Annotated in this window: 56 protein-coding genes and 2 pseudogenes (1 of these 58 cut by a window edge); 14 read left to right on the forward strand and 44 right to left on the reverse strand. The window is 45.5% G+C overall.

The window, feature by feature from the left end; all coding sequences use genetic code 11:
• Positions 1 to 259, forward strand: a 259-nt coding sequence (locus tag FC62_RS04835) for an RlpA-like double-psi beta-barrel domain-containing protein (RefSeq protein ID WP_476726771.1), incomplete at its 5' end; no start/stop codon positions are given.
• Between the two features lie 73 nt (positions 260 to 332).
• Here FC62_RS04835 and FC62_RS04840 read toward each other — a convergent pair.
• Positions 333 to 893: a helix-turn-helix domain-containing protein gene (locus FC62_RS04840; RefSeq protein WP_054745713.1), complete on the reverse strand. Its 561-nt coding sequence runs from the start codon at positions 891 to 893 to the stop codon at positions 333 to 335.
• A gap of 86 nt (positions 894 to 979) precedes the next feature.
• Here FC62_RS04840 and FC62_RS04845 point away from each other — a divergent pair, with 86 nt between their 5' ends.
• The gene (locus tag FC62_RS04845) at positions 980 to 1,387 is read left to right on the forward strand and encodes a hypothetical protein (RefSeq protein WP_054745715.1); all 408 of its coding nucleotides are present in this window, start codon (positions 980 to 982) and stop codon (positions 1,385 to 1,387) included.
• 137 nt (positions 1,388 to 1,524) lie between these two features.
• Here FC62_RS04845 and FC62_RS04850 read toward each other — a convergent pair whose 3' ends face one another.
• Positions 1,525 to 2,634 carry an LCP family protein gene (locus tag FC62_RS04850; protein WP_054745717.1) on the reverse strand — a complete coding sequence of 370 codons (1,110 nt, stop codon included), beginning with the start codon at positions 2,632 to 2,634 and terminating at the stop codon, positions 1,525 to 1,527.
• A gap of 217 nt (positions 2,635 to 2,851) precedes the next feature.
• On the opposite strand from FC62_RS04850, the gene pepF reads away from it, so the two are divergent.
• Positions 2,852 to 4,663, forward strand: a complete 1,812-nt coding sequence (pepF, locus tag FC62_RS04855; protein WP_054745719.1) for an oligoendopeptidase F — start codon at positions 2,852 to 2,854, stop codon at positions 4,661 to 4,663.
• Between the two features lie 566 nt (positions 4,664 to 5,229).
• Here the strand turns inward: pepF and FC62_RS04860 are convergent.
• From FC62_RS04860 to FC62_RS04900, 9 genes and pseudogenes are all read right to left on the reverse strand, one after another.
• On the reverse strand, positions 5,230 to 6,021 hold the full coding sequence (locus FC62_RS04860) for a metal ABC transporter permease (RefSeq protein WP_056947240.1): 792 nt from the start codon (positions 6,019 to 6,021) through the stop codon (positions 5,230 to 5,232).
• Positions 6,021 to 6,692 carry a metal ABC transporter ATP-binding protein gene (locus tag FC62_RS04865; RefSeq protein ID WP_141322598.1) on the reverse strand — a complete coding sequence of 224 codons (672 nt, stop codon included), beginning with the start codon at positions 6,690 to 6,692 and terminating at the stop codon, positions 6,021 to 6,023. The genes FC62_RS04860 and FC62_RS04865 overlap by 1 nt, the downstream gene beginning before the upstream one ends.
• Positions 6,693 to 6,783: 91 nt before the next feature.
• Positions 6,784 to 7,590: an amino acid ABC transporter substrate-binding protein gene (locus FC62_RS04870; protein WP_056947243.1), complete on the reverse strand. Its 807-nt coding sequence runs from the start codon at positions 7,588 to 7,590 to the stop codon at positions 6,784 to 6,786.
• Positions 7,591 to 7,610: 20 nt separating this feature from the next.
• Positions 7,611 to 8,186: pseudogene (locus FC62_RS04875) on the reverse strand (amino acid ABC transporter ATP-binding protein); the annotation flags it as partial.
• A 70-nt stretch (positions 8,187 to 8,256) separates the two neighbouring features.
• Positions 8,257 to 8,904, reverse strand: coding sequence for an amino acid ABC transporter permease (locus FC62_RS04880; RefSeq protein WP_056947246.1), 648 nt, complete (start codon positions 8,902 to 8,904; stop codon positions 8,257 to 8,259).
• Positions 8,905 to 9,371: 467 nt separating this feature from the next.
• A complete protein-coding gene (rsgA, locus tag FC62_RS04885; RefSeq protein ID WP_056947250.1) occupies positions 9,372 to 10,280 on the reverse strand; it encodes a ribosome small subunit-dependent GTPase A in 909 nt (302 codons plus the stop codon).
• A 468-nt stretch (positions 10,281 to 10,748) separates the two neighbouring features.
• A complete protein-coding gene (locus FC62_RS04890; RefSeq protein ID WP_056947253.1) occupies positions 10,749 to 12,689 on the reverse strand; it encodes a PTS fructose transporter subunit IIABC in 1,941 nt (646 codons plus the stop codon).
• A gap of 28 nt (positions 12,690 to 12,717) precedes the next feature.
• The gene (pfkB, locus tag FC62_RS04895) at positions 12,718 to 13,632 is read right to left on the reverse strand and encodes a 1-phosphofructokinase (protein ID WP_054745726.1); all 915 of its coding nucleotides are present in this window, start codon (positions 13,630 to 13,632) and stop codon (positions 12,718 to 12,720) included.
• Positions 13,629 to 14,387 (reverse strand): DeoR/GlpR family DNA-binding transcription regulator, encoded by a 759-nt coding sequence (locus FC62_RS04900; RefSeq protein WP_054745727.1) that lies wholly within the window; start codon positions 14,385 to 14,387, stop codon positions 13,629 to 13,631. The genes pfkB and FC62_RS04900 overlap by 4 nt, the downstream gene beginning before the upstream one ends.
• A gap of 200 nt (positions 14,388 to 14,587) precedes the next feature.
• Here FC62_RS04900 and FC62_RS04905 point away from each other — a divergent pair, with 200 nt between their 5' ends.
• Positions 14,588 to 16,042, forward strand: coding sequence for an ABC transporter substrate-binding protein/permease (locus FC62_RS04905; protein WP_082611609.1), 1,455 nt, complete (start codon positions 14,588 to 14,590; stop codon positions 16,040 to 16,042).
• A 3-nt stretch (positions 16,043 to 16,045) separates the two neighbouring features.
• Positions 16,046 to 16,789 (forward strand): amino acid ABC transporter ATP-binding protein, encoded by a 744-nt coding sequence (locus FC62_RS04910; RefSeq protein ID WP_054745728.1) that lies wholly within the window; start codon positions 16,046 to 16,048, stop codon positions 16,787 to 16,789.
• Positions 16,790 to 16,874: 85 nt separating this feature from the next.
• Here FC62_RS04910 and pyrE read toward each other — a convergent pair whose 3' ends face one another.
• The gene (gene pyrE, locus FC62_RS04915) at positions 16,875 to 17,519 is read right to left on the reverse strand and encodes an orotate phosphoribosyltransferase (RefSeq protein WP_054745729.1); all 645 of its coding nucleotides are present in this window, start codon (positions 17,517 to 17,519) and stop codon (positions 16,875 to 16,877) included.
• A gap of 1 nt (position 17,520) precedes the next feature.
• Positions 17,521 to 18,234, reverse strand: a complete 714-nt coding sequence (pyrF, locus tag FC62_RS04920; protein ID WP_056947260.1) for an orotidine-5'-phosphate decarboxylase — start codon at positions 18,232 to 18,234, stop codon at positions 17,521 to 17,523.
• 305 nt (positions 18,235 to 18,539) lie between these two features.
• Here pyrF and FC62_RS04925 point away from each other — a divergent pair, with 305 nt between their 5' ends.
• The gene (locus FC62_RS04925) at positions 18,540 to 19,769 is read left to right on the forward strand and encodes an MFS transporter (RefSeq protein ID WP_054745731.1); all 1,230 of its coding nucleotides are present in this window, start codon (positions 18,540 to 18,542) and stop codon (positions 19,767 to 19,769) included.
• A gap of 99 nt (positions 19,770 to 19,868) precedes the next feature.
• Here the strand turns inward: FC62_RS04925 and FC62_RS04930 are convergent, their stop codons facing one another.
• From FC62_RS04930 to FC62_RS05020, 19 genes are all read right to left on the reverse strand, one after another.
• On the reverse strand, positions 19,869 to 20,135 hold the full coding sequence (locus FC62_RS04930) for a hypothetical protein (protein WP_054745733.1): 267 nt from the start codon (positions 20,133 to 20,135) through the stop codon (positions 19,869 to 19,871).
• Between the two features lie 172 nt (positions 20,136 to 20,307).
• On the reverse strand, positions 20,308 to 20,748 hold the full coding sequence (locus tag FC62_RS04935; protein WP_056947262.1) for a GNAT family N-acetyltransferase: 441 nt from the start codon (positions 20,746 to 20,748) through the stop codon (positions 20,308 to 20,310).
• A gap of 264 nt (positions 20,749 to 21,012) precedes the next feature.
• Positions 21,013 to 21,357 (reverse strand): hypothetical protein, encoded by a 345-nt coding sequence (locus tag FC62_RS04940; RefSeq protein WP_056947265.1) that lies wholly within the window; start codon positions 21,355 to 21,357, stop codon positions 21,013 to 21,015.
• 155 nt (positions 21,358 to 21,512) lie between these two features.
• Positions 21,513 to 22,259 (reverse strand): aspartate/glutamate racemase family protein, encoded by a 747-nt coding sequence (locus FC62_RS04945; RefSeq protein WP_056947268.1) that lies wholly within the window; start codon positions 22,257 to 22,259, stop codon positions 21,513 to 21,515.
• Between the two features lie 11 nt (positions 22,260 to 22,270).
• The gene (locus FC62_RS04950) at positions 22,271 to 23,815 is read right to left on the reverse strand and encodes a UDP-N-acetylmuramoyl-L-alanyl-D-glutamate--2,6-diaminopimelate ligase (RefSeq protein ID WP_054745737.1); all 1,545 of its coding nucleotides are present in this window, start codon (positions 23,813 to 23,815) and stop codon (positions 22,271 to 22,273) included.
• Between the two features lie 61 nt (positions 23,816 to 23,876).
• Complete coding sequence (locus FC62_RS04955) at positions 23,877 to 25,145, reverse strand: D-alanyl-D-alanine carboxypeptidase family protein (protein ID WP_054745739.1); 1,269 nt, start codon at positions 25,143 to 25,145, stop codon at positions 23,877 to 23,879.
• Position 25,146: 1 nt separating this feature from the next.
• A complete protein-coding gene (locus tag FC62_RS04960; protein ID WP_056947271.1) occupies positions 25,147 to 26,298 on the reverse strand; it encodes a sensor histidine kinase in 1,152 nt (383 codons plus the stop codon).
• Between the two features lie 3 nt (positions 26,299 to 26,301).
• A complete protein-coding gene (croR, locus tag FC62_RS04965) occupies positions 26,302 to 26,988 on the reverse strand; it encodes a response regulator transcription factor CroR (protein ID WP_054745741.1) in 687 nt (228 codons plus the stop codon).
• 169 nt (positions 26,989 to 27,157) lie between these two features.
• Complete coding sequence (locus tag FC62_RS04970) at positions 27,158 to 28,552, reverse strand: L,D-transpeptidase family protein (RefSeq protein WP_056947274.1); 1,395 nt, start codon at positions 28,550 to 28,552, stop codon at positions 27,158 to 27,160.
• 118 nt (positions 28,553 to 28,670) lie between these two features.
• Positions 28,671 to 30,512 (reverse strand): ABC transporter ATP-binding protein, encoded by a 1,842-nt coding sequence (locus FC62_RS04975; RefSeq protein WP_054745747.1) that lies wholly within the window; start codon positions 30,510 to 30,512, stop codon positions 28,671 to 28,673.
• A gap of 1 nt (position 30,513) precedes the next feature.
• The gene (locus tag FC62_RS04980) at positions 30,514 to 32,241 is read right to left on the reverse strand and encodes an ABC transporter ATP-binding protein (RefSeq protein WP_056947277.1); all 1,728 of its coding nucleotides are present in this window, start codon (positions 32,239 to 32,241) and stop codon (positions 30,514 to 30,516) included.
• Between the two features lie 94 nt (positions 32,242 to 32,335).
• On the reverse strand, positions 32,336 to 33,094 hold the full coding sequence (locus FC62_RS04985; protein ID WP_054745749.1) for a DUF1129 domain-containing protein: 759 nt from the start codon (positions 33,092 to 33,094) through the stop codon (positions 32,336 to 32,338).
• Positions 33,095 to 33,109: 15 nt separating this feature from the next.
• Positions 33,110 to 34,210 (reverse strand): redox-regulated ATPase YchF, encoded by a 1,101-nt coding sequence (ychF, locus tag FC62_RS04990; protein WP_056947280.1) that lies wholly within the window; start codon positions 34,208 to 34,210, stop codon positions 33,110 to 33,112.
• Between the two features lie 3 nt (positions 34,211 to 34,213).
• Positions 34,214 to 34,468, reverse strand: a complete 255-nt coding sequence (locus FC62_RS04995) for a DUF951 domain-containing protein (RefSeq protein WP_056947283.1) — start codon at positions 34,466 to 34,468, stop codon at positions 34,214 to 34,216.
• A gap of 7 nt (positions 34,469 to 34,475) precedes the next feature.
• Entirely contained in the window at positions 34,476 to 35,351 is an 876-nt protein-coding gene (locus FC62_RS05000) for a ParB/RepB/Spo0J family partition protein (protein WP_056947285.1), read from the reverse strand.
• Complete coding sequence (locus tag FC62_RS05005; RefSeq protein ID WP_056947357.1) at positions 35,344 to 36,108, reverse strand: ParA family protein; 765 nt, start codon at positions 36,106 to 36,108, stop codon at positions 35,344 to 35,346. The genes FC62_RS05000 and FC62_RS05005 overlap by 8 nt, the downstream gene beginning before the upstream one ends.
• A gap of 11 nt (positions 36,109 to 36,119) precedes the next feature.
• The gene (gene noc / locus FC62_RS05010) at positions 36,120 to 36,965 is read right to left on the reverse strand and encodes a nucleoid occlusion protein (protein WP_056947288.1); all 846 of its coding nucleotides are present in this window, start codon (positions 36,963 to 36,965) and stop codon (positions 36,120 to 36,122) included.
• A gap of 322 nt (positions 36,966 to 37,287) precedes the next feature.
• Positions 37,288 to 38,007, reverse strand: coding sequence for a 16S rRNA (guanine(527)-N(7))-methyltransferase RsmG (gene rsmG, locus FC62_RS05015; protein WP_056947292.1), 720 nt, complete (start codon positions 38,005 to 38,007; stop codon positions 37,288 to 37,290).
• A 139-nt stretch (positions 38,008 to 38,146) separates the two neighbouring features.
• Positions 38,147 to 39,367 carry an MFS transporter gene (locus tag FC62_RS05020; RefSeq protein ID WP_056947295.1) on the reverse strand — a complete coding sequence of 407 codons (1,221 nt, stop codon included), beginning with the start codon at positions 39,365 to 39,367 and terminating at the stop codon, positions 38,147 to 38,149.
• 157 nt (positions 39,368 to 39,524) lie between these two features.
• On the opposite strand from FC62_RS05020, the gene FC62_RS05025 reads away from it, so the two are divergent.
• From FC62_RS05025 to FC62_RS05035, 3 genes are read left to right on the forward strand one after another with little or no spacing between them, the layout of a single operon-like run.
• Positions 39,525 to 40,067, forward strand: coding sequence for a CvpA family protein (locus tag FC62_RS05025; RefSeq protein ID WP_056947298.1), 543 nt, complete (start codon positions 39,525 to 39,527; stop codon positions 40,065 to 40,067).
• Between the two features lie 26 nt (positions 40,068 to 40,093).
• Positions 40,094 to 40,957 carry an NAD(P)-dependent oxidoreductase gene (locus FC62_RS05030; RefSeq protein WP_056947301.1) on the forward strand — a complete coding sequence of 288 codons (864 nt, stop codon included), beginning with the start codon at positions 40,094 to 40,096 and terminating at the stop codon, positions 40,955 to 40,957.
• Between the two features lie 50 nt (positions 40,958 to 41,007).
• On the forward strand, positions 41,008 to 41,367 hold the full coding sequence (locus FC62_RS05035) for a YccF domain-containing protein (protein ID WP_054745760.1): 360 nt from the start codon (positions 41,008 to 41,010) through the stop codon (positions 41,365 to 41,367).
• A 440-nt stretch (positions 41,368 to 41,807) separates the two neighbouring features.
• Here FC62_RS05035 and FC62_RS05040 read toward each other — a convergent pair.
• From FC62_RS05040 to FC62_RS05075, 8 genes and pseudogenes are all read right to left on the reverse strand, one after another.
• Positions 41,808 to 43,139, reverse strand: a pseudogene (locus FC62_RS05040) (NAD(P)/FAD-dependent oxidoreductase).
• A gap of 199 nt (positions 43,140 to 43,338) precedes the next feature.
• Positions 43,339 to 44,046 carry an MgtC/SapB family protein gene (locus FC62_RS05045; RefSeq protein ID WP_056947306.1) on the reverse strand — a complete coding sequence of 236 codons (708 nt, stop codon included), beginning with the start codon at positions 44,044 to 44,046 and terminating at the stop codon, positions 43,339 to 43,341.
• 150 nt (positions 44,047 to 44,196) lie between these two features.
• A complete protein-coding gene (locus FC62_RS05050) occupies positions 44,197 to 44,820 on the reverse strand; it encodes a TetR/AcrR family transcriptional regulator (protein ID WP_056947308.1) in 624 nt (207 codons plus the stop codon).
• A 522-nt stretch (positions 44,821 to 45,342) separates the two neighbouring features.
• Complete coding sequence (locus tag FC62_RS05055) at positions 45,343 to 45,579, reverse strand: hypothetical protein (protein WP_056947311.1); 237 nt, start codon at positions 45,577 to 45,579, stop codon at positions 45,343 to 45,345.
• Positions 45,580 to 45,659: 80 nt separating this feature from the next.
• Positions 45,660 to 46,289 (reverse strand): histidine phosphatase family protein, encoded by a 630-nt coding sequence (locus tag FC62_RS05060; RefSeq protein WP_056947314.1) that lies wholly within the window; start codon positions 46,287 to 46,289, stop codon positions 45,660 to 45,662.
• A 73-nt stretch (positions 46,290 to 46,362) separates the two neighbouring features.
• A complete protein-coding gene (locus tag FC62_RS05065) occupies positions 46,363 to 46,734 on the reverse strand; it encodes a hypothetical protein (protein ID WP_054745770.1) in 372 nt (123 codons plus the stop codon).
• A gap of 88 nt (positions 46,735 to 46,822) precedes the next feature.
• Entirely contained in the window at positions 46,823 to 47,932 is a 1,110-nt protein-coding gene (locus FC62_RS05070) for a GNAT family N-acetyltransferase (protein ID WP_054745772.1), read from the reverse strand.
• Positions 47,933 to 48,104: 172 nt separating this feature from the next.
• Positions 48,105 to 48,488 carry a YxeA family protein gene (locus FC62_RS05075; protein ID WP_054745774.1) on the reverse strand — a complete coding sequence of 128 codons (384 nt, stop codon included), beginning with the start codon at positions 48,486 to 48,488 and terminating at the stop codon, positions 48,105 to 48,107.
• Positions 48,489 to 48,599: 111 nt separating this feature from the next.
• On the opposite strand from FC62_RS05075, the gene FC62_RS05080 reads away from it, so the two are divergent.
• The 4 genes from FC62_RS05080 (at position 48,600) to FC62_RS05095 (ending at position 51,177) form a co-directional block, all read left to right on the forward strand.
• On the forward strand, positions 48,600 to 49,139 hold the full coding sequence (locus tag FC62_RS05080; protein ID WP_056947318.1) for a 5-formyltetrahydrofolate cyclo-ligase: 540 nt from the start codon (positions 48,600 to 48,602) through the stop codon (positions 49,137 to 49,139).
• 600 nt (positions 49,140 to 49,739) lie between these two features.
• Positions 49,740 to 50,300: an alkaline shock response membrane anchor protein AmaP gene (amaP, locus tag FC62_RS05085; RefSeq protein WP_056947321.1), complete on the forward strand. Its 561-nt coding sequence runs from the start codon at positions 49,740 to 49,742 to the stop codon at positions 50,298 to 50,300.
• An 11-nt stretch (positions 50,301 to 50,311) separates the two neighbouring features.
• Positions 50,312 to 50,524 (forward strand): DUF2273 domain-containing protein, encoded by a 213-nt coding sequence (locus FC62_RS05090; RefSeq protein WP_054745778.1) that lies wholly within the window; start codon positions 50,312 to 50,314, stop codon positions 50,522 to 50,524.
• A complete protein-coding gene (locus FC62_RS05095; RefSeq protein WP_236693787.1) occupies positions 50,524 to 51,177 on the forward strand; it encodes an Asp23/Gls24 family envelope stress response protein in 654 nt (217 codons plus the stop codon). The genes FC62_RS05090 and FC62_RS05095 overlap by 1 nt, the downstream gene beginning before the upstream one ends.
• A gap of 556 nt (positions 51,178 to 51,733) precedes the next feature.
• Here the strand turns inward: FC62_RS05095 and FC62_RS05100 are convergent.
• The 4 genes from FC62_RS05100 to FC62_RS05115 all read right to left on the reverse strand — a co-directional run bounded on the left by FC62_RS05100 (position 51,734) and on the right by FC62_RS05115 (position 56,516).
• Positions 51,734 to 54,130, reverse strand: a complete 2,397-nt coding sequence (locus FC62_RS05100; RefSeq protein WP_056947325.1) for an ABC transporter permease — start codon at positions 54,128 to 54,130, stop codon at positions 51,734 to 51,736.
• Positions 54,131 to 54,135: 5 nt separating this feature from the next.
• A complete protein-coding gene (locus tag FC62_RS05105) occupies positions 54,136 to 54,798 on the reverse strand; it encodes an ABC transporter ATP-binding protein (RefSeq protein ID WP_056947328.1) in 663 nt (220 codons plus the stop codon).
• A 70-nt stretch (positions 54,799 to 54,868) separates the two neighbouring features.
• Complete coding sequence (locus FC62_RS05110; protein WP_054745786.1) at positions 54,869 to 55,876, reverse strand: sensor histidine kinase; 1,008 nt, start codon at positions 55,874 to 55,876, stop codon at positions 54,869 to 54,871.
• On the reverse strand, positions 55,857 to 56,516 hold the full coding sequence (locus FC62_RS05115) for a response regulator transcription factor (RefSeq protein ID WP_054745788.1): 660 nt from the start codon (positions 56,514 to 56,516) through the stop codon (positions 55,857 to 55,859). Before FC62_RS05115 ends, FC62_RS05110 begins: the two co-directional genes overlap by 20 nt.
• A 180-nt stretch (positions 56,517 to 56,696) precedes the next feature.
• Between FC62_RS05115 and FC62_RS05120 the strand changes: the two genes are divergently transcribed.
• Positions 56,697 to 57,671, forward strand: partial view of a cation-translocating P-type ATPase gene (locus FC62_RS05120; RefSeq protein WP_201779029.1) — the start only. The gene runs 1,788 nt beyond the window's last position; the window shows 975 of its 2,763 coding nt (coding positions 1–975); its start codon is at positions 56,697 to 56,699; the stop codon falls past the right edge of the window.

Below are 57,671 nucleotides of genomic sequence, written 5' to 3' on the forward strand. Positions count from 1 at the left end.
AACATTCAAGATTAGTTTCTACGATCCAGCAGTCCTGGGGTCAAATATGGGTTATGGTGGCGTTGCCGCAAACCTCTCGGTTTTCCCTAAAGGAACTCGTTTGAAGATTTCGATGTCAAATGGTCAAGTATTATACAGAACCGTCAATGATACCGGTACCTTTGCATATTCAAACCCACGTCAGTTAGATGTAGCAATGCCAAATAGCTCAATTCCATCCGCTGGTATCTTATCAGCAACGGTTGAAGTTATTGGCTAACAAGTACATTATACATTTGAATAATTAATCACCAAGAGAAATACGACAGCCGAGATGACGGTTGTCGTATTTTTTATTGGATGTGAGTCCTGATACTTGTGAGAATCGTGAGGATGTCAGCGATGAGTATGATACTCAAAAACAGGTTAATTACTAGCACACTCCAGTAGATCAATAGATTGACCTTACTTGTTCTTTCCCATCTGAACGCTGAAGCAAGGTACTTTAGTGCCAGTATAAAACCCAGAAACGGAATAATGACGGAAATAATTAAAAGTACAATATTTCGCGGTTGAATATCATCAGTATTGCGGTTGTCGTCAAAATTCAACCCCGCTTCATCAGGCGCTATACCGAGCAACTCTGCAGCAGAGAGTGAATAAAGTTCACACAGCTGACCAATACGTTCCACGTCCGGATAAGATAAATTGTTTTCCCATTTTGAAATAGATTGGCGCGAAATATTCAACTTCTCTGCCACTTGTTGCTGTGAAAGGCCGGCCTGTATTCGCGCATCTCTTAATATATCAGCTCGCGCATTGATGATCCCCACTAATAATTTAGTAATTTGACAATAGCTGATAGACAGCGATTGCCACTGAGTATAGTCTTGTTTTTGTAGTTGCGCAACCACTAGTTTCTAGTCAATTTATTCGATTTGCGCTACATTTTAGTCAGTCAACGTTGATCAAAATTAAAAAAAAGAAAAGAGAAAATATTTTGAATAATAAAACAGTTCTCAAGGGAATTTTAGCATTGCTCTCACTGACTTTAGCTTTGCTTGCCCTTGTTCAATTGATTAAACATGACTATTGGCAATTCTCTTCTGACCTCATTAGTGCAATAGTTATCGGAACTGTTGCTTATCTTTCTACCACAGACAAAGATAGTACGCCTACTAGTCCAACACATAATTATGGAGATAACGAAAAGATGGTCGAACATCTAACACTAACATTATTTAATCGACTTCAACTTGTTGTTTTTGCTGTGAGTTTTATCTTATACTTTCTTACCGCCAAAAATTTTGTTTGGGGAATAATCGGTATTTTTGACTTTTCTTCCTGGGCTATCCTAATGTTGCTGGAAATTATTATTGGTATTGTCTATTCGGTGAGGAAGCAATAACGTTACTAAAGTAGTAATCAAGTGACCTTAATCGATTAACTTTTGGGTTCTCCTGCACTCAACAACAAAGCACAAAGAAGAACCATCTCCCATTTTGTAGCATGTTCGGGAGATGGTTTCTCTTTTAGTTAGAATTCTTAATAACCCTGCCACGGCATCGTATCACTATCTTTATCATATATAATATAGTTTGTGAATGCATTCAAGTCATTCCAATCAACCAACGTATTCAGGCTATTCTGTCTAGTTAATTCGTTGTCTAACTCCTCTTTATCTATACCCAGTGCACCACGGACCTTGTCCGAAACACGCTGCAGTTCGGTTGTGGCGGCAACCTGATATGCTGCTCCACCAATCCAGGCGTCGTGACCATGGATGTAATCAGACTTGATATCACCAGCCGCGCCACGGTAATTCATCGCCAGATTCATCATGTCATCAAAGGACATGTCCGTCTTGACGTACTTCGCCACGACCTTCAGAATCTTTTGGTAGTTAGAGATACCCTTCATTGACAGACCTTCATGAACGATTGATGTGATCACTTCACGTTGTCGCTTCTGCCGACCATAATCACCCTCCGGGTCTTCCTTTCTCATTCGGGCATAATCAAGTGCCTGCTTACCGGTTAAGTGTTGCCTACCCTTCTTAAACGTCGTGTTGTAGGTAAAGTCGAACTTAACGTTCACATCGATTCCACCAACAGCATCAACGAGGTTCTCTAACGCCTGCATATCAACTTCTACATAGTAGTTAACCGGCACATTCAACATACTCTGCACGGTCTTTGATGCAGCTCTCACTCCATCAACATTATAGGCGGAGTTGACCTTGGCCATGTAGAAATTATTCGTTCCTTTGATTTCTGCTAGCAAATCCCGTGGTACAGACGTTAATGTCGATTTCTTCGTCTGTGGGTTGATGGTAGCAAGAATCATCGTGTCAGAATTTCCCTGGTCTTTTCTGCCCTCAATTCCTGTATCCACCCCCAGAATCAAGACCGAGATTGGTTTCTTCTTGGCGACTTTCTGTGAGACCTTACCATTTGGCCGGTACGCCTGGTTTACCGTGTGCTGAATCGAAAAGTAGGCCTTCAAGCCATAACCAACGCCGAGTGCCACAGCCATAATGGCGACGAGCCCCAGAACCTTAGTCCATCTTCTCCCGGCTTTAGGCGGGGTTTCTTTCTTGAACACAGTATTTCGGGTTAGTTTGTCTGGCTTGTTCTTGGTGTGATTATTATCCATGAATTATCCTCTATCGCTTTGTTCTTGCTGGATCAATTAAATTACGAAATTAAGCACTTTCTATAATACAAGTCCGGCAGGTCCTTTGCCTAGCTTTTTCACCAATATTTATAAAAATCCAAAAAAGTCACGAAAAACGAAAAAAATCGGCCCGTGATTAACAATATATGATAATGTAGACTTAATTAATATTTTCTTTTCATTAGGAGGAAGAAACGTGACCGATGCATCGCATTTACCAAACCGCAACGATGTCCCAGAGGAATTAACATGGGACTTAACTAAAATCTTCAAGGATGATGCTGCCTGGGAGGCCGCATTCAAAGATGTTCAGGGGGAATTACCCAAGTTAGAACAGCTAAAAGGAACACTAGGTAATTCTAGTACTACTTTATTACACGGGATTAAGACAATCCTTGGTGTCTACCGCAAGCTTGAGTCTGTCTATGTCTACGCCTCGATGAAGAGTGACCAAGATACCAATAATTCAACTTACTTAGCACTCGACTCACGCGCCTCATCACTCTATGCCAAAGTCGCTGCAGCAACTTCGTTCTTCGATCCTGAGGTCCTAGCAATTGACGAGAAGCAGCTCGCGCATTTCATTGCTAACGAGCCAGACCTTGCTCAGTACAAGCACTACCTAGAACAGATTACCCGTCAAAGAGCACACGTACTGCCAGCCGAACAGGAGAAGTTGTTGGCCGGTGCACAGGATGTTTTCTCAGCCTCACAAGACACCTTCAACGTGTTAACTAATTCCGATATGGAATACCCGTTCGTCGAGAACGAGGATGGTGAGATGGTGCGTCTTTCAAACGGCCTCTACAGTATCTTGCTCGAGTCAACCGACCGTGAACTACGCCAGGGTGCCTTTGAAGCAATGTACCAGACCTACGGCCAGTTCAAGAATACTCTAGCGACTACCCTTTCTGGTGAAATTAAGCGCCACAACTTTATGGCCCAGGTCCACCACTATCAGGATGCGAAAGAGGCAGCTCTCAGTGCCAACAATATCCCACACGTGGTCTACGATAACCTCATCAAGGCGGTCAACGAACACCTGCCTCTCCTGCACAGATATGTCAAATTACGGAAGAAAATCTTAGGTGTGGAGAAGCTCCATACTTGGGATATGTACGCCCCACTAACTGGTGAACCGAAGATTTCATACACATACGATGAAGCACGCGTCGAAGCAAAGAAGGCACTGGCACCACTTGGCCCAGACTACCTTGAACACGTCGACGAAATCTTTAACAACCGCTACATCGACGTCGTCGAGAATAAAGGGAAACGCTCTGGTGCATACTCAGGTGGCGGTTATGATACCCCACCTTACGAATTATTGAACTGGCAAGATAATATCAACAACTTGTACACACTAGTCCACGAGACAGGCCACTCAATGCACAGCTGGTACACGCGTCACAATCAGGAATACGTTTATGGTGCCTACCCAATCTTTGTAGCAGAAATTGCCTCAACTACAAACGAGAACATCCTGACGGAGTATTTGCTGAAGACGCAAACGGATCCTGAGGTCCGGGCGTTCATCTTGAACTATTACCTGGATGGCTTCAAGGGGACCATCTTCCGGCAAACCCAGTTCGCGGAATTCGAACAATGGATTCACGAGCAAGACGCTGCAGGCCAGCCGCTCACTAGTGAAGTGATGTCAGACTTCTACGGTAAATTGAATCAGCGTTACTACGGCGAGGCCTTGACTAAGGATCCTCAAATCGCCGACGAATGGGCGCGCATCCCCCACTTCTACTACAATTATTACGTTTACCAATACTCCACCGGCTTTGCTGCAGCAACCACACTGGCTGACGGCGTCACGAAAGGCAAGGAGGGCGCACAGGAGGCTTACATTAACTACCTAAAATCTGGTTCGAGCATGGATCCAATCGACACAATGAAACAAGCGGGTGTCGACATGACCGAAACGGCTTACTTGGATCAAGCATTTAGTATTTTCGAGGAACGCTTGAATGAACTAGAACAATTAATCGACCATAAGTAAGTATAAGCTAGCGTTACTTTACGGCAACCTGGCCAGAACAAAAAAGGATACCTCTTCTGAGGTATCCTTTTCTTGTGTTGAAATTTCCGGATTTTTTATCCGCTATATTAAACGGTTCGCCCACGATTGAAGATCTGATTACCGCGGTTATTGGACTTTGATGGTCGAACTTTCTCGACGTTCTTCTCACGCTGCACAAAGTTCTGACGCCTGATCCACTAAATCTGCTCCAAGTGGTCCTTCTTCATTTCTTTCTTCGTTCTCGTATTAGTTTCAACCATAATAAGCCTCCTAAAAATAAAATCATGACTGGAGGATTAATTTATTTTTACGGCAATCACCTCCCAAAAGCTGTGTTGATTAACAATTCGTCAACACTACACTTATTGGCGGGTACACAAAAAGGTAGAGTTGATGAGTAAACTATAATTCTCATCGGTCTCTACCTCTTGTGGTATATATCTAATATCTGATTTGAGCTAATCTTAGCACTTGTTGGTGCCGCTTACAAATATAAATCGCTTTTTTCAAGAAAAAGTTACGCTAAATCACTCGGCAAATGATTCCTAGTTATGTTTGAGATGATAGACATAAACAATTAAATAGAAGATTACTTCGATGGCGGAGATGAAGAACGTGACAGGTAGGTTAGTCAAGTAGCCGAGTAGCAGTCCCCCCCAGACACCGGCCAGCGCAAGCCCAACTGACCAGGCAATCATCTGCGGTACCGTTTTACCTAAGAACTTTGCGGTTGAAGCAGGTAAAGTCAGGAGGATGAAGACTAACATCGAACCGACTATTTGTGAGCCCACGCTCACACTCATTGCCAGCACGATCAAGAAGATCACGCTCAGCATGTTCGTTTTCAGTCTATGCGCCTGTGCCCCCAGATAGTCAAACGACGTGAATTTCAAGCCGCGGTAGAAGATTGCGATAATGAACAGTACTACCACTGACAGAATCACGAGGCGGGTTACGCCAGATAAATCAACGCCGATGATACTACCAAAGAGAATACTCGTAGCGTAGCGACTACTTGACGAAGAGATTGAGAGGAAGAGGATTCCGAGGCCAATGAACAGAGCAGAAATTGCACTAATTGAAGACTCCTTCTGCGTGGTCCTGAGGCTCAATCCACCGACGCCAACCGAGCCTAGCAGCGTAAACAACAGCATCCCCCACAACGGTGAAATACCGAGAAAAACCGCAAAGGCTGCCCCGGCAAAGCCAATCTCGGAAAGTGTATGTGCCAGAAAGCTCAGGTTACGGGCGACAACGAAGACACCTACAACCCCGGTGGTGATGGCAATAAATGTGCTGGCTAGAAATGCGTACCGCATGAAATCATATGCAAACATTAATCTAACACCTCACGTTCATTGAAATCTCTCATTTTACCCGTCGTAATCTCCCCACTATCGAAGAACACGTAGTCATCCATGTGCTCATGGGCGAGTGGTATGTCGTGTGTTGTGAAGAGAATCGTCAACCCTTCTGATTTGTTGAGCTTGTCTAGAACGTTTAGCAGAGTCTCTTTCGCAACGGGATCTAGGCTAGCAGTCGCCTCATCTAAGATGATTAAATCTGGCTGCTCTAAAAGTGCCTGAGCCAGATACGCGCGCTGTTTCTGACCCCCACTGGCTCGGCCTAAACGGTAGTCAGAAATTTCTGTGAGCTCCGTCTTTGCTAGTACATCTGCAACGCGCTTTTTGTAGGCAGCATTCTTCACCAAAGGGGCATTCAGTTCGATGAAACTGCGTAACGACAAGGGATAGTCCTTATCAATGTTACGAAATTGGGGTACGTAACCAATCTTGATCGGTCGGTTGTCCACATCGCCCAGGGTAATCGAGCCACTAGTTGGCGTCAAGATCCCCATGATAATCCGAATCAGCGTCGTCTTACCAGAACCATTCTCGCCCAGAATCGCCGTCTTTGAACCAGGTGTCAACTGGAAGTTTAGCCCACTGAAGACCACCTGATTATCGAATGTCATTCCTAAATCGTGTACCTCTAGAATATTCTCCAAATTAATTCCCCAAATACATTTACTTACTATTAATTAATAACTTTAACTTGTTAAATTTAACTGTATTTGAGCAAAATTGCAAATATAACCGCTACTTTTCTGGGATCGACAGATCTTCTTGGAACCAGCGCTCGCTTAATTTGGTCATCGTGCCATTTGCCTCCAAGCTTTTGAGTGCAGCATCGATCCGCCCCTTCAACTGCTGATCCTGTGGCCGCATCCCAATAGCGAAAGTTTCTGGCATAAATGGTGTTTCAACCAGCTGATACTGCTCCTTCTCACCAGATTCACGAACATAATAATTAATGTAAATGCTGTCGCCCATGATTGCGTCGATTCGCCCAGCCTTAAGGTCCAGGAACGCATTGTTGAAGGTATCGTAGAGGACCGTCTCCTTTACCCGTTGTTTCAACAACTGGGGCTTCTCATCGTAGAGCATCTGTCCGGATGAACCCTGTTGCAGACCAACCTTCTTCCCCGTCAGGTCAGCTATCTTAGTGATATTACTCTTCTTTCTGGTAATCACAACCTGTGAATTACTGAGGTATGACTGGCTGAACAGCACCGATTTCTCCCGGGCAGGCGTCTTACTGTAGCCGTTCCAGATAAGGTCAATCGTCCCATTCTTCAGCTCAGTCTCTTTCATGTCCCAATCGATCGGCTGAAAAGCAATTTTTTGCTTAATCTGCTTGCTCACGGCCTGCGCTAAGTCGATGTCGAAGCCAGTCAATTCACCATTCTTCGCCCGAAAACCCATTGGCACAAACGTCTCATCCAGCCCGACGATGATTGTTTCTTGGCCAGCATTTACCTGTTTAAGATCACGCGTCAACCCACAGCCGGTGAGTAATAAGAGGGTGCCGAATAACGTTAAGATACCAATAATTTTGTTTTTCATCGGTTTGCTCCTGTCTTCTCCTATTGTAGTGGTTCTAGCGTGAAAGTCTGGTCTGCAATCTGTTCGGCGAAAGCCAGATCATGCGTGACCACAATCTGGGTGATCCCGTCTAGCTTCAATCCATTAATCAGCTCAGCCACGCTGCTGGAGAGTGCTGGATCGAGCGCGCTGGTGGGTTCGTCATAGCAGAGAATCTCTGGCTTGAGCGCCAATGCACGCGCAATGGCCACCCGCTGTTTCTGTCCCCCAGAAAGTTCGAAGGGGTAATTATTCTGCTGTTCGGTTAACGCCAAGCGTTGGAGCAACTCTAGCGCCTTTTGTTCAGCGTCAGCCGCACTCATTTTCAAAACCAGCTTCAAGGGTAAAGAAACATTCTCTAGGGCGGTGTATTGAGGAAATAGATTGAAGTCTTGGAAGACCACCCCAATTTTGCCACCTACTTTCGTCGAAAGCTCCCCGGTGACATCCACTCCATCGAGTAAAACCTGGCCAGCATCGAAACTGGTCAGACCAGTAAGTACGCGCAGTAAAGTTGTTTTACCCGCACCACTAGGTCCAACTATCGTCAGGGTCTCGCCGGTTCTGGCCGTCAGTGAGACGTCTTTTAAAATTTGCTTATTATTACTTCTCTTAGTAATCTGTTTTAGCTCTAACATATTCTCTCTCCTAACGGTAATAACTAAACTTCTGTTCCAGACGCTTCAACGAGAACGTTAACAGACCTATCAACAACAAATAGATTAAACCTACACCAACGAGGGGAAGCAGCGTAACATCTCTTGCCATAGCGATATTTCCTGCACGCAGCAAATCGCCTAAACCGATGACGTAGACCAAACTAGAGTCCTTCACCAAGTTAATTACCTCATTCCCTAGTGCTGGCACAACATTCTTCAGCATCTGAGGTAAGGTAATATAGCGTAATGTCTGCCATTTAGTAAACCTTAGCATCTTCGCGGCCTCTACCTGACCACCATCGATACTGGCGAAGCCACCACGAAAGATTTCGGCAAAGTAGGCTGCGTAGTTTAACGTGAAGGCGAAGATTGCTGCCGTATACCGTTCAAAAACGAGCCCGATGAGCGGTAGCCCATAGAAGACGACAATTAATTGGAGCAACAGCGGCGTGCCCCGCATCAACCAGATAAAGGCCTGGATAACAGCTTCTAGAATCTTGATTTTCGATCGCAAAATTACCGCCAGCAGTAAACCTAACGGAATCGAGATTACCAGGGTCACGACGAAGATGTTTAACGTCATCAAGGTCCCGTTCATCAACGCAGGGAAAATTTCACCTAAGTATTTAAAATCCATCTTTCTACCTCCACAAAAAAACACCCCCGAAGTCGTTTTGACTTCGAGGGTGTAAATACACGGTCCCACCTCAAGTTTGCAATACTCTCACGAGCAGTGCCTCAAGCAGTTTGTAACTGCAGTGATATCGGTTCAACCGCATTATTTCCATAATGATCGCCTATTTGACCCGTCGGCTGTGCGGATTGGGAGTCATAAGCTTTTCCAGCGACCAAGCTCTCTCTGAAATGACCGATCCAAAACATCGTCCGACGAAACATCAAATTTGAATTGTGCTAAGCATACAAGTATTTATTTTTACTGTCAATAGAAAAACGGAAAAATAATTTAAAATGGTAAACCAAAATTATATTGGACGATTTGAGCTAGCTGGTAAAAATCCACATCACTCATCGTTTCAATAAAAGATATCGAACTCCCCGCACTGGCGGATGTATCAAATAAATAGACCTGTGCAGCAATCATACCTAATTTAATCGTTTACCTTTCTTAATATCACGCACCGCTTTGGCGCCAGACTTACCACCAAAGTGACGCCTAAACTTATCCGCTGCAATCTCGGTTGTATTCATTCGCGAATATCTATTCTCGCGCGAAATCTTGAGGTAGTTAGCAAAGCGCTCGGCTGACAGTTTGCCAGTATCAACTGCCTCAATAATGGCGCATCCCGGTTCACTTTTGTGGGTACAATTACGGAACTTACACCGTGTTGCTAATTCCTCAATATCAGCGAAAGTGGCGCTGGAGTCACCAGTATCAACTTGGAGTTCCCGCATTCCTGGTGTGTCAATAATCTGCGTTCCGTTTGCCAACGAAAAAAGTTGACGGTTAGTTGTTGTGTGCCGTCCTTTAGAATCACTCTCCCTGTTTTCGCTTGTCGCCATGGCCTCATAGCCTAATAGCCGATTAATTAGCGTTGATTTGCCAACCCCGGAAGAACCAACGAAAACTACTGTTTGTGGATTTTGTGTTAGAAAATTAGCAATTTCAGAAAAGTCACTGTCACTTGTGACGAAGGTGGTTACACCTAAAGCAATTTCACTAACTTGCGCTAACTGATTTTCTAAATCAGTGGTTAAGCCTGCCTTCGTCAGAACAATCACTGGCTGTGCGCCACTGTCCCAGACAATTGTGAGGTACCGCTCCATTCTCCTCAAGTTGAAGTTATGGTCTAACGCCATCGTGATAAACACGGTATCAACATTAGCCGCAATTGGCTGTACACCTTGACCAACGCCAGAACTTGCTCTAGATAAAAGGCTTTTGCGCGGCAAGATACGATGGATGATCGCAACATCATCATTCTCGGAGTAACTTACCTCAACCCGATCGCCAACAACAGGATATTGTTCCACAGAACTGATTGAGTATGCCATCTGTCCAGATATCTCCGCCATAACTTGGTGATTGCCAGAACTTTCATTGACAGAAATTAAGTAGAGTTGATGGTTCTGCGAAATTACGGTTGCATATTTATTATTAGGCGTGTTTGATTTTTTAATTTTTAACCCTTTAATTAAATATTACCGGGTTCTAGTCAAAAACCTTAGTTCTTTATTTATGCCAGAGACCCAGTAAAATAATCCCGACTATTTGTGCTAAAACTGCCACCATTGCTCATACAGCAAATCCTCCTTTGCTTTATTGCTCTAGTATAGAAAACATCATTAAGAAAATTGCGCCATTCGTGAAAAAATAGTTGCTGTGTTCAAGGACTATAAAAGTATCTGAGGGCTAGGTATTTAGCCCGCCAAAAAGGCGTTAGACACTTTTGCCTAACGCCTTTTGAGTATAAACTGGGGAAATTTGTAAAATTAGGGGGTCAGTTCAATTCTCCTATTTCATTATCCTGCTTGAACCACAGGTTTCTTCCAGAAACCTAAAATAACTGCAGAGATAATTGCGCCAATAATTAATGCAACTAGGAAGCCAATTAAGTTGTTTGAGAGGAAGAGTGCGGCAAAGATTCCGCCATGTGGTGCTGGAACACTGACATGCATCAACTGTGATAATGCACCGCCGATTGCCGAACCAATTACACTTGAGGTAATGATTCTTAATGGATCCTTGGCAGCGAACGGAATGGCACCTTCAGTAATGAAGGAGATCCCGAGAACGTAGTTTGAAATTCCTGCTGTGCGCTCTTCTTTGGTCCACTTCTTTGGCCAAACAGATGTTGCAATTGCAATCGCAAGTGGTGGAATCATCCCACCAATCATCACTGCTGCCATTAAATCCCCGTTTTTCGTTGCGGTAAATGCACCGATAGCGAAGACATAGGCCGCCTTGTTAAATGGACCACCCATATCGATGGCCATCATTCCACCAAGCACGCCACCTAAAAGAACGGCATTTGCTGTACCCATGTTCGACAAGAAATTCGTAATAATTCCGTTGAGGAAGCCAAAGACTGGGTTGACTGCGAAGAACATCAACGCACCCACAGTGGCTAAACCAAGAATTGGCAGGATGAAGATTGGCTTCAGCCCTTCTAATGACTTAGGCAAATTTCTGAAGACTCTCTTCCAGAATAGGGTCACGTAACCTGCGAGAAAGCCGGCAACCAAGGCTCCCAAAAATCCGGCTGGCGAGTCTGACTTCACGATACTTGCAGCTGCAAGAGATGCCATGTACCCACCAACAAATCCTGGCATGAGGGCAGGACGATCACCGATTGCTTCAGCAATATACGCTGCTAATACGGGAAGTAAGAAGCTAAATGCCCAGTTACCAACATGATTAAAGAACGTGAACCAAAGTGAGTGGGCACCGACAAAGTTCTCGATGGCAAAGGAAGCCGCCATCAAGATACCGCCACCAACGACGAATGGTAGCATATTCGAAACACCATTCATCAAGCTGGTATAAACTTTCCGTCCTGCCGACTCATTGTCGCCAGTGGTTGTTTCCTCCACCGTCTCATTATTTGCAGCATGGAAAGTTTGTCCCTCATTAGCGAGAATATCGTTAATCAGTTCCTCCGGCTTCTTGATTCCGTCAATGACAGGCCGATGAATCAGTTGCTTACCATCGAATCTATCCATCGCCACCTTCTTATCAGCAGTAATGATTACACCCTGAGCACGCTTGATATCGTCGTTAGTCAAAAGGTGCTTCACGCCTTCCGAGCCGTTGGTCTCGACCTTGATATCGATACCCAATTTCTCACCAGCTTTTTTTAAAGCCTCCTCTGCCATGTAGGTGTGGGCGATTCCCGTAATACATGCAGTAACTGCAACAATATACGGCTTCTCGCCATTTGTCGCAGCAGACTTTGTTGCCTGGGCGGCCTTTTCTTTCTGATCTGCAGCAGCATCCCGCTCCTCTTTTGCACTCTCAGCGGCACTAAACAACGCGATAATCTCGTCAGGCATTGTGGCGTTCTTCAACTGAGCCACCAGATCAGCATCGATTAGTAGACCAGATAAAGTAGCCAATGCCTGCAGGTGCTCGTTATTTGCTCCTGCTGGCGCTGCAATCATAAAGAACAAGTGAACCGGTTGGCCATCTAAGGCGTCATACTGAACGCCTGCCGCGCTCTTTGCAAACAAAACCGTCGTCTGTTTAACTGCATCGTTCTTTGCATGGGGCATGGCGATACCATCACCAATTCCGGTAGTTGACTGGGCTTCGCGCGCGAGTATTGCTGCCTTATACTTGGCAGCATCCGCGATTACGCCCGCCTGGACGTCTTTAGCAATCATTTCGTCAATCGCGGCTTCCTTCGTCGTCGCTTTTAGGTCCATGATCATCGCATCTTTATTTAAGATATCTTTGATTTTCACTTTTACACCTCGAAACTTCCTCTAAATTTTAACTAACTTCTACAACCTCAATTTGTGGAATAATAGCGGCGATTTGGCTCGCATTGGCGATGTCCTTGGTGAAGGTTGTGGCACCACCACATGCCATCCCAATCTTGAAGCTCTCAACCGGATCTTTCGTCCTGGCAAAAGTCCCGACGAAACCGGCAACCATTGAATCGCCAGCACCGACCGAGTTAACCACTGTTCCTTTCGCCGCGTTCGCATGGTATACATGGTCCCGTGTTACCAGATAGCCACCGGCACCAGCCATCGAAATCAAGACATGCTGTGCACCCCGATCGAGTAATTTTCGTGCTGCTACAACCAGCTCATCATCGTTGGCAAAAGTTGTTGTGAACAATTCCGCCAGCTCGTGATGATTAGGCTTGATGACTAGTGGTTCGTAGGCTAGTGTGTCAAGCAATGCCTGGCCTGTTGTGTCCACAACGAACTCTGCGCCCCGCTCTTTAATCACCGGAATCAAACTCTGATAGAAATTAGCAGGCAAACTTGGCGTCAGGCTACCGGACATGACGACGGTGTCCCCCTCCTGCAAATTCTGCAGCTTCGTCTTAAATGCTTCAATTTCGGTTGCCGAAATTTCAGGACCGGCACCATTAATCTCCGTTTCCTGACCCGCTTTTAGCTTCACGTTGATCCTGGTTTGGTCTTTAATCTCCACAAAGTCGCTCGTAATCCCTTTGGCAGCAACTTGCCGAGCTAGTTCACCACCAGAGAAACCACCGACGAAACCCCAAGCGGTATTCTCTTGCTCAAGCTGGTTTAGAATTTGGGAGACGTTGATTCCCTTGCCACCAGCCAAGAAATGATAATTCTCCGTTCTGTTAACCTCACCAAGCGTCAGTTGGGTCAGCTCGATAACATAATCAATCGCTGGATTGACAGTAATCGTATAAATCATTTGTGCACCACCTCTAAGTTTAATTTATTTGGTAAAATTGCGCGTTTGGTTGGTGTGAGCGCGTTGGTCACCAATTGAACATCAGCAAAATCCGCAAACTTGGCAAACGTAGCAATCCCAATCTTACTCTCATCAGCCACCACGATGCTTGTCTTAGCACGGTCAATTACAGCCTCTTTCAAAGAGGCCTCCTTCAAGTCGGGTGTAGTAATTCCCGCGTGTTCAGAGATTCCGTTTGCACCCAAGACCGCCACTGAGAAATTCAGGGCATTAATCTGCGCGATGGCGCTAGCACCAACAATGGCCCTTGTGTCGTTCTTGATTTGGCCGCCAATGAGAATCGTATCTAACCCCTGGTTAGTAGCGGTAATTGCTGTATCAATCCCGTTCGTCACAATCACCAGATTCTGCTCCGGCTTCAGGTAGTTAATCACTTCCTGGACCGTCGTACCCGCATCGAGATACACAACATCATTTGAACGGATATACTTTCCAGCAACGTAACTGCCCAATTTCACCTTCGCCGCCTTATTGAGACTCTGGCGTACCTGCTGTTTGATATCCTGATCGAGTTTAATCACGGACCGCACGCCACCATGGATGCGGCGAACCAATCCAAGATTTTCAAGTTCTTCCAAATCACGCCTAATGGTTGATTCCGATGAATTCGTCAATTTAGCAAGTTCGCTGAGCCTGCACATCTCATGCTCGTTGACGTGCTTGACGATGAGGTCTTTTCGTTTTTCTGTTAGCATTTTTTATTTCTCCACGAGTAATTGTAAACGCTTAAAAAGTTAAAAGCAATCATTTTCTTTCAAAATATTCCATTTTCTTTCAAATTGATGCAACAACACTAATTATCCGATACATGTCAGCTTTCCTAACGCAAATTCTGGAAAAATAACCCTAAAAATGTTGTAATGGTTACCATGGTTTAGAAGGAAAGAGGATTAATATGCGCAAAACTAACCGATTTTGGCAAACACTAGCACTTTTTACTGCAATAGTTTCATTTGGGTTGTTCACCCAGCAGAACCCGAAAGTCTTTGCCAAAACATTGACGGTCGGCACTAGCAACACGTTTGAGCCCTACGAAATTGAGGATAAAAACGGTGGCTATGAGGACGGTAACAATGGTTTCGAAATGGATCTTTTCAAAGAAATCATGCAGAACACCGGCATGAAATACGATATTAAAATCATGAGTTTTAACGCTCAAATCCAATCAGTTCAATCTGGACAGTTGGATTTGATGATTAACGGCATGAGCGTGACCGAGGAACGTAAGGAAAAGTTTGACTTCACTGACTCGTTTTACGATGCTGGCGCCGCCCTCGCCGTTAACAAGAAGAGTAAGATTAACTCTCTTAAAGATTTGAAGGGTAAGAACATCGGTGTCAAGGTTGGTACAACCGGTGCTGAATACGCCCAATCAATCAACAAGAAATACGGCTTTAAAATCAAGTATTTCAACGAGTCGAATCCAATGTGGCAGGACGTGGAGAACGGCGGTATTGACGGTTCAATTGATGAGGAAGTCGTCCTCCGTTATGGCATCAGAAACGGCCTTGATTTAAAGATTGTGACGAAGCCAGCCGATACGATGCCCATTGCGATTGCGGTCAAGAAGGGCCACAATCAGGAGTTTCTCAAGAAATTCAATGCCGAGCTGGCGAAGATGAAGGAATCTGGTCGACTACAGGAGATTATCGACCAATATTTAGGCGATAACGCAAACATCAAGACAGATACGGCATCCGAAAGAACAATCTTCGGGCTCATCAAGAAGAACGGGCCCCTGCTCGGTAATGCCATTCTGGAGACGTTGAAAATCTCGATTATCGGTATATTGACCGCCACAATCTTCGGCGTCTTACTTGGTGTTCTGGGCATTCAGCGAGGCAAGATTCTACCAGGAATCGCTAGCACAATCATCTACCTCTTCCGGGGGCTACCAATGATGGTCCTCGCGTTCTTCATCTATATTGGTCTGCCTGACGTCATCGGGCAGAAAATCCCGTTGGGCGTTGCTGCAATTATCACACTCACGCTGAATGAGGGCTCATACATCGGTGCCTTCGTTAAGGGCGGTTTCCAGTCGGTAGACATCGGACAATGGGAGGCCTCACGGAGCCTCGGTTTGTCCTATCAAAGAACACTTTGGAAAGTAATTGCACCACAGGGCATCAAGTTCATGATTCCATCGTTCTTGAACCAATTTATTATTACAGTTAAAGATACCTCCATCCTCTCGGCTATTGGCCTGATGGAGTTAACGCAAACGGGTTCGGTGATTATCGCCAAAAACATGGAAGGTTTCAATGTCTGGGCAATCATTGCCGTTATTTACCTAATTATCATCACTAGTTTGACCTGGCTCTCGAAGCTGGTTGAAAGGAAGATTCGCTAACCAATGGAGAATAATATCAAAGTTAAGGTTAATGACCTGCACAAATATTACGGCAAGAATAAAGTCTTGAAGGGTATCGACCTGGAGATTAAAGACGGTGAGGTCGTCTGCATGATTGGACCCTCAGGCTCTGGCAAGAGTACATTCCTCCGCTGTTTAAACCGGTTGGAGGATCCAACAAGTGGCCAAATTGTAATTGATGGCTATGACATCAGCGATAAGAAGACCAACATCGACAAGGTTCGCCAGAACATCGGTATGGTGTTCCAGCACTTCAATCTTTTCCCCCACCTGACGGTCCTACAAAACATCATGTTGGCTCCCGTTGACCTGAAGAAGGACACGAAGGAAGAGGCTCGAACAAAGGCGTTTAAGTACCTCGAAATTGTCGACTTAGCTGATAAGGCGGATGCAAAACCAGCCTCACTCTCTGGTGGGCAGAAGCAACGGGTGGCCATCGCCAGAGCACTGGCGATGCAACCAGACATCATGCTCTTCGACGAACCAACGAGTGCTCTCGACCCAGAAATGGTTGGTGACGTACTTGATGTCATGAAGCGACTAGCCGCCGACGGAATGACGATGGTCGTCGTCACCCACGAGATGGGCTTTGCCAAGCAAGTTGCCGATCGCGTCGTCTTCTTCGAAGATGGCGTCATCAAGGAAGACGGCAATCCAGAGCAAATTTTCGACCATCCACAGGCACCGGAGACCAAACGTTTCTTGGATAAAGTCTTAAATATCTAATCGGTTCAATTGTTACTAGGAAAAACAAAAACTCGGATCAATCTAATTGGTCCGAGTTTTATTATGCTATTTTTGCAGGAGGTTGCTAAATGGCGCTAACTGCCCGCCCGTAACCCCAAGGATCATCTTTCCACGTGCGGACTAGAGCCAAATCAGCATCACTCATATCTCCTTCCGAATTCACCGTCTCAATTAAATCAGTATATGTCGTCAGTGTCTGGAGGCGAATATTGGCGTTGGTGAAATTGGTCAAACTATCTGGTAGCTCATAGGTGAAAATAGCTGCAACACCCGCCACCGTGGCCCCGGTCGCCTGGACAACCTCCGCTGCGGCCAGCACGCTGCCGCCGGTCGAAATCAAATCGTCTATTAGTACCACCTGATCCGTTGCGTTCAGCTTACCCTCAATTTGGCTATTTGTCCCATGATCCTTCGCCTTTGAACGAACATAGATCATTGGCAGATTGAGCCGCTCAGCTACCAGTGCCGCGTGTGGTATACCTGCGGTAGCCACACCACCAATGACCGTCGCCGTCGGATAACGCCTCTTAATCAAGTCTGCGAGACAGTTAGCGATGTACATTCGCTCCTCTGGAAAGCCGATGATGAGGCGATTATCAGTGTAGATTGGTGCCTTAATACCACTTGCCCAAACAAACGGCTTGGCCGGTTCCAGTGTCACAGCCCCAATATGTAATAAATCGTGTGCTACCTGCGTTGCTACTCTCATTTTATTTTCGCTCCCATTCTTGTTTGATTAGTTGGTATGTCGCGACTGGATTCGTTGAGCTCGTGATTGAACGGCCGACCACGATCCCATCGCTACCAAGTGAAACTGCCTGGCTTGGCGTCACAACTCGTTTCTGATCATCCTGCGCATCGTTTTCGAGCCTGATGCCCGGATTAATCGTCAGGAATGCACTACTCGTTGCTTGGTGAATTAACTCATCCTCAACGGCGGCAGCAATCACGCCATCAGCGCCGTTCTCGTATGCTAGCCGTGCTAGATGAACAACGGACTCTGCCATCGTGGCATTGACTAGCTGCTCAGACTTAAGCTGATGCTCACTCATGGAGGTTAGCTGTGTGATTGCGAGAAGTTTCGGTCCCACCACACCAAGTTCTTGACTCCCCTTAACCAGTCCCCGCTTAGCTGCCTGGAGCATCTCAGCCCCACCACTGCCGTGAACGGTGACGTAAGAGACACCTAGTCGACCTAGCTGGCTCATTGCCTGTTCAACTGTATGGGGAATATCATACAATTTCAAATCCAGAAAGACGCGTAGCCCCCTGGCAATCAGCTCACGGACGAAATCAGGGCCTTCCATATAGAACAACTCCATGCCCACCTTGACTGCCAATCCATCTAGCTCAGGAAATTCGGCGAGAAAATTCCAGACTTCAGTCCGGTTTTTGAAATCCAGCGCAATAAATATCGGTCGCATATCTTGTCCTCCTGATGAAATAAAAAAACCGTTTCACCCCGAGAAGGCAAAACGGTCCACTTGACCCTGCACTACGGCAGAGATAACGGTATACCTTCTTAGTCTCACGGGGCTAAATTTAAAGATATTAATTTACATATTGGTTAATAGCTTAGCCGATAAATTCTCACTCGTCAAATAATTTCTCAGAAAAATTCAACTTGAAATTTTAATTTATTCATGTCACAATTGTGTTCGATTATGAATCACAGTTACACCAGCAAAATAAAGAATGACAGAGAGCATTCATTTTGGAGGAATTGAATATGGAAACAACTGTTACAGACCACTCGTTGTCAACAAACCAGAAGTGGACGATTGCATCAACCTCGGCAGGATTCGCGCTCGAGAACATGGACGTCATGTTCCTCTCATTCGCGCTTTCCTCAATTATCGCTGATTTACACCTCAGCGGCGCCCAGGCTGGGCTCATCTCGTCCATCACCAATCTCGGAATGTTAGCGGGTGGTATTTTATTTGGTCTCATCGCGGATAAGTTTGGCCGCGTGAGGACCTTTACATATACCGTCTTCATCTTTGCGCTTGCAACGGGGGCCATTTACTTCACCAAGAATATTTATTTCCTGTACATCATGCGCTTCATCGCCGGTATCGGCGCCGGTGGTGAGTATGGCGTTGGCATCACACTCATTGCCGAGAGCTTTGATCACAAAAAGATTGGAAAGATGACTTCCATTGCGGCGATCGGTGGCCAAATCGGCGCAATTTTCGCAGCCGTGATGGCCTCGATCATCATTCCCAAACTAGGTTGGCAAGCCCTATTTCTGCTCGGACTCATTCCCGTTGCACTAACTTACTTCATTCGTCGCCACCTCAGCGAGAGCCCCGAATTCATCGCCTCTAAAGCTGTGCCTGCGGAGAGCAAAGTCAAAATTAGCATCGGTTCGTTGTTTAGAACCCCGAAGCTGGCCTTTCAAACTAGTGCTTTGATGTTCATGGTTTTCGTGCAGATTGCAGGCTACTTTGGCCTGATGAACTGGTTACCCTCAATCATGCAACAGAAGCTGGGCCTGTCCGTTTCAGGCTCCTCAATTTGGATGATTGCCACCATCATCGGCATGATCATCGGGATGATGACTTTCGGTCATATCCTGGATTTCTTCGGGCCAAGACGCGCCTTTGGTATCTTCCTCATCGCCTCTGCCCTCTCGGTTTTCAGCATCAATCTTGTTTATAACGAAATCTCACTGTTGATTGCGGGCGCAATCCTTGGCTTCTTCTCAAACGGCATGTTTGGCGGCTACGGCGCGGTAATTAGTCGCCTCTATCCCACAGAGATTCGTTCGACTGCCAATAACGTCATCGTGAACGTCGGCCGGGCAATTGGCGGGTTCTCATCCGTCGCCATCGGCTTTTTAATGGATTTCTACAACTTGGTTGTGGTCATGGGCTTCCTGAGTGTACTCTACCTCCTGAGCTTCATCGTCATGCTGAGTATTGGCAACCTGAAGGGCCTCTCCATCAGAAACAAGTGAACTGTCACTCTAGAGAATGCATGAGTAAATTAATTAGACGAAAAAGAGCTTTGACACAGTCAGCAGTGGCTGGTGCTCAAAGCTCTTTTTTTCTTTACTTTATTCAACCGCAATAACTGCCGCTGAATTTTTGTCCAACGTGATGGTCACTGTTGTATTGTCATAGTCAGAGTGTTCCACTACAGTTGCCGTGGTTGCTGCAATTGTCAACACGTATCTCGTCGTTCCTTGCGACAAAATTTGGTATGAATCATTGCCAAGCGGGGTGAGTATCTGGGCATCAGTCACACCCCAAACTTGTTTAGCATAGTTCCAATAACCACCCGTTAGCTGATCTTGGCCGGTTTCGTACGCGATGTAGCCCATCGCAGAGTTCACAAGTCTCTGTTTGAGTAAGAAATCACTGTTTGGCTGCGGAGCTTCTTTCTGCTTAACTGGTGCAGCAACCGCTTCTTGTTGGAACGATACCTTGATTTTGATATTGCTATACTTTTGAATTTTGGAAAGACATTCTGTATGTAACCAAAATTAACGTGTGTTACTCTACTTTGAAATTAGTCCATTCAATATGGTTATACTGCATGACATCTTCTGATTTTTTCATTCCAAGTTTTTTATAGAATGGAATAGCATTTTCATTCGCAATTAAGTAAACCGCAATATTCTTCTCACCGCCAGCCATATCATGTGACATCTTCATAAGTGTTCTGCCTATCCCTTGCCCTTCATAATCCCTGTCAACGCCTAAATCTGTCACGTAAAGCCAATACACAAAATCTGTCAAAGCAAATAGAACACCAACAACTAAACCGTTCTTATTTCTTGCAACGAGACTAATTGACACATTGTCAACAAGTTGGGATATTCTTTCTTCAAAACGTTCTTTTGGATATTGCGACCCTAAGTCGGTACGCTTAAGAAAATCTATATATTCTTTTGCAGACAAACGTTCTCGTTCAATTTTTATTCCTGCATTCATCAAGTCGTTTCCTCCCTATATCTTATATGCATCTTCGTCATCCATCTCGCCCACTCAAAAACCCCAACATCCAATCCACCGCCTAAACTATCTCCTTGACAACCAAATTGGCAACTCAGATTTCCTGTTATCCAAATCACAGTCTAAACTATACCGATTTTCGCCCTTGATATGTTTAGGTGGACTGTTATTTTTTTCATTTTCACTTACTTACTAAAATTTCAATATCGCCAAATGCCCATATATCAAGGGCTTTCTCACCTACTATCCACGGACCTTAGACATCAATACACAGCACTCCACATGCCCTGTTGTTTGTGCTCCTTTGTTGCTCACTTGACCACTATTTGCTGCAGAACTCTGAGTTTTAGGTGCTTCGGCGGTCGTCTCGACAGGCGTGTTTTGCGCCTTGCGCTGGGCTTTGGCTTTTATTTTTACTTTAGTGTTAGTGGGGTTCTTCCTTGAGCTATCAGCATTTTTTTGTTTAACTTTTGGAGTCGTCAAGGAGTCAGCGCTAGCAGAATCCAATTTCTGGCCAGCACAACCGGTTAATGCGCCGCCAACTACCATAACTGTCAATATAATAAATAATAGAGAACGTTTTCTCATGACTCTGACCTCCCGCACAACATACTTGATTACTAATATATTATATCTTGTAACCCAACTGTAATCTATTGGTAAAGCAAATGCAACTTTTTGCCCGTTTTTTTCTACCAGCAAGTACAAAAAAAGCATTTCGCTTGAAATGCTTAATTTACGTACTAATTTAAATACTTTGCCAGCGCATCCGCTGTTGCCTTACCCTGACGAATAGCGGTCGCGGCTTCGATGGTCACGTCGGCAATAATACTTTGCGCATCTATGACCTCATATGGGTGATCAGGCGCCAATTCTTGGGCTAACGACAACTCCGTACAACCGAGTACTACAACATCGACGCCATAATCGTCGTGCATCTTGGCCAGGATCCGGTGATACAATGCGGCATCGACTTCGCCCTTCTCCTTGATGTGGTCGTAAATCAGTTCGTCAACGAGCGGCTGAATCTCGGGTCCACCGAGTTCAACCTCCTTGCCAACACGGCGAATCTCGTCCTTATATATCCCATCGGTGATGGTGCCGCGCGTAGCAATCAGTCCCACTTTTTTAATTTGCGGATATAATTCATTTAGTTGATTGGTTGCAATCCTTGGCATATGAAGAAGCGGGACATCCGTCACATCCTGTAATTCATCGTAGAAATAGTGTGCCGTATTGCAGATAATCACCATGAACTCAGGATTCAGCTGACTTTGTTGTGCCACATCCTCCAGTAGATCAGGCAGAAAGCTTGGTTTAGTGTGGTCCAAGATATAACTTGTCCGGTCAGGCACACTGGCATGATTCACCAGGATATAGTCTAAGTAATCTTGATCCCTGGTAATTGTAAGTCGATGGTTAATCAGCCTGAGGTAACTTTCTGTCGAAATAGTGCCCATCCCACCAATCACTGTAAAAAATTTCTTCATAATCGTACTCTCTATAATTCTGCAATAACGCGTTTAGCAATTGCGAGATCAGATGCATACGGCTTGTCAATTCCTCGCACTTTTTGCATCATATCTTCACCCTTACCAGCTAATACGACAATCTCGCCGGGTTGACTATTCTCAATCGCCGTCTTAATCGCCTTAGCACGATCAAGCTCAATGGTCACCTGGACCTTGCTGTGATCAATGCCAGCATCAATCTCACGTGCGATATCGAGCGGATCCTCGTAACCAGGATCATCAGTCGTCAGGTAGGCCACATCGGCGTACTCCGTCAACGCCTGGCTAAATCCGGCTCTTCTAGAAACACCTTTATCTCCAGGTGAGCCAACTACTACGACCACGCGCGGACTACTGAATTCACGTTTCAAGAATGAGAGTAGTGCCTCCATACTTGCCAGATTGTGGGCATAATCAACGACCACTTCACCGTGATCCTTGGTCTTCAAGGTTTGCATCCTTCCTGGAATCCTTACGTCCTTAATCCCAGAAGCCGCAGTATCATGTTTGACACCGGCAAGTCCACCAGCAATAATCGCAGCAGTTGCGTTTAACTCATTGAAGTCCCCAATAAGACTCAACTCGTACTCACCATCAATTCCTAAATCTTTGGTTTTGTCAGTGGCCGTGTACAATTCAAAGCGACTCTCATGCATGTCACTTTCAATATTGTCAACCCGGACATCAACGGTTGGAAGCCCTGCAGGCTGGAGGAAGTCATTACTGCTAAATAGATAAATGCTATCAGGATTCGTTGTGGCCTTTGCCGCAGCGTACACATCAGCCAGATAGTCAGTTTCTGCGTTGATGATGCACTTGCGTGAGTTGACCATCAATTGCAGTTTAGAGTGCAGGTAGTCTTCGAAATTTGGGTGCTCGTTTGGTCCAATATGATCAGGTGTGATATTCAGGAAGAATCCGAGGTCGTAGGTCAAACCAAACACCCGACTCTTCTTATATGCCTGTGAAGAAACCTCCATTACAAGGTGCGTCATCCCATTATCAACGGCAGTACGCATATCGCGGAATAAATCGAGTGACTCTGGTGTAGTCAGGTCAGACTTAAATTTCTGATCAGGTCTTGGCCCGACGACACGGTCGACAGAGCTAAACAGCGCCGTTGTCCCACCATTTTGCTGATCGAGGATCCCCTTTAATAAATAAGCAGAGGTCGTCTTACCCTTAGTTCCCGTATAAGCAACAACGTACAGATCATCCTGGGGGAAACCGTAGAACGCGGCCGATAACAGCGACATCGCTTTTTGCACATTGCGCACGATTAATGCGTGCATCCCCTTACCCTCTGGATAGGGCTGCTCAGCTACATAGCAAATCGCTCCGCTGTTCTTGGCCATCGTCAAAAATGTCGGGCGGAAATTCTTACCTTTACAGAAGAAAAGTGTGTCCACCTCCACCTTACGGGAGTCGTAGCTCACGGACTGCATCTTTGTAGGCAATGCATCTTGGATTGCACTACTTTTTAATATGTGATGCTCCTTTAAGATTAAAATACATGCATCTAATGAAATTGCCATCTAACTCTCCTACCTCGTTACTAAATTAACTCTGATTATAGCATAGTTAGCGTTTTAGCCCTTAGAATAAATTACCAAAAAACTCACCAATTCCTTGGGCCAGCTTCTCGAAAATGTTCTTCTCTTTGACGTTCTTGGTCGCAACCAGTTGAGCATCGCCACTAAGACCAGGTAGGTATCCTAATCCGTCATCCTGTACTTTAATTGTGCCGAATACTTCGCCCTTCTTAGCAGAATTTACCTTTGTCTTGTTCAGAACGATCTTTGTCTTGTCTGTGGTGTCATTGTGGGTCCAGACGACAACCGGCTGCTTAGACTCAAGCTTAACGGACTTTTCCTTGCCATACTTCAACTTGACAGGCTTGACAATACTAGTGTCACCCTTTTCGTAGACCGTCTTCTTCGTCCAATTAGCATACACGTGCCGCATTACTTGCGCAGTTACTTTGAATCGCTTACCCTTGTCGTCCTTAGCGCCACCTGCATCCATCACAACAGTCAGAATGCGGTACCCACCTTCCTTTGTGGTACCAACAAAGGATTCACCGGCAGCGTCTGTCGTTCCTGTCTTCAAGCCATCAACTGTGAGATCAGCATAGCTGTCAACCTGGTTAGGTAGCATCCGGTTAAAACTGTGCATTGTAAATTCATCCACACCGCCCTTGTCAAATACCTTTTCGGCGATCTTCGTAATGTTCAAAATCTCAGGGTATTTCTTGAGTAAGTGTCTGGCAACTACCGCTAAGTCAACCGCAGACATCTTGTTCTCGGCCTTAGCATCTGTGCCTTTGACACGCAATTTTGCCGGAATATTCTCGTTATTTAAGCCGCTGACATTGACAATCTGCGCATCGTTTATGTCCCACTTCTCCAGTTGTTGTTGCATCATCTTAACAAACTTAGCTTGTGAGCCCGCAACCCGGTCTGCTAGTAGCATCGCGGCTGCATTTGATGAATAGATCCAGCCAGATTCATACAGCTCCTCCACCGTGTAACTTTCGCCTGCAGTCAAGGGAACATTCGACAGGGCGGGATCCTGACTAAATTTAGCAATATCTGCAGGTACCTTGATTGTGTCATCCTGCTTGATTTGACCCGACTTAATCGCATCTTGAACCAAGTAGAGGGTTACCATCTTGGTGATTGAGGCAATTGGCAAAGATTCATCTGCATTCTGTTTGAGTAATACCCGTCCGGTTTCTAGGTCCACCGCTAGTGCGGCCTTAGCATCAATCTTCGGCTCTGCGGCTTCTACTTTGACGGCTGTTGTCGCGCCCACCCCTAAAAACATTGTAATGACTAAAATAATTTGAATTAGTTTCTTTTTCACGCTAATCTTCCCGTTCTTCCTGTTTTAGTGGTAATTCGATGATGAACGCCGTGAGCGCCTCATCTGAGGTCACACTTATTTTACCATGGTGTAGCTCAATTATGCTCTGCGTAATTGCAAGTCCGAGCCCCGTACCGCCAGTCTCCACGGACCGCGAAGTCTCTACCCGGTAAAAACGTTCGAAAATCTTCGTTAGTGCATCGTTTGGAATCGGCTCGCCATCATTCTCAACCCGAATCACAATCTTATCCACGTCTTTTCTGGTGGCGATTAGGTTAATGTTGGTCGCGCCGTTACCGTATTTCAGCGCGTTACTGACCAAGTTGTTGAAAACGCGCCCCATTTTCTCTGCATCGGCCTCCATCGTGATATCTGCTGGCGTGGTCTCGACATTCAACTGAATATTCTTCTTCTCCGCCTCGAGTTCAAAACTGGCTGCAACCTGCTCGAGCATCGAATTCACGTGTAACTCACTCATGGACATTGTCGTCTGACTCTGGCGAACAGTCGTGTACTCGTACAAATCATCGGCCAGGGACTTCATCTGGTTTGCCTTCAAGTATGCGATATCGATATACTTCTTCGCATCCTCCTCTGACTTGACAGTACCCGTTCTGAGCAGCCCAAGGTAGCCGATGATGGAGGTGAGTGGCGTCCGAATATCATGACTAACATTCGTCACCAAGTCGTCCTTACTCTGCTCAATCTGGCGCTCTTCTTGCATGGCAGCCACGGTGCTATCAACAAGCGAGTTAATACTATCAATCACCTTTTGCAGGTCCGTTTTCACATAGAAATTGATGCGGTGATCAAAGTTTCCTTCGGCAATATAGTGCAACTCAGAAATTACGTGTCTCATTTGCATCTGATGGTAGCGGCGAATTAGCCGCCAATAAAGGACAATCAGGTCAGTAATAGCCATAAAGCCGACGAAGATGTTCTGCCAACTGTATATGTGGAATCCTTCACCGAAAGAAATAGACTGCTTAATAATCCAAATACCGTTAATCAGATCTTGATTATTCAAGATTGCTAAGTTAATCAGAATCAAAATTGATAAATTTAGCAACAACAAAAGGACGACGGTGACAACACCTTCACCAAAGAGTTCGCTCTTCTCCTTACCAGTGAGCTTAACCTTCTTTCTGTTCAAAGATTAAACCTCCACTTTGTAACCCACGCCCCAGACAGTTTCGATCACTTTCTCACCCTCTGTAGCATCCTCAATTTTGTCCCGCAGATGGCTTACATGAACCATGACAGTCTTTGCCGAGACCACGCTCTCTTGCTGCCAGACCCGTTCGAAAATCTCGTCTGCCGAGAAGACCCGGTTAGGGTGACTAGCAAGTAGATACAAGATCCCAAATTCGAGAGCAGTCAGCTGAATTTTAGTGCCGGTCAAAGTGGTCACCTCATGGGAGTCCCGGTTGATAATCAGCGGGCCCACCTCTAGGATATCCGGCTCGTCATTCGTCACCTGCTTTTGGCTTCGACGCAAAAGCGATTTGACCCGAGCCATCACTTCTAATGGGTTAAATGGCTTAATCACGTAGTCGTCGGCTCCTGTAATTAGCCCCTGAATCTTATCCATATCGCCGGTCTTAGCGGAGACCACAATAATTGGAATCTCGGAGTCCTTACGTACTTCCTTGATCACGTCAATTCCCGTCATGTGGGGCATCATGATATCGAGAATCATCAGCGAGATGTCACTCATGGTGGCCAACTTTGTGATTGCTTCCTTACCTGAATATGCCGCCACCGGTTCGTAGCCCTCGTTATTTAGATAGATACTGAGTAATTCAACAATTTCTTTATCATCATCAACAACTAAAATTTTCATTTTTATGCCTCATTAATCTAGTAATCTGCAAATAAGGATATCCTGCCGTAAAACAACTTAAGTGTAGCAGAAATATCGCATTCTCTTAAAAAGAATAATCTAAATCATGCTAAGATTCAAAAAAAAACAGCAATTTGCTGTTTTCTTAATCGTTTATTAAAACTCATTACTAAAACACGATTACGGGCGTACCAATCGCGACGATATTATAGAGCTTAGCCATTGTTGCGGGCGGCGTGTTAATACAGCCGTGTGATCCGTGAGCTAAGTACCAGTCCCCGCCGTACTTGGGCTGCCATGGTGAATCATGAATTCCCACACCATTATCGTCGATCGGCATCCAGTAGCTGACCGGTGATGCATACTTGGTGCCATCATCATTGTTACCACGAAGCGTGGCATTTCTTTGCTTCGCCCAGACATTATAGACACCGACGGGCGTATCCTGACCCGGCTTACCAGTTACAACGTCTGTAGAGATCTGTTCAACACCATCAACATAGACCCACATGTGTTGGTTAACCTTATCGACCTCGACATAGGTATTACCGATATCGGTTCCGTCCTTGTGATAGCCAGATCCTTGGATTGCTGGCGTCCGGCTGACGTTCTTTGTAGCCAATAGATCGGCAGTCAATTGTGCTGCCTCAGCTGCGATATTGATACTCCAACCATAAAGACCTGTTGAAATCTGGACCACGCCTCGCTTGGTAGAGTGGAACGAACGTGTTGAGCCGAAGGTCGCATACTGGCTGTTCAAGCTTGCGAGGTACTGCCCTAACGCATTCTGGTTCACACTCACCTTACCATCGCTGTAGACGCTCCAAGTTTTTACTGTTGACTGTGGCACCTGAATGGTATGACCCGCCAACTGGTAGGTTACTGTTACCTGGGCCATCTTATCTAGTTTCGTGATGGCTTCCTTTAGATCTCTGCTCTTCGTTGTAAGCTTCGGTTTGACATAGTAATCCTTCAATTGAATATTACTTTGTCCCTTCTGGACGGCCTCTGAAACCGCTGCTCTCACCTGATCTTCGCTGAAATTATTACCCTGAACTTCCTTAACCAAGGTAAATTTACCGTTCTGATTCTTAATGGAAGCGTCGGTTGTGACCGTTCTGTTCTTATTGATCTGGGGGAACAGCGAATTAACGAACTGGTTAACCTTGTCCTGATCAAACGCCGTGTCGTCTTCAGCCTGAACCTCCTCAATCCCCTTGTTAAAAGTCCATGGATTCTGCGCAGCTAACTTATCACTGATTAGCTTCTGGTAGTTCTGTTTGATACCAAGAGAAGCAGCCGTTGCCACCGCTACCTGCTCTTTTTTGTCGCGCAAAACAAATTTTTTATTGGCTAGCTTATCTTTGACCTTTTGCTCGGCAGACTTCTGTGTCAACCCGCTGAGCTCCACACCATAGGCCTTTGTCCCCGACATGAAGTGGCTGCCATAGAAGACACCAAAGCCAACATATAAAATCGCGAGAATACCAAGGACCGCACCAAGAAAATAGTACTTCTTGGTGCTCTTTCGTGCTGCGTGTCGTGCACTTTTCCTTGTTGCCATGTTACCTACCTCTTAGCTTATATATTTACTCACTGAAATATTTCTGTAACATTTATTCCCGCCCTTAGGTTAGCAAACAAAAGGGGAACATGCAAATCTTCGTTCTCGGAATTGGCATTTAGTCTAATTCTTTCTTACCGGTGTATAGCTGGTAGTATTCACCGTGTTTTTCAATCAGCTCCTCATGATTACCCTGTTCGATAATCCGCCCATGGTCGATGACCAAGATCAAATCGGCGTTTGCAATTGTCGATAGTCTGTGGGCAATCACGAAACTCGTCCGACCGGCCAGTAGGTTGTCCATTCCGGCCTGAACCAACCGTTCAGTTTTGGTATCAATACTTGAGGTTGCCTCATCTAGAATCATGAGTGGCGTATCCGAGACCATGGCCCGGGCAATCGACAGCAACTGCTTCTGACCCTGAGAGAGGTCGGAACCATCACCGTCAATCCGGGTGTTAAAGCCATTCTCGAGGTCCTTGATGAATTGATCCGCGTGCGCTAGCTTCGCGGCGTGGAAAATTTCGTTGTCCGTTGCTTCGGGGTTACCGAAACGAATGTTTTCCATCACCGTACCCGAGAACAGGTTCGTCTCCTGCAGCACGATGGCCATCGCCTGTCTAAGCGCGCTTTTGTTGATATCTCGAACATCGATTCCATCGAAAGTAAGCTTACCTGCACTAATCTCGTAGAATCGGTTAATCATATTACTAATCGTCGTCTTACCAGCACCAGTCTGCCCCACCAGAGCAATCTTCATGCCGGGCTTTGCATCGATGTTGATGTCGTGCAAAATTGTTTTGCCTGGCACATAGCCGAAGTCCACGTGCTCAAATACAATCTTACCGCGTACGGGTGTAGTACTGCCGTCAGCGGTATTATGCCAGAGCCACTGACTCTTAACTTGATCGTCGTGGGTGATGGTGACTTGGCCATGATCTTCTTCCTCAACCTCATCCTGCAATTGGAAAATCCGTTGTGCACCAGCTAGGGCAAGGACGATGGTGTTCAGTTGTTGCGAAATTTGAGCAATCGGCATGCTGAATGAGCGACTGAGTTGCAAGAATGCTGCAATTGCGCCTAGCGTCAAGCCACTGACACCGTTGACCACAAAAGTACCACCAATGAGTGCAATTAGGACGTATAGTAGGTTACCAACGTTTCCCATGATTGGGAAAAGCATCGTGGCGAACCCATTGGCATTCCCAGAAACGGTTTTTAAATCCTGGTTCAGCAGGTTGAATTGTGCCTTAACCATTGGTTCGTGCGAGAAGACCTTGACGACCTTCAGGCCGTTTAGAATCTCTTCGCCATAACCGTTAACGTGGCCCATCTTGTTCTGCTGTTGCTTGAAGTAGCTACTACTTTTACCTGTAAGGAACTTCACCACGCTGATACTCAAGCCGAATACGACAAACGAGATGAGAGTCAGAAGTGGGCTCAGAGTGAGCATCCCAATCACAACGAACACCAAGTTAAACAAAGAGTTCAGGAACTGGGGAATACTCTGTGAAATCATCTGCATCAATGTGTCAACATCGTTTGTGAAGCGACTCATCACATCACCGTAGTCGTTCTGGTCGAAGTAGCTGATTGGCAGCTTCTCCATGTGAATAAACATCTCATCACGGATCTTCTTCTGCAGTCTCTGGCCGAGAACAGCCATCGTTCTTGTGAAGAAGAACGTTGCAATCACCCCAATTAGGTAGATGGTACCCATCACGACAATTGCCTGCAGCAGTGGACCAAAGTTCGGTACGCTTTGCTTCGTCATTGGTACAATGTAATCGTCAATTAATCGTTGAAGGAATAATGAACCAGCCACCGTACTTGCAGCTGCAATGATGATTGCGAGCATCGACAGTAAAAATGTGACTTTATAGGTTGAAATGATGAACTTCAATAGACGTCTTAATGTGGCGCTTTTCTTTCTTGGAGCTGTTTTGACTGATGCGTCCATGCTATTCACCATCCTTTTCTGTTTGATATTGGTTGATGTCATGGTAAAGTGCGTTTCTTTCAATCAGTTCGTCATGCGTCCCGATATCCTCGATTTTGCCATGATTCATTACAATAATTCCGTCCGCATCTTTAATAGATACGATTCGCTGTGAAATAATGATTGTCGTCGTTTCAGCCATTTGTGTTCTCAAGGCCTCACGAATATCCTTCTCGGTAGCAGTATCAACAGCTGATGTGGAGTCATCAAGAATCAAAATCTTCGGTTTCTTCAAAAGAGCACGAGCAATCGTTAGCCGCTGCTTCTGACCACCGGAGACGTTGTTCCCTCCCTGCTCAATCATCGTATTATAGCCGTCTGGCAATTCCTGCACGAAATCATCGGCGTGGGCAACCTTTGATGCAGCCAATACTTCCTCATCGGTCGCATTCTCATTACCCCAACGGAGATTCTCCGCTATCGTGCCCGAGAAGAGGACGTTATTCTGCAACACCATGGCCACGTTATCTCGCAGTGTCTTTAAGTCGTAGGTTAAGACATTGCAGCCACCGACCTCAATCGTGCCTTGCGTTGGATCGTAGAGTCTTGGGATCAGCGAGACCAGTGAACTCTTACCAGAGCCCGTCTCACCGATAATACCAATCACTTCCCCGGCCTTAATCGACAAGTTGATGTCATCTAAGACAGGCGCCTTGCCCTCCTTCAGGTAATGGAAAGAAACGTGATCGAACTTAATTGAGCCATCACTGACTTCCGTCACAGGCTTCGTCGGGTTTTCAATTGTGGACTTCTCGTGAAGCACTTCGGCAATTCTGCGTCCGCTCGCCTGAGAAATGGCAATTTGAGTGATAATCATCGCGAGCATGTTCAAACTAAAGAGAATTGAATTGGAGTATGCATACATGCTGACCAGTTCACCAGTCTGCAGGCTACCGCCGACAATCAGCTTGGCACCGAACCAGGAAACCAGCAATACCGCTGCGTTCAAAAAGAACTGCATTGTGGGTGCGTTTAACGAAACAATCTTCTGGGCCTTTGAGAAGACTGAGAAGATGGATTCTGATGCACCCTCAAATTTCTCAATCTCGTTATCCTCTTGGACATAAGTCTTCACTTCGCGGATACCACGCACATTCTCCCGCACTACCCGGTTTAAGACATCATAGCGTCGGAAAACCAGGTTAAACAGTGGATATGCAGACTTGATAATGACCGTCAGCGTTAATGCCAGAACAGGCACCAAGACGACGAAAATCAACGCCAGTTCGCCACTGACGTTAAAGGCCATGATGACGGAGAAAATCATCATGAGCGGCGCACGGACCGCAATTCTAATCAGCATTTGGTATGCCATCTGAATGTTCGCGATGTCGGTCGTCAAGCGTGTCACCAAGCTCGAGGTGGAGAACTTATCAATGTTTGTAAAAGAGAAGGTCTGAATGTGGGCAAATAAATCTTGCCGCAGATTAGCCGCAAAGCCGGCTCCCGCTTGAGAGGAAACCCAGCTAGCGCCGGCCCCAAGAACCAGCGAAACAATTGTGATTACAATCAATAACGAACCTAATCGTAAGATGTAATCTAAATTCTGCTTCATTATCCCGCTATCGATGATGTTTGCCATCAAGAAGGGAATAAATATTTCTACTAACACTTCGCTCGCCACTAATATCGGCGATAAAATCGACATTTTCTTGTATTGCCTTATCGATTTCATTAACGTTTTAATCATGTACACACCTCAAATTTTATCCAAAAAAATAGATAACCACAAAAGTTATCTATTTAGTATAGTACAAATAATGACAAAATGTCATATTGAAAATTTATCTTCTAGCTCCGGGTCCAGGACCAAACGATGAAGTGGTGATGTGGTAGTGTGCGCGGAAGTAGCGCCGACCCAGGTAGGCAAGCACCGCAATCACCAGGCTACCCCAGCCAGGGAGTACCGGATTAACGACGCGGAGGAATGGTAATTCCGTTAACGTAATCCACAAGAAGATGAAGAACACGATCCCGATTCCCCCGAGCATCATCTTCCACATCGAAGGCCGATCTTCCTTCTTTCTCATGATGAGGTCGTTGTAATAAGTCATGAGAAAACCAAATAGGAGACCAACTGACAGAATGGTGATGAAACCAATTTGTTGTTGGGTCTTGCTAAACAGGCCGACTAAGCCGAACATAGCGGAAAAGATGGCGAGGTACAACAGCGAGTTATCTACGGCCTTCTGCCAGAACTTGACCTCATCTGCTTGTCTGCTTCTTGGATCAACTAACTCCTGTGCCTTCACCTGCGGTGAACCATAAAGATGTGTTGCAGGCTGTCCTTTTCTTTGGGCAACGATAATCTCCTTAAGGTAGCTATTGACCTTGAGCTTTGCATCACCTTCGGTCAGACCTGCTTCCTTTAGCTGCTTCTCCAACCGAAAAACGTAGTCTTCATTTCTCTTGGTCAACATACCGCGCAACTCTTCTGGTGTAGCAGCCTCAAGGCTTGCTTCCTGTTCGGCAGCGGAATCTTGCTTAGCCTTTAATTCTTGTTGTTGCTCAATAACTGCCTTGTTCTTATCTTTTGGATCCAATCCCATACCTCTTTTCTACACATTGAATCTAAATTCAATGATATCCCCGTCTTGGACGACATATTCCTTACCTTCCAGACGTAACCGTCCGGCCTCTTTAACCTTTTGCATGCTACCGTACTTGTCCAGATCTTCAAACGAAACTGTCTCGGCCCGGATGAAGCCCCGCTCGAAATCAGAGTGAATTACACCCGCAACCTGCGGTGCTTTCATGCCTTTCTTGAAGGTCCAGGCTCTTGTTTCCTTGCCCCCGGCGGTGAAAAAGGTTTGTAAACCAAGTAGGTGGTAGCTGGCCTTAATCAGTCGGTCGAGCCCAGACTCGGTGACACCCTCAGCCTCCAAGAACTCGGCCTTCTCATCGTCATCTAGCGTCGCAATTTCCTCTTCGGTTTTAGCCGAGATACCGAGCGCCTCTGCACCCTCAGCTGCGGCCAAATCCGCCACAATCTTGAAGTACGGGTCGCTATCAGGATCCGCCATCGATTCCTCGGCAATATTTGCCACATAGATCACGGGCTTAGACGTCAAAAGGAACAGGCCTTTCGCAATCTTCTGCTCATCCTCGTTGAATTCTATCGAGCGAACGGCGCCACCGGCCTCGAGCACCGGTTTAATCTTCTCAAGCACGGCATACTCGGCCATCGCATCTTTATCCTTAGTCTTCGCCATCTTGCCCACACGTTCGTAGCGCTTGTTGACGCTATCGAGGTCGGCTAGACTAAGCTCCAAGTTGATTACTTCAATATCGTCCTTCGGGTCGACCTTGCCAGTAACTGTTGTGATGTTGTCATCGTCAAAGGCCCGTACCACGTGCACAATTGCGTCAACCTGTCTGATATTCTCGAGGAACTTGTTACCCAGTCCCTCACCCTTACTGGCACCTTGGACCAAGCCCGCAATATCCGTGAACTCAAACGTGGTCTTGATAATTTTCTTAGCTGGAATCAACTCATCGATACGTGCCAAACGTTGATCTGGCACCTCGACCATCCCAACATTCGGATCGATTGTGGCGAACGGATAATTCGCCATCTCGGCGCCGGCCTTAGTAATCGCATTAAAAAGCGTTGACTTACCTACATTGGGTAGGCCAACAATACCTGCTGTTAAAGACATTTTCTAAACTCCTTCAATTTGATCTGGACGTTTCTTAGCCACATCAACGTAGTTTTCGGGATTAGCATTCTTCGCCGCATCCCCGCTCAACAATACTTCCTTCATTTTTTTGACAAAGGCGCTGCGTGGCAGCATCACGATGTGACCACATCCCATGCACTTCAACTTAATGTCTGCACCCAGGCGAATAACCTCCCAGTTGTTTGCACCGCATGCATGGGGCTTCTTCATTTTGACTGTATCACCTAAATTAAACATACGTCACCTAATCTAATGAAATACCTAGGATATCCAAAATCCGGTTAAGATCCTCTGTTGAGGCGAAATCAATGGCCAGCTTGCCGGCCCCTTTCTTGGATTCAGTAATATTGACCTGTGTACCAAACTTATCAACCAGTTTAGCCTCACTTGCACGAACGAATGGCGATTTAACGACCTTCGTCGCCTTTTTGACTGCACCGCCATCGGTATTCAAGCGACTAACGATAGCTTCCAGCTGGCGGACGGTCAGTTCTTCCTTAACCGTTTTCTGTGCCAGCTCATCAATTTGCGTCTTCTTCTTCAGACCCAGCAACGTTCTCGCCTGGCCCATTGATAGTTTACCCTCTTGGAGCAACTTTTTGGTCCTAGCTGGCAAGGTCAGCAGCCGCAAGTAGTTAGCGATGTACGGCCGACTCTTACCCAGACGCTTAGAAACCTGTTCCTGCGTTAGACCGAGGTTCTTCTGGAGCATATCGTACGCCTGCGCCTCTTCTAGCGGATTCAGGTCCTCACGCTGGAGGTTCTCGATGACGGCAATTTCCATCATCTCTGCTTCTTCCATCTCACGCACGATGCCTGGGACAGTCTTCTTCTTCGCTAATTTGCTGGCACGGTAGCGCCGCTCACCGGAAATAATCTCGAAGCCGTTAACGCTCTTACGCACGATAATCGGCTGAAAAACGCCATTTTCTTTAATCGAGTCGGCCAGTTCTCGTAGACTCGTCTCATCGAACGTCTTCCGTGGTTGGTAGGGATTAGGTCGTACCTTTTCGATATCTAAATCTTCCACGTTTTCGATATCGTCCACGTTGTTAATATCTGCAAAAAGTGCGTCAATCCCACGACCAAGTCCCGTATTTTTTGTTTTCTTATTAGTCATTAGCTGCTAAGACCTCACTTGCTAGTTCTTGATAGACAACCGCTCCGCGAGACTTTGGATCATAATCAATGATTGGCTTACCGTAACTTGGCGCCTCTGCCAGTTTAGTAATCCGCGGAATAATTGTTTCGTAGACCTTGTCACCAAAATAATTTTTAACTTCATTTACAACTTCGGCACCAAGATTCGTCCGAGCATCGAGCATCGTCAATAGTACACCCTCAACACCCAGGTTTTTATTGAAATGCTTCTGCACCAAACGGATCGAGTTCAGGAGTTGGCTCAGACCTTCGAGGGCGTAGAATTCACTCTGTACAGGAATGAGAATTGAGTTGCTGGCTGTGAACGCGTTGATGGAAAGCTGTCCAAGTGAAGGTGGGCAATCAATCAGAATATAGTCATAATCATTCTCAATCTCATCGATGCTCTGCTTCAACCTAGTCTCGCGGGCCATGAGTGATGTCAGCTCCATCTCGGCACCGGCCAGCTGAATCGTGGCTGGCACGATGTCTAGATTTTTGCGGCTGGTGTGATGGATCGTCTCCTTAATCGGAATTTCATCGACCAGGACATTATAGACATCCTTGTCCACTTCTGCTTTAGCAATTCCGAGTCCACTCGTAGCATTTCCTTGGGGGTCGATATCAATAATGAGTACTCTCTTGCCCACAGCCGCTAGACTGGCGCCAAGATTGATGGTAGTCGTTGTTTTGCCAACGCCCCCCTTTTGATTTGCAACTGAAATTATGTGCACCATACTGTTCTCCATTAATCCTTCAACAATTCGATTGTAATTGTGTATTTCTGATCCGTCTGATTTTCGCTAATCTTAACCTTAGTACCAGAATCTTCCACCAACTTAATCGTCTTCTTGATGGTATTGATTGGCACCTTTAAATCGCGGCTGGTCTTGCCCGTGATCTTTTTCTTAACCTTATCTGCTACTTGGGTTTCCTTGACCTGATTGTTTTTCTGCGAAATTAATTGTTGCACCAATTTCTCGGTCTCAGCCACGCTGAGGCCGTTTTTCACAATGGTCGAAAGCGCCGTCTCCTGGAGGTCAGGTGTGAGCTTCAAGAGTTCCCGGCCGTGGCGCTGGCTAATCTCGCCAGAGACGAGGTACGCCTGCACATGAGGCTCAAGCTTCAACAGCCTCAGCTTGTTTGCCACATAGCTTTGCGACTTACCAACCGCCTCAGCTAACTCAGTTTGAGTCGACTTATCAAGTTCCATTAAGGATTGATAGGCTTTAGCTTCATCAATTGGATTGAGGTTTTCTCGTTGCAGATTCTCAATCAGGGCGAAAGCCGCGGCTTTTTGATCATCCATGACCTCAACAATTGCCGGGATGGTCTCCCATTTAAGCTGACTTGCCGCCCGAAAACGGCGTTCACCAGCAATAATCTCATATTCACCATCTTTGAATTCGCGCAGGATGATTGGCTGGAGTAAGCCATGTTCCTTCAAAGTAGCGGCCAACTCGTCAATTGCCTCGTAAGTGAAGTTCTTCCTGGGCTGAAACTTGTTTGGGATAATTCTGTTCAGTTCGATATTCTGAATTTTTTTATCATCTGATGTCTTCTGGTGCCGATTGCCAAAAAATGAAATGGCCATATTTATCAATTACTCCTCTAAATCCATTGTTATTCTAGTTTCACGCTTCATTGTCTTCGTAAGTGCTCAGGGCCTTACCAGCTTGTGGCGCTACTTGTTTAATTGTGTTTCACAAGCTAGTCCCCTCCACCTTACTGGCCAATCGCAGCGTTTCACGCTTTATTGCCTTCGTAAGTGCTCAGGGCCTTACCAGCTTGTGGCGCTACTTGTTTAATTGTGTTTCACAAGCTAGTCCCCTTCACCTTACTGGCCAATCGCAGCGTTTCACGCTTTATTGCCTTCGTAAGTGCTCAGGGCCTTACCAGCTTGTGGCGCTACTTGTTTATAATGGTTTCTTGTTAGGCATCCCTGCTTGGCGGGGATATTTCTTTGGTGTCGCCTTGACCTTATCGATTACCGTCAACATTCTCTGTTCAGCGGTCTCTGGTAAAGTCACAACCTGATTGGTGCGCAACTTACCACCCAATTTAGCAATCGCCGTTGCTGAATCCTGTAACTCAGACTCACCACGTGGCCCCTTTAGGGCCACGAACGCACCACCAACTTTAGCAAACGGCAGGCAATATTCACTGAGCGTATTCAGCCGCGCAACTGCGCGCGCCGTCACTAAGTCGTATTTCTCCCGGTAGCGACGATCCTGCCCCACATCCTCGGCACGTCCGTGGACGAGTTCCACGTTGTCCAGGCTGAGCATAATCACTAGATCACCTAAGAACTTAATTCTTTTGTTGAGTGAGTCCACGATTGTCACGGTTAAGTCCGGACGGAGAATCTTGATTGGTAGCGATGGAAAGCCAGCCCCAGCACCAATGTCGATTACCCGTGCGTTTTGCACAAATGCTGCTGGTAGTTCCAATAGAGGTAGAATCGAGTCAAGAAAGTGCTTCAAGTACACGTCCTCTTCAGCTGTAATGGCGGTGAGATTGACGTGTTCGTTCGTCTCTACCAGGAATTTAAAGTATTGCTGGAATTGAGTGACCTTTTGGTCTGTCAGCTCAACTCCCCGATCTGCTAGATATTGTTTGAATTCTTCAGGTTTCATTTTTCTCCCGTGAAACTTGTGTTTCACAACTAATAATGTACTCCATTTAAGACAGGCAAGCAATGCCATTTCGGTGATTTCACAGTCTCAATTATGAGTTACTTTTGCCACTGAGTCAAAGCACTTCTGCAAAATATTATTATAATGAGTTCTCGGTATGCTTCTCGATTTTAAAATGGTGCATTCGTGCATAAAACCAGGCAGCCAGTACAATCGAGAGTAAGCCTGTCACAGCAAAGATTATCTTCAAATCAATCACGTCACCTAAGGGACCAAAGACCACCATTCCTAACGGCATCGCCGTCATACTGATAATATTCACGACCGAGAAGACTCGGCCCATCATCGTTGGCTCAACAGTCTCCTGCAACAGCGTCGTGTGTGCGGTGCTCAGCCATGGCATGAAGAGGCCACCAAACATCATAACAAGCGAGAAGAGCCAGTTATTTGGCATGAACACCATTAGCCCAAAGGCAAAGCCGTCAACCGCCATCACTAAGAAGATCATGCGAATCTTATTCTGAATGACACCGTGCCACGACACCGCAATACCTCCGAGTAGCGAACCTACGGACCAGGCGATCTCCATCACCGTTAAGTTGAAGACCCCGTTTCCCGGATAGGTCCGCTCGATAAAGATTTGCGCTAGAAACGCTGATGGTGTAATTAAAATCCAGAAGGCGAAGAAGCTGGCAAACAAGTACGTTAATAGCCTACTCCGTCTCACATAGTTTATCCCGATTTTCATCTCCTTGAAGACGGACTCGAGCTCACGCTCCTTATTGATATTCTGGACCTTCACGAAGCTGAAGATCGAGATACCAATCGTCGCGGTAATCACGTCAATCCAGAAGCTTCCTAGTAAACCAAGCGAGCCAAACACCACCCCGCCGAGGGCCGGCCCCGCCAATTGTGATATAGCATTAATGGTCTGATTTAGTCCGTTAACGCGGGGGAGATGCTCCCCTGGTACAATTTGGGGGACTAATGCACTGGCCGCCGGCGTCTGGACTCCCGTCCCAACGGAACGAGCCGCCAACAGGATTAGCAATAACCAGAGGCTCTGGTAGCCCATCTGATAGAGCAGTGCCATGACCAGTGTGATTAGGGCGATTCCCATATCCGAGAAAATCGCCAGAAATTTCCTATTATAACGATCGGCAAAGACGCCACCGAATAAGGAGACGATTGCTCCGGGTATCAGGTTAGCTAGCGTCGCATACGTCATCCAAACGCCGCTCTCTGTTTGTAAGGCAATATACCACACGATAGCAAAGCCCGAGATTGACGAGCCCAGCATGGTAATCGCCTGGCTCGTCATCATCGTGGTAATTTGTGTGCGCCAATCTCTGTTAATCATTATTTGTACTCCGGTCAACAAAAAAGGCTGAGATGGTTGTTGCTAATCTCAGTCAAACATCGCTTCAGCAATAAAGAATTATATCTTTTTTAAAAGATTAACACAAACTAGGGTTATTAAACTACTTTCCAGTATAATATCAGCAGGAGGATTTTTTATGATTATCAGCATTATTGTTATTCTACTGCTTATCTTCTCGGCAACAGCCGGCTATCGCCTTGGTTTCACCAAGCGCATCGTTAGCCTGATCGGCTTTTTCTTTACCGTGGTCGCCGCTAGCATGTTCAACACAGACTTTGGTACGTGGATCATGGTCAACATCATGCAGAAGCCACTGGTTGAAGCGACGGAAATCGATAAGATGCTCTACCACTTCATTGCATTCTTACTGATCATGCTGCTCGGCAAAATCGTCGTCCGCTTCATCACCCGGCTCGTGCCCACCTCCGCGAAAAAGCGTGGCCTCATTTCCTGGATCGACGGCGTCGCCGGCGCAGTTGTCTCATTTATCATCACCTACTTCGTCAGCTATCTGGTCTTATCGATGCTCAATGCACTCCAGATTGATTGGTTCATCCAACAAACAGTTGACTCACAATTCTTGCGGTTCATGCTTTATGAGACCCCCGGTTTGTCACAGAACATCTTTAATAGTATCTTTGGTATTGACGCAAGCGGTTTACAATTATCACTACTTTAATTTAGGCGTAACGAGGAGGAAGAATAATGAAAATTGGATTTATCGGTACAGGTGTGATGGGGACGGGCATGATTGCCAACTTAATCAAGAATGGCTTTGATGTGACTGTCTATAATCGCACCAAGGCACATGCACAAAGAGCACTAGATTTAGGCGCACAATGGGCGGATACGCCAAAGGTACTCACAACTCAGGTCGATGTCATCATCTCCATTGTTGGCTTTCCAAAAGACGTTCAAGAAGTCTACTACGGTGACACCGGTGTTTTCGCCGGTACACATGCCGGCCTCACAGTTATTGACATGACCACTAGCAGCCCACGCCTAGCCGAACGAATTAGCCAAACTGCACAGGAGTTGGGCATTGCGGCTTTAGATGCCCCAGTATCCGGTGGGGACTTGGGTGCCAAAACAGGCGCGTTAACTATCATGGTTGGTGGCCCAGTTGAGACCTACGAGTCCATGCTCCCAATTTTTCAGGCGATGGGCAAGTCAATGCACCTCTTCGGCGGATCAGGTAGTGGCCAAAGAACAAAGCTGGCCAACCAGATCATGATTGCCGGAACCATGCTTGGTATGAGCGAAACCTTGGCCTTCGCCAAGAAAGCTGGCTTGGACGAACAAGCAGTGATTGACACCCTCTCTGGCGGTTCTGCTGCTAACTGGAGCCTCCAGAATTACGGACCACGCGTGCTCGCCGGCGACTACGCCCCCGGATTCTACATCAAGCACTTCATCAAGGATCTGCGCCTAGCAATTGAGGAAGCGGAGCAGATGGAGATTAGCTTGCCGATGCTTGAACTCGCGAAGAAATTATACGAGAAGTTACAGGATGAAGATGGCCTCGGTGATTTGGGCACACAGGCATTAATCAAGTATTACGAGGGCTAGTCGCCCGTAATCTCTAGTGAATTTGGGTCAGCTTAGATGGGAGTTCCGTTATGAAATTAATCGGTAATATTATTTGGTTTATTTTCGGTGGCCTAGGTGGGGCTCTGGCTTGGTTTGGGGCGGGCTTGCTCTGGTCCATTACAATCGTTGGGCTCCCCATTGGCGTGCAGTGCTTCAAGTTTGCCCGGCTCTCACTTGCACCATTCAACAAGGAGGTGGTCTACCACACAACGACCACTAACTTTGTCGTTAATGTGATCTGGTTACTGATTTCAGGGCTGCCACTCGCTTTAACCCATCTGGCTAGCGCTCTTCTGTTAACTATCACCATCATTGGTATTCCTTTCGCCAAACAATCATTAAAGCTTGCGGGCCTGTCATTACGCCCATTTGGCGCCACGATTGTCTAGTTCAGACTGCCCCTGCTCCCCCTTTACTATTTCATAAACTAATATGGGGATTCTTCATACTTTCTGAACGTTTACTTTACACAAAGTTGCATTTTTCTTTATGTTTGTCCGCTATGATGTAATCATACCTAGAACAGATGGTTATGATTAGCCAAATAGGAGGCACATAGATGACAGAAACTAAGCAAAGAAGAAAATTACACTATGGCGTCGCTGCCGCAAGCGCGGCAACAGTTGCAACCACAATATTTTTAATCATTAAACGTAAGAATAAATAAATCCCTTCAGAAATTCTCTCCCTAAGCCAGATCCTACCAATTTCGCTGATTGGTAGGATTTTTATTGCCTCTCACCAAATTTTTTCGTCAAAAAAAACCGTTCTCTGAGTGACTCAACCCTCAGCAGAACGGTTATATTATTTTGTGATAACCGATGCTCAACTACGCTCTGGCAGCTGCTTCCATTGCTAATGCGTTAACGTAGTTCACTGGCTGGTCGTAATTTGGCTGGAAGAACATGTTAACCATCGACAACTCATCAATCATCATGTGTTTCTGAATCGCTAACGAGATCACATTAGCAGATTGGGCGCAATCATATTTACTATAGAACTGTGCTCCCTTAACTTCCCTGGTCTCTTTATCCCAGGTTAAAATCATCAGAATTGGCTCAGTACTCAACATGAATTCTGGGCGGTAATCCTGCTCTAGAGTAACACTCACCAACTCGATTCCTCTTGCCTTACCACCATCAACGGTTCAACCAGATGCCGCTAATGTCTTATCGAACAGTGCAACAGCACTAGTTGCCTGCGTGCCCAGATATTTCACGGTCGGTTTCTCGATGTTCTTACCAACTAAGATTCCCTGTCGTACAGCATTTGTTGCCAGCGGAATGTAGTCATCCTTGCCGGTTGGGTTATATTATACAACCGACGCATCTCCGGCTGCAAAGACATCAGGATTGCTCGTCTGCATGTACTCGTTCGTGATGATTGCGCCGTTTGGTTCCATATCCAATTGGCCTTTCAACAGGCCAGTGTTTGGCTTGAAACCTACTGCCAAAACAGCGATATCAGCAGTATAGCTACCTTTATCCGTCTTCACCGTGACTTCATTATCACCGCTAAAACCAACTACTTTTTCGCCTAGCTGTACTTTGACGCCGTGGTCCTCATAGTCCTTTTGTACCCGGTCGGTTATTGTTTTGTCAAAGTTCTTTGCCAGCACCCTTGGCAATGCATCGAACAACGTTACATCTTTACCTGTCACAGCAAATTGTTCGGCAATCTCTACTCCAATGTAGCCAGAACCAATGACTACAGCCGATTTAATGCTTGGTGCGATATCCTTTAATGCCTTTGCGTGCGCGTAGTTCTTGCAAAGCATTACGTTCTTATTATCAATTCCCTCAATAGGCGGAATTACGGGTGCCGATCCCGTTGTGACTACTAACTTATCAAATGTGTCTTTTGTCTCTACGCCGGTCTTCAGATCCTTGACTACCAGGCTCTTTGCATCAACATCCACACTCAAAACATCGTGTTCCATCTTCATATTTGCGCCAAGGCTCGCCAATGATTCAGGACTTGAATAGAACATCTTCTTCGGGTCTGATACGTGGTCGCCTACCCAAAGCGCGATCCCACAAGAAAGGAATGAGAGGTTATCATTTCGTTCATACACCGTAACTTCCCAGTCCGGTTGCTCTTGTAAAATAGTCTGTGCTGAAAATACGCCTGCATGTGTACAACCAATTACTGCAACTTTCATGAATAATGCCCCCCAATTTTCATCCGCTAGGATTTTTAAATTACACCCCCTATTGAAAACTAACTCACAAACTTGTCAACGCTTACATTATTAATATTATCCTGTTCAGCGTACGAAAAAACGCTATCTAGCCAAGCATTAGATAACGTTTTCGCCGTAAAAATTATTTCGTAGACAATTTAATTATGCAGCATCGTCTTTAGTAACTCGTCAAGTTCACCGCACTGACTTCTGGTACCGTTAACAGTTGTTCCGCTAGCTTAGGGTACGTCAAGCTCTGGGGGCGCTTAATCGCATAGCTAACTACGAAACTCTTACCAGCTTCCACTTCCTCTACCTGAAAGTCCTTCGGGATGAAGCGAATCTTGTGCTCGGTGAAGAAGCGCTCCACCACGGCCTCTGTTCCCGCTGTACCAATCAGTCTAATCTCGATATCCGTACCCATATCCACGCGTAAGATACGTTCAAGGAATAGCAGCGCAGAAAAGAGTGCCACGCCACCGATAATTGCAATGGGATAATACCCCATCCCCACAGCAATCCCGAGTGCTGCGGTAGCCCAAAGCGACGCAGCGGTTGATAGGCCCCGCACAACCCGCTTGGTCACCACGATCGTACCTGCGCCTAGAAAACCAATCCCACTCACAACAGCCGCAATCATCCTTGCAGCGTCGTTTGCCACGAAATTCGAGACATCAGCATTCTCGGTAGCCATCCTAATCGCCTGAAGGGTCAGCTCCTGTTGAATCATCGCCACAACCGCGGCTCCGATAGCCACGAGCACGTGTACTTGGACTCCCGCCGGACGATTCTTCTTCTGCCGATCCCACCCGATGGCGCCCGCAATCAGGGCCGCAAGCAGGATACGAATAATAATTTGTTCAATTTCTATATGTAGGTTTAGCATAGCCTCTCCAATCAACTATTATCATACTTAAATTATAGCAATAATTAACGTCTACATCGTTCTTTTGTGATTGATTAATTTAGCCAAGTAAAAAAGGTGCTGACAGATAATTCTGTCCACACCTCGTGAAACTAGACGATTGGCGATTGCTTAGCCAAGCATATCTGAGATTGAACGTTTTTCTTTCTCTTCGAACGTGCTCTCTTCTTGACTCTCTGAGAAACGATCATTCAAGATGAAGTCGTTCACTTGTGCCGTCAAGATTTCAACCATTTGTTCCTGATTAATTTCAATCATGCCAGTTGCAACCAATGCACCGATACCGGTCGCAATAATCCAGCTACCAGTAACGATATTTCTCTTTTTCTCATCACTGAAGCCATTCTCTGGGTATGATTCCTCGAGTTTCTTCAAGCCAATTTCCATTGAGAAATCAGAAATGTTTGCACTACCAAATTTACCTTCGACATACATTGCACGGAATAATTGTGGGTGTTTCGCAGCGAAGTGGATGTAAGAAAGTTCGAGGTCGATAAGGGGGTCGCCGGTAAACGATTCTTCAAACACTTTACTCTGCAACTTATCTTGAATCATTGCGAGCACTTGTTGACGTAAATCGTTCATGTTCTTGAATTCAAGGTAGATTGGTTGAGTAGAGCAATCTGCTGCCTCGGCAACTTTTCTGGCTGTAAGGGAATCAACACCATTTTCAATTGCCATCTTGTATGCAACGTCCAAAATTTGCTGTTTGAATATTTCTTTTTTTCTAGCCATTTTTCTTTCTCCTATATCTGTATACTTTCATTATATCTGTTATTTTTCCAAATAATAGTCTTTTTAATAACACAACGTTGTTTAAGGAGCAGCTCAAAATTCGATAATATCAAGCTGTAATTTAATACTATCAACAATTTATTTTGGTGTCCATTAGAAACCTTTAAATATGAAACAGTCCTTAAACATATCAGTGTTATTTAAATATCGTTTTAATAACGAGGGTTTTATTTTGCGAAGAAAAGTTACCAAGGCGATTACTCTCAGCCGTTCTCGCTCAAGGGTAGGCGGGGAACCGTTTTTGCAGAATAACCACTTTAATAATTGCGCAATTCTTCACAAAATAAATTTTTCAAAAAGAACTAAATTGCTCAAAAAATAACATTTTTTAAACCTGAAAGGTAATTTTATTACCACAGTCACTAAATATAACAGGCAAAATAAAAAAAACAACCCCCTGCTACCAATTTTTCAGAGATTACTGGATTGGCTTGGTTGTTTTTATATAACTTCGTTCTTTATTTAATCACTTAGCTTACCGAACAAAGAGTCGTCTTTCGGCTTGGTGTAGGCATCGTAGTGGGTATCGATTAATTCGATCAGTTCTTGTTTGTCCATCTTGATGCCTGCGCAGTAGGACATTAACGCGGCAGATAAAATATAGCCACGCTCGTTTGAGTCCGCTAAATTTTTTGAAAATTCAATTCCAATTTGTTGTCTTTGATAATCTGTCTTGATTTTTACTTGTTTATCTTCCATCGTCGCGCTCCATTTCGTCTCTTAATGTATATTGACATATTACTACTATGAGCTAGCCGGTAAAGAAAAACAACCGCTATTTATCTGTTGAAGAAATCATCCGCGGACACCAGCTCGCGGTTAAATGAGTAGAGTCGTGGGCTAAACCCTTCGTTCTCATCCAGATGTACTTCATTAACTGTCACGTTGCCCACGTTCACGAACGAATCCATCTCAGCGTGGAAAATCGCGGCGAAGAAGCCACGAATAGTCAAGCCGTGGCAGACTACCAGCACTTTTTTGTCTGGATAATCTTGCTTCAAATCTGCTACGAAATCAGCAACTCGGTGTACTAGATCGTCATAGCTCTCAGCCTCATGGGCATACTGTGAGAAGTTCTTATTGAGCATCCCCATGTAATCAAAGGCATCGGGATACTGTAAGCGCAATGGATCAGGATCTTGTGACTCCCACTGGCCAAAGTGCATCTCCTCCACCCGGGGATCGGTCGCAATTTCCCACTTGCCTTTTGTCAAAATTTCAGCTGTTTCTAGCGCCCGCTGTAAGGGACTAGCAAAGACAGCATCGAATTTTTGTTCGTCAAATACTTCACTGACCGCTCGCGCATAGGCGACGCCATCAGGAGATAAGGGCGCATCAAAGCCGGCACCAGAAATCAGGTTCTGCGCATTAGTAGTACTCCTACTGTGTCGAATAAGGGTTAAGTCCATGGGAAAATGACCTCCGTTAAGCTGAATTTTATCGAGAAATGAAAGCAGACGTTAATTTGCCAGCAAATAAGCCTCACAGTACTGCGCTAAGCAAATAGCTCACTACGCCCAATACAATCAAGACTACTAGAGCAACCACACCAAAGATTACGGCTAGCAACCGGTGGTTACGGGCAGATTGTGCGTTCTTGGCACCGACGAGCTTGATGACGTGTCGAATGCTCAGGAGTACATCTAGGAAGAAGAACCACAGGATCAGTGACAATGGAAATTTGATGGCCAAGAAGATTTGCAAAGTCACGACAACGATCATGCAGCTGATACTTAACCGGAACAATACCAGATATTGTGGGTACATCTTCCGGTCCTTGAAATACGCCAGTAGTCCGAAGAGAAATAACGCCCCAAAGAAAACATATGAAAGTATCTGTAGTATAAATCCCATTCTTCTACTCCATCCTGTTCAATACTCATCCATCTTAACATATTAAGTATCAAAAAAGCGCTTTATTTTAGGTGTAAAAAGCCACGAATTAGAAGTAGTCAACGAGCTCAGGTTCTGTCTGTACTAGGGTCAAAGCGAATTGCTGCGCCCGCTTGTCATCGTTAACAATTACCTGCTGCCAGTCTATTAGCTGCTGTAATGTGACAGCACCGAGCATCAGCTGACTAAAGCGGGTGATCGAAATTTCTAAATCAGGACGTTGTTGAGCGGGAGCTTTGGTTAGGCTTCCCGGCGTAAACCGCCCGACACCGTTATTGCGCTCGATTACGGGATCGGTTAATTTGATATTAATTTCAGCGAAATCTGCGCTAAAAGGATATTGTCTGACGAAACTCTGAATATTCACAATTCGCGCCATCATGTATGGAGTAACAGCGGTGGTAGCTAGGTCCGGTTCTGGCAGCTCAAGCCCAAAATACATAGAATTTGGAGTCACCACGCTTAATTGCTGCCCTTCATCTAACTGATTGTTCAGATAAACGAGCAGCGTATTGCTAACTTGAGCATTCACGGCCACGCGTTCAACTACCTGAATCTCGTTAGGCGTTTCAACGTACAGGGTATAGCCTAATAATCCACCGTCAGCACCCTGACACAACAGTACTTGACGCTCATTATAACGGGTCACCAGATAATCCCACCACCAGTCATCCCGCACCAAACCGCCACGTAGATCCTGGACTCTGGCAGCATAGAACGCCTGTAATTTCTCTACAACTGCGGCGAAAGATGCAGTGCTAAATTGTACATCCGAACTCAGATCCGGGGCCACTAACTCCTGCCGCTTAAATGTCGTCGTAGTCCGGTTAAATACTTGCTCATAGCCAAAGCGTCGGTAGAAAGTATAAGAAAACGGAGCGAGATAAGACAGTTCCACCTGCGCGGCATCCATCTCCACCAATGCCTGACGCATCAGTTTGCTAGGGCCACCTTGGCCGCGAAACACTGGGTCACTCATGACAACACCAATCCCCCGCATGGCCAACTGGCGCCCAACGAAAGAAACAGGTAAATTAATGGCGTACAACCCGGCGATTACCCGCTCTCCTACGGTTGTACGATAAACCGCCGCATGGTTAAATCTGGCCCAAAAAGCGGCTCTTGTCCACACGTCATCAACCTTTTGAAATGCCTGCAAATATAACTGTTAGAAGCTCGCCCGCTCTTCACTCGTTAGCTCATCATTCATCATTAATCCTGTTCGACCTCTTATGTTTTCGCTTTCAGTCTAATTGTACCAATGAACTCGGCAAAATAAAGGCTTGGACTTAATTATTCACATGCTATACTAGTGCAGTAGATTATGAATATTACATTTGAGCTACCCTAGTCCGCAAACTAGTGGGAATCTCACTCAGCGAAACTTCCTCGTACGTCACCACGAAGCGGCCCTTATGTGTAATCTTCAGGTAGTGGTCTGGCAGAAAATCCTTCATTCCCATGACGTCTAACGTTAGACTGTCACCAGTATGATCAATCGTCTCGAAACGGTAAGTTGGCATGTCATGATCATCACGACTGATTGGTTCCACTCCCGTTTTGACATACGCACTACTTTCATTAACCAAGGGGTTTAACTTATCGATTATTTGAGCAACCACACCCGAGCTGTTTGACGTGACCATAAATGCCGCACTACCCAATAACACCAGGACGCCTGCCACCATAATTACTAACTTTACTAACTTCTTCATGTTCTACCTCCTATAACCTTTTGTCTGCCAATAATTTAGCAAGAACCAGCAGTAGGAGAAATGCATTTAACTTACAGCTAGCTAACAATCTTGTCACTCGGAGGAATACATTTGACTAAAAAAGAATTTAGAACCACCCAACTATATCGCCTCAAACAGGCTCAATTCACCACGAAAAAAGAGAGTTTAGCCCTCACGCAACTGCTACTCGCTCACCCAACATTCAAGTCTGCCAAAAGCATTGGCATCACATACTCCGGCGCGCTCGAGGTCGAGACCAGTTTAATCATTCAAGCAGCCTGGCGGAAAGGGAAACGCGTATACCTCCCGAAGACGCTGCCTAACCGGCAGATGGCCTTTATTGAACACACTGCAAAAGACGAGCTGGTGCTAAGCTCATTTGGTGTCCCGGAACCACGCTACGAAGAACGACGCGTCAACAATGAGGTTGACCTCATGATCGTGCCCGGAATCGGCTTTGCAACAGACAGTCATTACAGAATTGGCTTTGGTGGCGGCTATTACGACCGCTTTCTGGCCCACTACCCAGGTCAGACTGTAGCACTGGTTCCAACTGCAATGCAATTTGCCACCGCGGAGTGGCAGATTGAGCCATTCGATATCCCAATTCAGGAGCTGATATTAGCGTAACCACCGTCTAACGACTCATCTGGGCAAAATAAATAGCCTAGCACCAGTTTACATTTGTGACTAGGAATATTTGATAAACTACTAAACTACTTGATTGCTTACTTAAAGGCACCCGTGAATGCGGCAATACTGAGAGATAACATGATTACACCAAAGAATGCGCTATACCAGATACCATAACCCGCGAATGCGGATGTATTCTTATTCCCATGAGTTTTAATCCGCATGAATTCACTGTAGGTATTATAAAATTGCCAAACAGCAACAATCGCGGAGGTTACAACCCTGTGTATGATACTGACCGTACAATATCAGGTTTGAAGGGCCTCATGGGAGGTAATTAACTAGAATCAATCACTTCCTACAGCTCAAATATCTCACAACTAAGCTACAATAAATAAATGTAAGTAATACTCAATTATAGTGCCACGGGAAAGTTCCATTATTTCCTCCGACACTTTTTCTTTACCTGCACAATTTATAAAACATTGTTATTATATTTTACTGATGATTATAATTCGTTTTTCTTTATTTAGGTCCTCGATTCTCGCTATAATGGAATTGGATACGAAACACCAGAACAACAGAGAGGGTGAGCCTATGACAAGAACGAAAAAAATTGTGTTTCTATTCATTATTCTGATACTTTTCTCCCTGTTGTTAGCAAACATCATTGCTAATCAACGGGCAGTGTCTTTACCGTTCTCACTAGTTCTCCCGGTGAGATATCCCCTATTCTCAGCACCAATAGTCAACTACCTTTTCTGGGGGAGCCTGGTCGCGCTAATCATATTGCTAATCCTGGCGCTCATCATCATCTTCTGGCCAATTGATGCGCAAACTCGTTTGGTGAAGAAAGACGCCGGACAGCTGACGATTGATAAGAAGGCCATCGATGGCTTCGTGAACTCGATCCTTGAGCAGGAGCACTGGATTGTAGACCACTCGGTCAAGACCCGCCTCACCAGGAACAAAATCAAGGTTTCGGTGAATGGGACGCTCCGCCCAATTTTCAATGCACGCGAGAAAAGTAGTCGGTTGATTAATCGAATCGAGACGGAGTTGCATAGCCTACTTGGAATTGAGGATAAGAAGAAGATTCAGATTGAGCTGAAGGACTTCAAGTCTGGTAACAAGCGCAATGCACCCCGTGTAGTTTAGGAGGATCAGCTATGGAAGAGATGATTAGAACATACCGGTTTCCCATCATCGGTGCGGTTGTCGGCTTGATTCTGGCAACGTTAATCTTCACAATCGGTTTTTGGAAAACCATCCTAGTGCTCATATTGACTGTGCTTGGTGCTTATTTAGCCTTTAAGTTACAGCAGTCTGGAATTTTACAGAAAATCAAACAGAATTCAACAAAGAAAAGAGGATCAAATTAATGGATAAAACAATGTCAAAAAGCAAGGACCAATTAACATCAAAAGATATCAACGAGCAGGTGCGAACAGAGACTGGCCAAATCGATTCCACGCAAACGGGCAAGAAAGATTCAGGAAGTTTGAGCACACAGGATGTAAATCAGACTAAAGATAGCTCAAAGAGCCAGATTCGGGGTGATTTAACTTTTGATGATCAAGTAATCCAGAAGATTGTTGGTATTGCACTCGATAAAGTTGATGGTCTGCTTAGTGTTGATGGCGGCTTCTTCTCTAATATTACTAGCAAACTGGTAAACACGGATCAAACGACAAGCGGTATCGATGTGGAAGTTGGCAAGAAACAAGTTGCCGTTGACCTAGAAATCGTTGCAGAGTACCAGAAACGGATTCCAGAAATCTATGATAAGATGAAGGACATTATTCAAAGAGAGGTTCACCAAATGACGAACCTGGATGTGGTGGAACTAAATGTAAATGTGGTCGATGTGATGACTAGAGAAGAACACGAGAAGCAAAGCGACACAGTGCAGGATAAATTGAGTCGCGCAACAGAAAAGACTGGCGAGTTCATCTCAGACAAGACTGAACAAGCAACTGAGGCAACAAAGCGTGCCGTTGATAAGAGCAGAAGCCGTGCGGAACAGATTCGCTAGAATAATGAGGAACCAAGGGTAGAATAGAATGTTGCGACAGGACATGGTTAGCTTTCGAGTACTAGTGAACTTGCTCAAAAACTACGCAGCAGTTTGAAGTGCAAGAAACTAGACGGAGAAAGTTATGTCCTGGAGCACATTTACAAGTTGCGACACCGAGCGCCCAGCTTCTGAGCACTAACGAACTTGGCTATCAATTACATCGTAATTGGTAAGACAAGAAGTTAGGCGGAGGAAGTTGCGAGGTGGAGCACAATTACAAGTTGCGACAGGACATGGTTAGCTTTCGAGTACTAGTGAACTTGCTCAAAAACTACGCAGTAGTTTGAAGTGCAAGAAACTAGACGGAGAAAGTTATGTCCAGGAGCACAATTACAAGTTGCGACACCGAGCGCCCAGCTTCTGAGCACTAACGAACTTGGCTATCAATTACAACGTAATTGGTAAAACAAGAAGTTAGGCGGAGGAAGTTGCGAGGTGGAGCACATTTACAAATCCCAACACAACATAACCATTTCCACCAAAAAAGGCAGCCTCACGGCTGTCTTTTTTTATACTATTCTGCTCTAATCAATTCGTTAATATCCTGTGCTTTCACAGTCCGATAAATAAAGATTTGGAAAACTGCCCAAACAACTAACAGCATTAGACCCACAACGATAATTTGTGTGGTTGGGAATAGGTAATGATTTAGATAGTAATCGTTCATCATCTTAAATAGTCCGTAGGAAACTCCCACGCCTAATCCCGTTCCAATAACTCCACCGGTAATCAACAAAATTGCGTTTTGAATTCCCAGCATCCCTGTAACCTGCTTCGCTGTCATTCCAACAGATTGGAACATTGCAAGACTGCGTTTTGAAGTGAGCAATGTGGAGAAAATATGACTGACAATCGTTGCCAGACTCACAAGTGAGAGTAATGCAATGAAGCCATATATCAGAATTCTTACTCCCAGCATCAAACTTCTTTGCTTATTCTGTTCAGCGATATTATCCGTGGTGTAAGCGTTAGGAAATTGTGCCCTTAAAGCATCATTCACACGTTGATGATTTTTAGAATTTGCTAATTTTGCTGCAGCAGCAATCCCAACATCATCGGAGCCCTTTCCCACTTTTGCAGCTATTTCCTTAAATTGCTGTTGACTTACGACCAGCGTATTATCCAGATTGAAATTAGAAATCATTTTGGTTGCGACATTATAAGTATCGACAACGACCCGGCTCGTGAGTGTATAACTGTACTTAGTCTTATTTGCTCCATTCTGTGACCAGTCAGCTAGCTTAAGTACAAAATTATCCTGCACCGGGAAATCTGAAATCACTTCTGACCGACCTCCACCCAGATCGTAGGTCATCTGAATCGAAATCAAGGTTGGCTTACCATTAAAATCGTTTTGGAAATCCTGTTGATTGATTCCCAAAACATAAATATCGCCATCCCTCTTTTCATCAACAGCTTCCCCACTTTTGGTATAGGTTTTGGGATATTCAGCTATTGCATGCATAAATGAACCAGATTGATAATTTTTTAGCTTATCAGCCTCTCTAAATACGCTTTGCAGTTCAGCTTCATCGGTTTTTTTATCCCTATCCCAGAAAACGATATCGGCTGATTCCCTGTAGTTTATTTCTTGAATAAATGAGCTAACAAAAGCTGTTAAACCAACAAATAGCATTAATGTAAAAATCAATGTAGCCATCATCGTGCGTTTCTGCGCCGAGCGGCGGTAATTTCTCATTGCCAATCTAGCCGTGGGCTGTTTAACATGTCTGATTAACCACGTGTTTTTCAGATGACGTTTCGTGAGCTTAGGACTAGGATCTAGCTGCTTAATCGCATTAATCGGTGTGACCTTTGCCGCACGTCGTGCTGGCCTAAATGACGCAATTATAGCCATCAAGACCATGAAGAAAAGTGCAACAAGCAGAGGTGGCCAATCGATGACCGTCTTAATCACCAAACCTGCATCCCCTTTTGCCAGAATTTGGTTGATTAGCTTAATCACACCGCTCATCCCAACGACACCAAAGCCATAGCCAAGCACCATTGATGGCACAACTAGAATCAAAGCTTGCTGATACACAATTTGACGAATCTGCCTAGGTGTAGTCCCGATGGAGCGCAATAACCCATAGCGTTTTCTCTGCGCCATCACCGAAAGGTTGATACTCGTGTAGATTAGAATCAAGGCGACAACTCCAATAATCGCCAGAATTACTAGCACAACCGTCGTTGTAACTGCAGCGGCACCGATACCACGCGATTGACCCATGGTTTGAAGGGCAGAATTCAAAAACTGTAAATCCTTTTTCTTTACCTTTGCTTTTGCCGCAATCTTATCCATTTCTGCATAGAAATTGGTGTATCTTTTCGGAATCACAGCGATGTTAATTGGTCCGCTAAAATCATCTGAATAGCCCAGTATCGAGCCCGTATTAACCAGGCTGCCCGTGAAATTCATCATTCGACCAACTACATTAAAGGTCTGTTTCTTTCCCGCAATCGTGAAGGTGACTTTACCATCCACGATATCGTCATAGCCGTCCGGGACCAAGACTTCATTTTTAGCGTTTGGTAATCTCCCACTCGTCAAAATCGGTTTGGCTAGATCATACAAGGACTTTCTAGGCATCGTTTTGAAATCAATATTTACATAATAGTTACTGTCATCGACCTCAAATGTACCCTTTGTTTGTGAGATAGCCGTCAATTTGAATGCTGAATTATTCAGTATTTCTTTCTGTCCACTTACAGGAACATTATTAAATTGCATGACGTAACCGCCGGAATCTTTGGTCTGAATATCGAACATCGTTCTTTGACCGCTGCGCAATCCAACAAGCACAGCAACCGCAAGTGTTGCGGCAATTGCCATTGCGATAATCGTCATGATAGTACGTTTAATATCCGTTTTTAGCAGGCGTAGACTTAATTTCCAAGTTGTTTTCATCGCGCTTACCCCTCATTCAGCAAGCCGTCTTCAATCGTGATGATTCGACTGGCCTGTTGTGCAATGAGTGGATCGTGTGTGATTAAAACCACAGTCTGTCCCTCTTTAACGTTGGCGTAATGCAATAATTCCATGATTTCCTGGGAGTTTCTCTGATCCAAGTTACCCGTGGGCTCATCGGCCAGTACAATTGCTGGCTTATTAATCAACGCCCGCCCGATTGCTACTCTTTGCTGTTGTCCACCGGAAAGTGCTGCAGGAAGGGCATCCTCCTTCCCGCGTAACCCCAACGTGTTAAATAATTCAGCTAACTGCTCATCGGGAACGTTCTTGCCATCCAATTCCGCTGGCAAGGTAATGTTCTCACGTACCGTCAGATTAGGCAGTAGGTTATAGAATTGGTAGATTAAGCCGACCTGACGGCGACGAAAAATCGCGAGTTGAGTCTCATTCAGGTCGTAGATATCCGTGTCATACAGCTGCACTGAACCACTGGTTGGTCGGTCAACCCCACCCAAGAGGTGGAGCAACGTTGACTTGCCCGAGCCACTGGAGCCGACGATTGCGAGAAATTCTCCTTCTTCAATCGATAAGTTAGCCTGGTTCAATGCAGGTCGTTCCTCACCAGGATATTGCTTGGTTAAATTTTTTGCTGTCAAAATAGCCATCTGACTTCCTCCATCTTTATTTAAATTCAGTATAGTTGGCGAAAGTGACAGCTAGGTGACAACAACCAAACTAACGAAACAAATCAACGCGGTAGCTTACGCCAGCCGCAATATTTTGCACCGAAACATTGCCACCAGTAGCAGTAATTATTCCCTTGGCGATGGCGAGGCCAATCCCCATGTTGTTCGGTGCACTCTGACTTCCACGATAGAATCGATCAAACAGATGCGGCAGGTCAGTTTCAGCGATTGCTTCTCCCGCGTTTTCAATTGTCAAAATTACGGAAAGTGGTGTCTGCACAGCTTTCACTTTAATCAGACTATGTTTTGGTGCGTGTTCAAAGTTGTTTTTGAAAATATTTATTAGAGCTTCCTGCATCAGCTTACGGTTCACGGCGACCACAATATCCTGCGGCACAGCGTAGTCGAATGACAAATCCGCGGTAGTAATCGCAGGCAAAAGAAAGTTCAAACTCTCCGTGAGCAACTGATTTAAGTTAACAGGCTCCTTGATATTACTCAATGTGTGGGTGTCGACTTTGGCAAGCAGCACCATCTGCTCAACCAGACCGGCTAAACGTTCATTTTGCTGCTGTAGCCCCTTTTTGCTCTCTGCCAGATTCTCAGGTGTCAGCAAATCAATCATATTACCACTCGTCGCAATCGGCGTACGTAACTGGTGCGCAATATTGGTAATTGCGTAGGTCAATTGCTGACGATCCTGCTTCAGATTAACCGCCTGGACCTCGCTCTGCCTGCGGTAGCGATACAGTTCATTGTGAATCTTCGAGAACAATCCTTCGTCATTTTGCACCAGCGAGTATTCACTCTGACCCGTTCCTGTCGCCTTAAGCAGTTCATGAATCGCAGCTAGCTTCTCGTTAACCAGCTTTAACCACCTATATAAGGTAAATACAACCAAAGAAACAGCAACTAGGTATACGGCTAACAACAGTAAAAATTGCTCCGGCAATAAAACGATAGCCAGAGCGAATACACCACTGAGAATAACGATTAATACGCTGCCTAACTTCACCACCAAACGAATTTCGGGCGAATCATGCATTATTTTGTTCATCGAAAAAGTACCCCATTCCCCTAATCGTGCGAATCATGGTTGGCTGATTTGGTTGCAACTCAATTTTCTCTCGCAGACGCTTAATTGTAACCGTCAACGTATTGTCACTGACGTATTTCCCCTGCACGTCCCAGATGACTTGCATCAACTGTTCGCGTTGTAGAATCTGATTGTGATTCTCGACCAAGAAGCGTAAAAGGCGCCACTCTAGGACTGTCAATGACACGGGAACGCCATCACGTAGCAAAATCTGCTTGCCGAAGTCAAAAGTTAGCGCTCCTATTACTAATTGTGCTTGTGGGATTAGCTTGTTCATTCTTGCCTCTAGCACATGTAAACTGACCGGTTTTAGCACGTAATCTTCGGCCAGACCTAATCCTGTGATAATCCTATTTTCTTCGTCGTTGGCTGTTAGAATCAATATCTTGCTAGACAAAAGTTCGTGCCAGCTTTTAAGCCACGCTAAGCCGTCACCATCGGGCAATCCAAGATCGAGAATGATAATGTCAGGTGTTTCATTTTGGATAAGTGCTTCAGCCATGCTCAAGTTTTGAGCAATATTAACTTGGTATTTTCCCGTAAAATACTCGGCCATGCTGTTCGCTAGCGCCTGCTCGTCCTCGACAATTAGTAATTTCATCGGTCAGCCTCCCCGTCTTTGTTCTGTGTATGTCGAAATGTAGTCTCAGTATACCCGATGCCTTTCGAAATCAAAAATAGTGTCATTACTTTTATAGGTAAAATTTTCCCGAAAAGGTGTGTTTTTGGGCGGCAAAAAGACTATCATACGCTTGTAAGATTATTAATCTTTGGGGGAATAATTATGCAAGAGAAGTCTACGCGCATGTATGCGCAAGAGGAGCTCACAAAAGTTTATAAAGAGCTCGGAACTTCAGAGAATGGTCTCACTAAGGAGGCTGCGGAAACCCGTCTAGAGCATTTCGGTCCAAACACCATCAAAAAGGCGCAACGCGAATCCGAATTTAAAACCTTCATCAAGAACTTCCTGAGTCTCATGGCAATCCTACTTTGGATCTCAGGTTTCATCGCAATTTTCACCGGTACGCCCGAACTTGGGATTGCAATTTGGGCAGTCACCATCATTAATGGGGTCTTCAGTTATTACCAAGAACACGCCGCCAAAAAAGCAACGGATTCGCTGCTAGGCATGCTGCCACAGTTCACCAAGGTCTATCGCGACGGAGAAGTAGTTAATCTGGAGTCATCTCAAGTTGTCCCTGGCGATATTTTTGTCCTCCAGGCCGGCGACGCAATTCCAGTTGATGCCCGCCTAATCGAGGCCACCTCACTGCAGGTCGACGAATCCGCCCTCACAGGTGAATCGGTCCCCGAATCGAAGAAGGTTGGTTTTGAGGAAGGCGAAGGTCGTTTTGCGGAGAGTAACATCATCTATGCCGGCACAACTGCCGTTAGTGGCACTGCAAAAGCCGTAACGCTAACAACAGGTATGGCCACAGAGTTTGGTCACATTGCCGCATTGACGCACGAACAGAAAAAGACGGCAAGTCCACTTCAGCTTGAGCTCAACCGTCTGACCAAGCAGATTTCCATTATTGCCTTCTCGATTGGCCTGGTTTTCCTCGTTGCCGCGATTTTCTTCGTCCATTATCCATTCGCTAAATCCTTCGTTTTTGCACTTGGGATGATTGTCGCCTTCATTCCTGAAGGACTTCTACCAACCGTCACACTTTCCCTAGCGCAGGGTGTCAAACGCATGGCTAAGAAGCACGCGCTTGTTAAGGAGCTCAGCAGCATCGAGACCCTCGGTGAAACT

The organism is Amylolactobacillus amylotrophicus DSM 20534, from assembly GCF_001434555.1.
Lineage (GTDB): Bacteria > Bacillota > Bacilli > Lactobacillales > Lactobacillaceae > Amylolactobacillus > Amylolactobacillus amylophilus.

Bases quoted from the DNA above. Each gene is read 5' to 3' on its own strand.
- FC62_RS05105 (WP_056947328.1), bottom strand. From the start codon at position 54,798: ATGGCTATTTTGACAGCAAAAAATTTAACCAAGCAATATCCTGGTGAG.
- ychF (WP_056947280.1), bottom strand. From the start codon at position 34,210: ATGTCTTTAACAGCAGGTATTGTTGGCCTACCCAATGTAGGTAAGTCA.
- FC62_RS05090 (WP_054745778.1), top strand. From the start codon at position 50,312: ATGGAAGAGATGATTAGAACATACCGGTTTCCCATCATCGGTGCGGTT.
- FC62_RS04910 (WP_054745728.1), top strand. From the start codon at position 16,046: ATGGAGAATAATATCAAAGTTAAGGTTAATGACCTGCACAAATATTAC.
- FC62_RS05075 (WP_054745774.1), bottom strand. From the start codon at position 48,488: ATGAAGAAGTTAGTAAAGTTAGTAATTATGGTGGCAGGCGTCCTGGTG.
- FC62_RS04925 (WP_054745731.1), top strand. From the start codon at position 18,540: ATGGAAACAACTGTTACAGACCACTCGTTGTCAACAAACCAGAAGTGG.
- FC62_RS04900 (WP_054745727.1), bottom strand. From the start codon at position 14,387: ATGCTAACAGAAAAACGAAAAGACCTCATCGTCAAGCACGTCAACGAG.
- FC62_RS04980 (WP_056947277.1), bottom strand. From the start codon at position 32,241: ATGATTAAAACGTTAATGAAATCGATAAGGCAATACAAGAAAATGTCG.
- FC62_RS05095 (WP_236693787.1), top strand. From the start codon at position 50,524: ATGGATAAAACAATGTCAAAAAGCAAGGACCAATTAACATCAAAAGAT.
- croR (WP_054745741.1), bottom strand. From the start codon at position 26,988: ATGAAAATTTTAGTTGTTGATGATGATAAAGAAATTGTTGAATTACTC.
- rsmG (WP_056947292.1), bottom strand. From the start codon at position 38,007: ATGAAACCTGAAGAATTCAAACAATATCTAGCAGATCGGGGAGTTGAG.
- FC62_RS05100 (WP_056947325.1), bottom strand. From the start codon at position 54,130: ATGAAAACAACTTGGAAATTAAGTCTACGCCTGCTAAAAACGGATATT.
- FC62_RS04970 (WP_056947274.1), bottom strand. From the start codon at position 28,552: ATGGCAACAAGGAAAAGTGCACGACACGCAGCACGAAAGAGCACCAAG.
- FC62_RS05020 (WP_056947295.1), bottom strand. From the start codon at position 39,367: ATGATTAACAGAGATTGGCGCACACAAATTACCACGATGATGACGAGC.
- FC62_RS04975 (WP_054745747.1), bottom strand. From the start codon at position 30,512: ATGGACGCATCAGTCAAAACAGCTCCAAGAAAGAAAAGCGCCACATTA.
- FC62_RS05065 (WP_054745770.1), bottom strand. From the start codon at position 46,734: ATGGGATTTATACTACAGATACTTTCATATGTTTTCTTTGGGGCGTTA.
- pfkB (WP_054745726.1), bottom strand. From the start codon at position 13,632: ATGATTTATACGATTACTGTCAATCCAGCGATTGATTATGTTATCGAG.
- FC62_RS05115 (WP_054745788.1), bottom strand. From the start codon at position 56,516: ATGAAATTACTAATTGTCGAGGACGAGCAGGCGCTAGCGAACAGCATG.
- FC62_RS05060 (WP_056947314.1), bottom strand. From the start codon at position 46,289: ATGGACTTAACCCTTATTCGACACAGTAGGAGTACTACTAATGCGCAG.
- FC62_RS05055 (WP_056947311.1), bottom strand. From the start codon at position 45,579: ATGGAAGATAAACAAGTAAAAATCAAGACAGATTATCAAAGACAACAA.
- FC62_RS05005 (WP_056947357.1), bottom strand. From the start codon at position 36,108: ATGGTGCACATAATTTCAGTTGCAAATCAAAAGGGGGGCGTTGGCAAA.
- FC62_RS04870 (WP_056947243.1), bottom strand. From the start codon at position 7,590: ATGAAAAACAAAATTATTGGTATCTTAACGTTATTCGGCACCCTCTTA.
- rsgA (WP_056947250.1), bottom strand. From the start codon at position 10,280: ATGGCATACTCAATCAGTTCTGTGGAACAATATCCTGTTGTTGGCGAT.
- FC62_RS05050 (WP_056947308.1), bottom strand. From the start codon at position 44,820: ATGGCTAGAAAAAAAGAAATATTCAAACAGCAAATTTTGGACGTTGCA.
- pyrE (WP_054745729.1), bottom strand. From the start codon at position 17,519: ATGAGAGTAGCAACGCAGGTAGCACACGATTTATTACATATTGGGGCT.
- FC62_RS05045 (WP_056947306.1), bottom strand. From the start codon at position 44,046: ATGCTAAACCTACATATAGAAATTGAACAAATTATTATTCGTATCCTG.
- pyrF (WP_056947260.1), bottom strand. From the start codon at position 18,234: ATGCGACCGATATTTATTGCGCTGGATTTCAAAAACCGGACTGAAGTC.
- FC62_RS05030 (WP_056947301.1), top strand. From the start codon at position 40,094: ATGAAAATTGGATTTATCGGTACAGGTGTGATGGGGACGGGCATGATT.
- FC62_RS05035 (WP_054745760.1), top strand. From the start codon at position 41,008: ATGAAATTAATCGGTAATATTATTTGGTTTATTTTCGGTGGCCTAGGT.
- FC62_RS04860 (WP_056947240.1), bottom strand. From the start codon at position 6,021: ATGTTTGCATATGATTTCATGCGGTACGCATTTCTAGCCAGCACATTT.
- FC62_RS05110 (WP_054745786.1), bottom strand. From the start codon at position 55,876: ATGAACAAAATAATGCATGATTCGCCCGAAATTCGTTTGGTGGTGAAG.
- FC62_RS04930 (WP_054745733.1), bottom strand. From the start codon at position 20,135: ATGGGCTACATCGCGTACGAAACCGGCCAAGATCAGCTAACGGGTGGT.
- FC62_RS04995 (WP_056947283.1), bottom strand. From the start codon at position 34,468: ATGTTTAATTTAGGTGATACAGTCAAAATGAAGAAGCCCCATGCATGC.
- FC62_RS04880 (WP_056947246.1), bottom strand. From the start codon at position 8,904: ATGGATTTTAAATACTTAGGTGAAATTTTCCCTGCGTTGATGAACGGG.
- FC62_RS04935 (WP_056947262.1), bottom strand. From the start codon at position 20,748: ATGAATGCAGGAATAAAAATTGAACGAGAACGTTTGTCTGCAAAAGAA.
- noc (WP_056947288.1), bottom strand. From the start codon at position 36,965: ATGGCCATTTCATTTTTTGGCAATCGGCACCAGAAGACATCAGATGAT.
- FC62_RS04950 (WP_054745737.1), bottom strand. From the start codon at position 23,815: ATGGCAATTTCATTAGATGCATGTATTTTAATCTTAAAGGAGCATCAC.
- FC62_RS04850 (WP_054745717.1), bottom strand. From the start codon at position 2,634: ATGGATAATAATCACACCAAGAACAAGCCAGACAAACTAACCCGAAAT.
- FC62_RS04940 (WP_056947265.1), bottom strand. From the start codon at position 21,357: ATGAGAAAACGTTCTCTATTATTTATTATATTGACAGTTATGGTAGTT.
- FC62_RS04945 (WP_056947268.1), bottom strand. From the start codon at position 22,259: ATGAAGAAATTTTTTACAGTGATTGGTGGGATGGGCACTATTTCGACA.
- amaP (WP_056947321.1), top strand. From the start codon at position 49,740: ATGACAAGAACGAAAAAAATTGTGTTTCTATTCATTATTCTGATACTT.
- FC62_RS05000 (WP_056947285.1), bottom strand. From the start codon at position 35,351: ATGACTAATAAGAAAACAAAAAATACGGGACTTGGTCGTGGGATTGAC.
- FC62_RS04905 (WP_082611609.1), top strand. From the start codon at position 14,588: ATGCGCAAAACTAACCGATTTTGGCAAACACTAGCACTTTTTACTGCA.
- FC62_RS05025 (WP_056947298.1), top strand. From the start codon at position 39,525: ATGATTATCAGCATTATTGTTATTCTACTGCTTATCTTCTCGGCAACA.